44 protein-coding genes and 1 pseudogene are annotated in these 42,789 nt (G+C 72.0%); 26 read left to right on the forward strand and 19 right to left on the reverse strand.

Annotation, left to right across the window (positions count from 1 at the left end; genetic code table 11):
• Nucleotides 1-89 precede the first annotated feature (89 nt).
• Nucleotides 90-668, forward strand: coding sequence for a dihydrofolate reductase family protein (locus Air01nite_RS21370; protein WP_203704570.1), 579 nt, complete (start codon nucleotides 90-92; stop codon nucleotides 666-668).
• Here Air01nite_RS21370 and Air01nite_RS21375 read toward each other — a convergent pair.
• A complete protein-coding gene (locus Air01nite_RS21375) occupies nucleotides 650-1,360 on the reverse strand; it encodes a helix-turn-helix domain-containing protein (RefSeq protein WP_203704571.1) in 711 nt (236 codons plus the stop codon). The two genes, Air01nite_RS21370 and Air01nite_RS21375, sit on opposite strands and share 19 nt — an antisense overlap.
• A 54-nt stretch (nucleotides 1,361-1,414) precedes the next feature.
• Between Air01nite_RS21375 and Air01nite_RS21380 the strand changes: the two genes are divergently transcribed.
• Nucleotides 1,415-1,855, forward strand: a complete 441-nt coding sequence (locus Air01nite_RS21380; RefSeq protein ID WP_203704572.1) for a Rid family hydrolase — start codon at nucleotides 1,415-1,417, stop codon at nucleotides 1,853-1,855.
• Here the strand turns inward: Air01nite_RS21380 and Air01nite_RS21385 are convergent.
• The gene (locus Air01nite_RS21385; protein WP_203704574.1) at nucleotides 1,839-2,771 is read right to left on the reverse strand and encodes an NADP-dependent oxidoreductase; all 933 of its coding nucleotides are present in this window, start codon (nucleotides 2,769-2,771) and stop codon (nucleotides 1,839-1,841) included. The genes Air01nite_RS21380 and Air01nite_RS21385 overlap by 17 nt on opposite strands.
• Nucleotides 2,772-2,827: 56 nt before the next feature.
• Between Air01nite_RS21385 and Air01nite_RS21390 the strand changes: the two genes are divergently transcribed.
• Nucleotides 2,828-3,370 (forward strand): GNAT family N-acetyltransferase, encoded by a 543-nt coding sequence (locus Air01nite_RS21390; protein WP_203704575.1) that lies wholly within the window; start codon nucleotides 2,828-2,830, stop codon nucleotides 3,368-3,370.
• Nucleotides 3,371-4,369: a BtrH N-terminal domain-containing protein gene (locus Air01nite_RS21395; protein WP_203704576.1), complete on the forward strand. Its 999-nt coding sequence runs from the start codon at nucleotides 3,371-3,373 to the stop codon at nucleotides 4,367-4,369.
• On the opposite strand, the gene Air01nite_RS21400 is transcribed toward Air01nite_RS21395, so the two are convergent.
• The 8 genes from Air01nite_RS21400 to Air01nite_RS21435 all read right to left on the reverse strand — a co-directional run bounded on the left by Air01nite_RS21400 (nucleotide 4,343) and on the right by Air01nite_RS21435 (nucleotide 12,018).
• On the reverse strand, nucleotides 4,343-5,188 hold the full coding sequence (locus tag Air01nite_RS21400) for an SMP-30/gluconolactonase/LRE family protein (protein ID WP_203704577.1): 846 nt from the start codon (nucleotides 5,186-5,188) through the stop codon (nucleotides 4,343-4,345). The genes Air01nite_RS21395 and Air01nite_RS21400 overlap by 27 nt on opposite strands.
• Entirely contained in the window at nucleotides 5,181-6,125 is a 945-nt protein-coding gene (locus tag Air01nite_RS21405; protein WP_203704578.1) for an ABC transporter permease, read from the reverse strand. The genes Air01nite_RS21400 and Air01nite_RS21405 overlap by 8 nt, the downstream gene beginning before the upstream one ends.
• Nucleotides 6,122-7,045, reverse strand: coding sequence for an ABC transporter permease (locus Air01nite_RS21410; protein WP_203704579.1), 924 nt, complete (start codon nucleotides 7,043-7,045; stop codon nucleotides 6,122-6,124). Before Air01nite_RS21410 ends, Air01nite_RS21405 begins: the two co-directional genes overlap by 4 nt.
• A complete protein-coding gene (locus tag Air01nite_RS21415; RefSeq protein ID WP_203704580.1) occupies nucleotides 7,038-7,319 on the reverse strand; it encodes a hypothetical protein in 282 nt (93 codons plus the stop codon). Before Air01nite_RS21415 ends, Air01nite_RS21410 begins: the two co-directional genes overlap by 8 nt.
• A 75-nt stretch (nucleotides 7,320-7,394) precedes the next feature.
• On the reverse strand, nucleotides 7,395-8,591 hold the full coding sequence (locus Air01nite_RS21420) for a sugar ABC transporter ATP-binding protein (protein WP_203704581.1): 1,197 nt from the start codon (nucleotides 8,589-8,591) through the stop codon (nucleotides 7,395-7,397).
• A complete protein-coding gene (locus Air01nite_RS21425; protein ID WP_203704583.1) occupies nucleotides 8,588-9,706 on the reverse strand; it encodes a sugar ABC transporter substrate-binding protein in 1,119 nt (372 codons plus the stop codon). Before Air01nite_RS21425 ends, Air01nite_RS21420 begins: the two co-directional genes overlap by 4 nt.
• Before the next feature lie 150 nt (nucleotides 9,707-9,856).
• Complete coding sequence (locus Air01nite_RS21430) at nucleotides 9,857-11,038, reverse strand: ROK family transcriptional regulator (protein WP_203704585.1); 1,182 nt, start codon at nucleotides 11,036-11,038, stop codon at nucleotides 9,857-9,859.
• Between the two features lie 467 nt (nucleotides 11,039-11,505).
• Nucleotides 11,506-12,018 carry a carbonic anhydrase gene (locus Air01nite_RS21435; RefSeq protein WP_203704587.1) on the reverse strand — a complete coding sequence of 171 codons (513 nt, stop codon included), beginning with the start codon at nucleotides 12,016-12,018 and terminating at the stop codon, nucleotides 11,506-11,508.
• Nucleotides 12,019-12,068: 50 nt separating this feature from the next.
• Between Air01nite_RS21435 and Air01nite_RS21440 the strand changes: the two genes are divergently transcribed.
• Nucleotides 12,069-13,481 carry an MFS transporter gene (locus Air01nite_RS21440; RefSeq protein WP_239090858.1) on the forward strand — a complete coding sequence of 471 codons (1,413 nt, stop codon included), beginning with the start codon at nucleotides 12,069-12,071 and terminating at the stop codon, nucleotides 13,479-13,481.
• Here Air01nite_RS21440 and Air01nite_RS21445 read toward each other — a convergent pair.
• The gene (locus Air01nite_RS21445; RefSeq protein WP_203704589.1) at nucleotides 13,461-16,565 is read right to left on the reverse strand and encodes an ATP-binding protein; all 3,105 of its coding nucleotides are present in this window, start codon (nucleotides 16,563-16,565) and stop codon (nucleotides 13,461-13,463) included. The two genes, Air01nite_RS21440 and Air01nite_RS21445, sit on opposite strands and share 21 nt — an antisense overlap.
• Nucleotides 16,566-16,691: 126 nt before the next feature.
• Between Air01nite_RS21445 and Air01nite_RS21450 the strand changes: the two genes are divergently transcribed.
• Both Air01nite_RS21450 and Air01nite_RS21455 read left to right on the forward strand, forming a co-directional pair.
• A complete protein-coding gene (locus Air01nite_RS21450) occupies nucleotides 16,692-17,492 on the forward strand; it encodes an alpha/beta fold hydrolase (RefSeq protein WP_203704591.1) in 801 nt (266 codons plus the stop codon).
• 2 nt (nucleotides 17,493-17,494) lie between these two features.
• Nucleotides 17,495-18,001 carry a monooxygenase family protein gene (locus Air01nite_RS21455; RefSeq protein ID WP_203704593.1) on the forward strand — a complete coding sequence of 169 codons (507 nt, stop codon included), beginning with the start codon at nucleotides 17,495-17,497 and terminating at the stop codon, nucleotides 17,999-18,001.
• On the opposite strand, the gene Air01nite_RS21460 is transcribed toward Air01nite_RS21455, so the two are convergent.
• A complete protein-coding gene (locus Air01nite_RS21460) occupies nucleotides 17,998-18,621 on the reverse strand; it encodes an MFS transporter (RefSeq protein WP_203704595.1) in 624 nt (207 codons plus the stop codon). The two genes, Air01nite_RS21455 and Air01nite_RS21460, sit on opposite strands and share 4 nt — an antisense overlap.
• Before the next feature lie 57 nt (nucleotides 18,622-18,678).
• On the opposite strand from Air01nite_RS21460, the gene Air01nite_RS21465 reads away from it, so the two are divergent.
• Complete coding sequence (locus Air01nite_RS21465) at nucleotides 18,679-19,353, forward strand: DNA alkylation repair protein (RefSeq protein WP_203704597.1); 675 nt, start codon at nucleotides 18,679-18,681, stop codon at nucleotides 19,351-19,353.
• 10 nt (nucleotides 19,354-19,363) lie between these two features.
• On the opposite strand, the gene Air01nite_RS21470 is transcribed toward Air01nite_RS21465, so the two are convergent.
• On the reverse strand, nucleotides 19,364-21,103 hold the full coding sequence (locus Air01nite_RS21470) for a hypothetical protein (RefSeq protein ID WP_203704599.1): 1,740 nt from the start codon (nucleotides 21,101-21,103) through the stop codon (nucleotides 19,364-19,366).
• An 82-nt stretch (nucleotides 21,104-21,185) separates the two neighbouring features.
• Nucleotides 21,186-22,028, reverse strand: a complete 843-nt coding sequence (locus tag Air01nite_RS21475; RefSeq protein WP_203704601.1) for a DNA/RNA non-specific endonuclease — start codon at nucleotides 22,026-22,028, stop codon at nucleotides 21,186-21,188.
• 101 nt (nucleotides 22,029-22,129) lie between these two features.
• Here Air01nite_RS21475 and Air01nite_RS21480 point away from each other — a divergent pair, with 101 nt between their 5' ends.
• From Air01nite_RS21480 to Air01nite_RS21500, 5 genes are all read left to right on the forward strand, one after another.
• Nucleotides 22,130-22,825 (forward strand): VOC family protein, encoded by a 696-nt coding sequence (locus tag Air01nite_RS21480; RefSeq protein WP_203704603.1) that lies wholly within the window; start codon nucleotides 22,130-22,132, stop codon nucleotides 22,823-22,825.
• Nucleotides 22,826-22,913: 88 nt separating this feature from the next.
• Entirely contained in the window at nucleotides 22,914-24,050 is a 1,137-nt protein-coding gene (locus tag Air01nite_RS21485; protein ID WP_239090859.1) for an acyl-CoA dehydrogenase family protein, read from the forward strand.
• Nucleotides 24,047-24,883, forward strand: coding sequence for an enoyl-CoA hydratase family protein (locus Air01nite_RS21490; RefSeq protein WP_203704605.1), 837 nt, complete (start codon nucleotides 24,047-24,049; stop codon nucleotides 24,881-24,883). Before Air01nite_RS21485 ends, Air01nite_RS21490 begins: the two co-directional genes overlap by 4 nt.
• Nucleotides 24,880-25,635, forward strand: coding sequence for an SDR family NAD(P)-dependent oxidoreductase (locus Air01nite_RS21495; protein WP_203704606.1), 756 nt, complete (start codon nucleotides 24,880-24,882; stop codon nucleotides 25,633-25,635). The genes Air01nite_RS21490 and Air01nite_RS21495 overlap by 4 nt, the downstream gene beginning before the upstream one ends.
• Nucleotides 25,632-26,024 carry a RidA family protein gene (locus tag Air01nite_RS21500; protein WP_239090860.1) on the forward strand — a complete coding sequence of 131 codons (393 nt, stop codon included), beginning with the start codon at nucleotides 25,632-25,634 and terminating at the stop codon, nucleotides 26,022-26,024. The genes Air01nite_RS21495 and Air01nite_RS21500 overlap by 4 nt, the downstream gene beginning before the upstream one ends.
• Here Air01nite_RS21500 and Air01nite_RS21505 read toward each other — a convergent pair.
• Nucleotides 26,003-26,857 carry a PaaX family transcriptional regulator gene (locus Air01nite_RS21505; RefSeq protein ID WP_239090861.1) on the reverse strand — a complete coding sequence of 285 codons (855 nt, stop codon included), beginning with the start codon at nucleotides 26,855-26,857 and terminating at the stop codon, nucleotides 26,003-26,005. The genes Air01nite_RS21500 and Air01nite_RS21505 overlap by 22 nt on opposite strands.
• A gap of 60 nt (nucleotides 26,858-26,917) precedes the next feature.
• Between Air01nite_RS21505 and Air01nite_RS21510 the strand changes: the two genes are divergently transcribed.
• The 3 genes from Air01nite_RS21510 to Air01nite_RS21520 all read left to right on the forward strand — a co-directional run bounded on the left by Air01nite_RS21510 (nucleotide 26,918) and on the right by Air01nite_RS21520 (nucleotide 31,573).
• Nucleotides 26,918-28,525 carry an AMP-binding protein gene (locus tag Air01nite_RS21510; RefSeq protein WP_203704607.1) on the forward strand — a complete coding sequence of 536 codons (1,608 nt, stop codon included), beginning with the start codon at nucleotides 26,918-26,920 and terminating at the stop codon, nucleotides 28,523-28,525.
• Entirely contained in the window at nucleotides 28,522-30,885 is a 2,364-nt protein-coding gene (locus tag Air01nite_RS21515; protein ID WP_203704608.1) for a bifunctional salicylyl-CoA 5-hydroxylase/oxidoreductase, read from the forward strand. Before Air01nite_RS21510 ends, Air01nite_RS21515 begins: the two co-directional genes overlap by 4 nt.
• Before the next feature lie 121 nt (nucleotides 30,886-31,006).
• A complete protein-coding gene (locus tag Air01nite_RS21520; protein ID WP_203704609.1) occupies nucleotides 31,007-31,573 on the forward strand; it encodes a class I SAM-dependent methyltransferase in 567 nt (188 codons plus the stop codon).
• Here the strand turns inward: Air01nite_RS21520 and Air01nite_RS21525 are convergent.
• The 3 genes from Air01nite_RS21525 to Air01nite_RS21535 all read right to left on the reverse strand — a co-directional run bounded on the left by Air01nite_RS21525 (nucleotide 31,566) and on the right by Air01nite_RS21535 (nucleotide 33,996).
• Nucleotides 31,566-32,168: a dihydrofolate reductase family protein gene (locus Air01nite_RS21525; protein WP_203704610.1), complete on the reverse strand. Its 603-nt coding sequence runs from the start codon at nucleotides 32,166-32,168 to the stop codon at nucleotides 31,566-31,568. The genes Air01nite_RS21520 and Air01nite_RS21525 overlap by 8 nt on opposite strands.
• Nucleotides 32,169-32,174: 6 nt before the next feature.
• On the reverse strand, nucleotides 32,175-33,341 hold the full coding sequence (locus Air01nite_RS21530) for an acyltransferase family protein (protein WP_203704611.1): 1,167 nt from the start codon (nucleotides 33,339-33,341) through the stop codon (nucleotides 32,175-32,177).
• Between the two features lie 70 nt (nucleotides 33,342-33,411).
• Nucleotides 33,412-33,996, reverse strand: coding sequence for a copper resistance CopC family protein (locus tag Air01nite_RS21535; RefSeq protein ID WP_203704613.1), 585 nt, complete (start codon nucleotides 33,994-33,996; stop codon nucleotides 33,412-33,414).
• A gap of 145 nt (nucleotides 33,997-34,141) precedes the next feature.
• On the opposite strand from Air01nite_RS21535, the gene Air01nite_RS21540 reads away from it, so the two are divergent.
• Both Air01nite_RS21540 and Air01nite_RS21545 read left to right on the forward strand, forming a co-directional pair.
• Nucleotides 34,142-34,687: an SMI1/KNR4 family protein gene (locus tag Air01nite_RS21540; protein WP_203704614.1), complete on the forward strand. Its 546-nt coding sequence runs from the start codon at nucleotides 34,142-34,144 to the stop codon at nucleotides 34,685-34,687.
• Nucleotides 34,665-35,081, forward strand: a complete 417-nt coding sequence (locus Air01nite_RS21545; RefSeq protein ID WP_203704615.1) for an Imm1 family immunity protein — start codon at nucleotides 34,665-34,667, stop codon at nucleotides 35,079-35,081. Before Air01nite_RS21540 ends, Air01nite_RS21545 begins: the two co-directional genes overlap by 23 nt.
• On the opposite strand, the gene Air01nite_RS21550 is transcribed toward Air01nite_RS21545, so the two are convergent.
• The gene (locus Air01nite_RS21550; protein WP_203704616.1) at nucleotides 35,073-36,014 is read right to left on the reverse strand and encodes an EamA family transporter; all 942 of its coding nucleotides are present in this window, start codon (nucleotides 36,012-36,014) and stop codon (nucleotides 35,073-35,075) included. The two genes, Air01nite_RS21545 and Air01nite_RS21550, sit on opposite strands and share 9 nt — an antisense overlap.
• Before the next feature lie 70 nt (nucleotides 36,015-36,084).
• On the opposite strand from Air01nite_RS21550, the gene Air01nite_RS21555 reads away from it, so the two are divergent.
• From Air01nite_RS21555 to Air01nite_RS21590, 8 genes and pseudogenes are all read left to right on the forward strand, one after another.
• On the forward strand, nucleotides 36,085-36,624 hold the full coding sequence (locus Air01nite_RS21555; RefSeq protein ID WP_203704627.1) for a CGNR zinc finger domain-containing protein: 540 nt from the start codon (nucleotides 36,085-36,087) through the stop codon (nucleotides 36,622-36,624).
• Between the two features lie 12 nt (nucleotides 36,625-36,636).
• Nucleotides 36,637-37,311 carry a hypothetical protein gene (locus Air01nite_RS21560; protein ID WP_203704617.1) on the forward strand — a complete coding sequence of 225 codons (675 nt, stop codon included), beginning with the start codon at nucleotides 36,637-36,639 and terminating at the stop codon, nucleotides 37,309-37,311.
• 79 nt (nucleotides 37,312-37,390) lie between these two features.
• Complete coding sequence (locus Air01nite_RS21565; RefSeq protein WP_203704618.1) at nucleotides 37,391-38,872, forward strand: sugar ABC transporter ATP-binding protein; 1,482 nt, start codon at nucleotides 37,391-37,393, stop codon at nucleotides 38,870-38,872.
• Nucleotides 38,869-39,870, forward strand: a complete 1,002-nt coding sequence (locus tag Air01nite_RS21570) for an ABC transporter permease (RefSeq protein ID WP_239090862.1) — start codon at nucleotides 38,869-38,871, stop codon at nucleotides 39,868-39,870. The genes Air01nite_RS21565 and Air01nite_RS21570 overlap by 4 nt, the downstream gene beginning before the upstream one ends.
• A complete protein-coding gene (locus tag Air01nite_RS21575) occupies nucleotides 39,860-40,891 on the forward strand; it encodes an ABC transporter permease (RefSeq protein WP_239090863.1) in 1,032 nt (343 codons plus the stop codon). Before Air01nite_RS21570 ends, Air01nite_RS21575 begins: the two co-directional genes overlap by 11 nt.
• Nucleotides 40,888-41,955: a rhamnose ABC transporter substrate-binding protein gene (gene rhaS, locus Air01nite_RS21580; protein WP_203704619.1), complete on the forward strand. Its 1,068-nt coding sequence runs from the start codon at nucleotides 40,888-40,890 to the stop codon at nucleotides 41,953-41,955. The genes Air01nite_RS21575 and rhaS overlap by 4 nt, the downstream gene beginning before the upstream one ends.
• 19 nt (nucleotides 41,956-41,974) lie before the next feature.
• Nucleotides 41,975-42,301 carry an L-rhamnose mutarotase gene (locus Air01nite_RS21585; RefSeq protein WP_203704621.1) on the forward strand — a complete coding sequence of 109 codons (327 nt, stop codon included), beginning with the start codon at nucleotides 41,975-41,977 and terminating at the stop codon, nucleotides 42,299-42,301.
• Nucleotides 42,298-42,789, forward strand: a pseudogene (locus tag Air01nite_RS21590) (L-rhamnose isomerase); the annotation flags it as partial. The gene Air01nite_RS21585 and the pseudogene Air01nite_RS21590, both read left to right, overlap by 4 nt.

Raw genomic sequence — 42,789 nt, forward strand, 5'->3', positions numbered from 1 at the left:
ACAAGACGGCCGGCGGGCGGGGTTCGTAGCATGGGGCACGGCGTGCGGCACGGGGCGTGCGTCTGACGAGAACGAGGAGAGAAGCAACCATGCGCGAACTGGTCTACACCGGCTTCATGTCGCTTGACGGCGTTGTCGATTCGCCCGGCGGTGGGCCGGGGGAGGAGCACCGCAGCGCCGGTTGGGTGTTCAAGGACCTCGAGTTCGTACCCGAGGTCTGGTCGATCAAGGGTGAGGAGCTCGCGGAGACCTCCGCGCTGCTGTTCGGGCGGCGCAGCTACGAAGCGTTCGCATCGACCTGGCCCGACTCCGAGGACCACATCAGCTACAAGGAGCTGCCCAAGTACGTCCTGTCGAGCACGCTGGCCGACGACGCGATCGTCGATGGCTGGGGTCCGATCACGATCCTCCGCTCGGTCGACGACCTCGTCGCTCTCAAGAAGGGCGAGGGCGGTGCGATCTTCATCCACGGCAGCGCCGACCTCGCCCGGCGGCTGTCCGACGCGGGGCTGATCGACCGCTACCACCTGCTGGTCTTCCCGGTTCTGCTCGGCGGCGGCAGCAGCTTGTTCACCGACACTGACAAGGCCAAGCAGATGTTGCGCCTGCGCGACTCCGAGGCCTATTCCAACGGCATCCTCAAGCTGATCTACGACGTCGTCAGCTGATCCAGCGGCATGGAGATCGCGCCGCCGGTGCCTGAGCGGAGCTGGCGGACCGAGCGGCCGACGTACCGGCGCAGCCCGCGGATCAGGTGCGGCTCGTCGAAGTAGTCCAGTTTGGACAGCACGTCCGCGACCGGCGTGCCGGCGGCCAGCAGCGTCGCCGCGTCGCGGGCGCGCTCGATCTGCCGCACCGCGCCCTGGGTCATCCCGGTCGCCGTCCGGAACCGGCGTTCGAGGGTCCGGGCCGAGACGTCGGGGCGGTAGCCGCGGCGCACGTCGGTGACGAGCGGGTCGCGCACCACGGCACCCGCCCGCACCAGACGCGCGACCAGGGCCTCGACGTCGTCGGGGCGCGGCGTCTCCCAGCGGGAGCCGTCGAGCCAGAACGCCCGGTGCGTGGTGTCGGGCAGCACGGCTCCGCCGTCGACGAGGTCGGGGGTGGGCACGGCCCGCAACGAGGTGCCGACCGCGAAGTCGACGCCGACGAACGTCGCCCCCTCGGGTACGGGTGCCGTGCTGGTACGCGTCTCGGGACCGGTGATGCTCGCGTACGCCCGCCCCGCCTGCTGGTGGAACACCAGGCCCCACGACACCGCGGCGACCGACGTCATCTCGGTGACGTCGTCGCTCGTGCACGTCCACACGCTCGAGATCCACGGCGAGTCGGACGCCCGCGTCTCGAACAACAGTGCCATCGGACCAGGATAAACTGGGGATTCGCGCTCCACATACGGGGGATTGGAGCTGCTGTGACGATTCAAAAGTCGACGTTTGATCTGGGCGTGCCGTGGGAGGACGCCGCCGGTTACGCGCAGGCGGTGATGGTCGACGACACGCTCTACATTTCGGGACAGCTGGGTCATCGCAAGGACGGCACGCTCGTGTCGCCGGCGCCCGACGGCGCGCAGAGTGTCGACCAGTCCGTCATGCGGGACCAGATGGCCCAGACGTACGCGAACGCCCGCGAAGTTCTGGCGCACTTCGGCTGCACGTTCGACAACGTGGTCGAGGAGGTCGTGTTCGCGACCGACATCGGTGCGGCGCTGGCGGTGATGCGCGGGGTCCGCGACGACATCTACACCGACGTCGCCAAGCCGAAGGTCACCAACACCACCGTCGGCGTCACCTCGCTCGCATTGCCGGGTCAGGCTGTGGAGATCAAGTTCGTCGCACTCAGGACACGTGGATGACGATCTTGCCGCGGCGGCCGCGCTGTTCGAGGGCCTCGTAGGCCGATCGCGTCTCGGTCAGTGGGAGCACGCGGTCGACGACCGGGACCAGCTTGCCGTGGTCGACCAGGTCGGCGAGGGAGCGCAGGTCGTCGTGCGACGGCGAGACGATGAAGAAGGTCCCGCGGACGCCGTGCCGGGCCGCCTCCTGCTCGTCGGGCGGCGCCGACAGGCTCACCAGGACGCCGCCGCGCTTCAGCACCGTCCACGAGCGTGACTGGGTCTCGCCGCCGACGAGGTCGACGACAACGTCGACATCGCGTACGTGGTCCTCGAAGCGCTCGCTGGTGTAGTCGACGACCTGCGAAGCGCCGAGGTCCGCCACGAACTGCCGATGGTCGGGCCCGGCGGTCGCGATCACGTGCCCGCCGAGCGCGGCGGCGATCTGCACGACGTAGGTGCCCACGCCACCGGCCGCGCCGTGCACCAGCACGCGCTGGCCCGGCCGTAGCCCGGCGTGGTTGACGAGCGCCTGCCACGCGCTCAGCCCCGCCAGCGGGACCGCCGCGGCGTGGTCGTGGTCGATCGACGCCGGCTTGGGCGCGAGGATGTCCGCGGGCAGCGCCACGAACTCCGCGGCCGCGCCGTCGTGCACGAACGGAATCAGCCCGAACACCTCCTCGCCAACGGCGAGAGCGCCGCCCGCGACGACTCCGGAGAACTCGTGCGACGGGATGACCGGCGTGCGCTCGGGACCGGTCCCGTCGCTGCGGTACGTCCACGTCTCCGCCCAGGTGAGCTCCTGCGGGGTGATCGAGGCCGACTTCACGGCCACCAGCACCTCGCCGGGCCCCGGCTCGGGTCGCGGGGCGCTCTCGTAGACGAGCTGTTCGGGTCCGCCGCGGGCGTGCGCCCTCACGGCCTGCATCGTGGCCATCACCCTGAGCCTAATGGCGTGGCGGCGTCCGCCCGGGGTAGAGCATCATCGTGTCCGTGGTTGATCCAGGAGCGTCCCGGCTCGCGCTGCGTGTCCCCGAGGCGGACGACCGGGATCGGTTGTTCGCTCTCTACTCGGATCCGCTGGTCTGGGGCCCGGATCCGGTTTCGCGGCACGAAGAGCCGGCACAGACCCAGGAGATGATCGAGCGCTGGCGGGCGGCCTGGGACCGCGACGGCCTCGGCATGTGGACGGCGTGGGCCGGTGCCGAGTTCGTCGGGATCGGCGGCTGCGCGGTCCGCGCCGGCGTGGCGTGGAACCTCGGCTACCGGCTGCGCCCGCCGTGCTGGGGCCGCGGCTACGCCCAGGAGATCAGCGCGGCCGCGATCGCGGCGGCCCGGGCGCGCAACCCCGCGCTGCCAATCACCGCCTACCTGGTCGAAGGCAACGACCGGTCCCTGCGTACGGTCGAGCGGACCGGCCTGAAGCAGGTCTGGCGCGGCCCGGACGCGGGCAACCCGAACCCGACCGCGACAAGGCTGCTCTACAGCGACCAGCCACTGTCGCCGAGCGTGCTGACCGCCTTGACGGTGGCCTGAGTGATCATCGAACGGGTCGACTTCCCTGGCGGCCGGCACTGCGAGACCACCACGCTGGGCGCCCTGCTGCGGCACGCGGGCGTCGACCTGTCCGAGCCGATGCTGTTCGGCCTGGGTGCGGGCCTGGCCTTCATCTACTGGGACGCGAAGAACATGGCCTTCCCGTTCCTCGGCGGCCGCACCAAACCGCTGGAGATCGCCCGGACGGTGGCGGACGGACTGGGCCTCACACTGGAGGTACGGGAGACCGCGTCACCGCGCACGGCCTGGCGACACGTCGAATCCGCGCTGGCCGACGGCCGCCCGGTCGGCCTGCAGCTCGACTGCTACCACCTCGACTACTTCACCACGAAGGTCCACTTCGGTGGCCACGTCGTCGCCATGTACGGCTACGACGACAGCCACGCCCACCTGGTCGACACGGCCCAACAGGGCGGCACGGTGACGACCACGCTGGCGAGCCTCGAACGCGCCCGCGCCGAACGCGGCCCGATGACCGCCCGCCACCTCTCCTTCACGATCGCCGCCCCGGCCGAGACGACCGCCCTGGAAAGAGCGATCCGGACGGCGGTCCGCGCCAACGCGCACGCGTTCCTCAACCCGCCGATCGCCAACCTCGGCCACCGCGGCATCGCCAAGGCCGCCCGCCAGGTCCGCGGCTGGCTGGACCGGGCCACCGACCCGGCCCACGACCTCCCGCTGGCCGCGACCCTGATGGAACGCGGCGGCACCGGCGGCGCCCTCTTCCGCGCCATGTACCGCGACTTCCTCGCCGAGGCCACCACCATCGTCGACGACGACAACATAAGCCACGGTCACCGGCTGTACGCCGAGATCGCCCCGCTCTGGACCGAGGTCGCCGACCACGTCACCGCCGCCGGCCGGACGGGCGACCCCCACCACCTCACCCAGGCCTCGGCAATCCTGAGCGACCTGGCGGAACAGGAGCGCCGAGCCATGGAAACCCTGCGGTCAACCCGCGAAGCGGGGGGTAGGTAGGCCGCGGGCACCCGGGTCGAGCAGCAGCGTCTGGCCCGCCAGCGGTGCCGGGTCGCCGCCCACCCGGGCCGACGTCACCGCCAGCAGATCCAGGTCGGGCCCCACGAACGCGCAGCGGGTCGGTTTGGAAACAGGCACGGTGACGACCCGGTCGACGGTGCCGTCGGGTGCGTAACGCACGATGCGCCCCCCGCCGAACTTGCAGTTCCAGACGAACCCGTCCGCGTCGACCGTCACCCCGTCCGGGAACCACGGATGGTCCTCGTCGGACACGAACACCGAACCCGCGCCGACCCAACCCGACGGCGACACCGGGTACGCGCGGATCTGCCGCACCGTCGAGTCCACGTGGTACATCGTCGAACCGTCCGGGCTCCACGCCGGCCCGTTCGAGCAGACGATCCCGCCGAAGGCGCGCAGGACGGTCAACGACCCGTCCAGGCGGTAGAACACGCCGAGCGGCTCCTGCTCCGCCATGTGCATCGACCCGAACCAGAACGCCCCCGACTGGTCGACCGCCCCGTCGTTGAGGCGGGTGCCGGGCGCGGTGTCGATGGCGCGAACCACCTCGACCTTGCCCGTGTCGACGTCGCAGAAGGCGATCGCGTCGCGCAACGCCGCCACCAGCCCGCCGCCCGCCCGCAGCGCGACGCTGCCGACCAGGTCGGGCACCGCCAGCGTCAGCACCGGCCCGGCCGGCCACGACATCGCGTAGATCCGGCGTTCGAGGATGTCGACCCAGTAGAACCTCGACCCGTCCCACAGCGCGCTCTCGCCGAGCGTGCACGGGATGTCGCTGAGCACAGTCACGTCAGTCATGGGCCTTCTCCCGGCCGTAGGCGAACAGGATCGCGAGGATGACCAGGCCGTAGATGACCAGGCGGCCGTACTCGGGGACGCGCTGCGCCGCGAGGAACGTGGTCACCGCCACCAGGGTCAGCGAGCCGGCGATGACGCCCAGGTAGTGGCCGCGGCCGCCGAGGATGGAGACGCCGCCGACCACGACGGCCGCGATCGACTCGAAGAGGTACGGGTCGCCGAGGCCGAGCGACGGCTGCCCGCCGTACGCGACGAGCGCGATCCCGGCCAGCGCCGCGAACACCCCGCTGAGCGTGTAGAGCGCAACGGTCACGCCCCGCACCCCGACGCCCGACAGGAACGCCGCGGTCGGGTTGACGCCGACGGCGTACACCCGGCGCCCGAAGGTCGTCAGCGTCAACAGCACGGTCATGAACAGGCCGACGCCCACCCAGAGGAATAGTTGGGCCGGCAGCGCGCCGGAGAACAGGCTACGCAGGGGCGACGGCGCGTACGAGCCGCACGACGCACAGGTGAGACCCTTCGAGAGGCCCAGCGTCAGGCCCTGCATCACGCCGTTCATGCCGAGCGTCATCACGACGGCCGGCACGCCGAGCCAGGCGACGCCGAGGCCGTTGCCGAGCCCGACCAGCGCACCCACGCCGAGCGCCAGCAGGATCGCCACCGGGGCCCGCGAGGTCTGGCCCAGGCTCGCCGTGGTGAGCACGATCGCGGCGCCGTTGAGCACCCACGGTATCGACAGGTCGATGCCGCCCACGAGCACGACGAGCATCTGCCCGGCCGCGACGAACCCGGTGAAGCTCGCGACGACCAGCATCCCGCGCAGGCTCGACCAGGACGCGAAACCGGGGTGCAGGATCGCGCCGACGACCAGCACGGCGACGGTGCCGGCGAGCGCGTAGAGAACGCGGCGGGCGCCGGGGGAGTCCAGCGTCATGACAACCTCCGGCGGCGGACGAACACGGTGCCGAGCAGCACCGCCACGACCAGGAACAGGCCCTGGAACAGCGACTGGTAGAGCGGGTCGATGCCCGCGAAGAACAGGATGTCGATGACGAGCGTCAGGGCGACCGCACCGGCGACGGCGCCGAGGGCGCTGCCCCGACCGCCGCTGAACGCGACCCCACCGACGACGACCGACGCGATCGAGGTGAGGATGAACGGCGTGCCCGCGTTGGCGTCGCCGGCGGTGGTGGTCGACACGTAGAACACCGCCGCCAGCGCACCGCACAGGCCGGACAGCGCGTACACCTTGAGCTTCACGGCGGCCGCCGGCACGCCGACCGCGCGGGCGCTGCTCTCGTCGCTGCCGACGGCGTACACCCGCATCCCGAACCGGGTCCGGCGCAGCACCAGCCAGCCGGCCACCGCGAGCCCGAGCCAGATCAACCCGGTCGGTGCGGCGGGGTTCGTCAGCACCTGGCGCACCGGGTAGGGGATCGAGCCGCCGGGCGCGGGCAGCACCCGCAGCGCGAGCCCGCTGAAGATCGACAGCGTTGCCAAGGTGGTCAGGATCGGCGCTATCCGGCCGTAGGCGACCACGAGCCCGTTGAGCGCGCCGCAGGCGGTGCCGAGCGCCAGCACCGCGAAGATCCAGGGGATCGACGCCGTCGCCGCGGTCACCGCCACGCAGAGGCTGACGACGCCGCCGACCGACAGGTCGATCCCGCCGGTGAGCACGACCAGGCTCTGTCCGATGGCGACGAACACCAGCGGCAGTGTGGTGTTGAGGATCGACAGGTAGTCGAACGACGTGGGGAACCGGCCCAGCCGCGACGTGTAGACGACGAGGTAGGCGACCGCGGTCGCGGCCAGCACCAGGTAGCCGAGGCTCACCCGGCGCAACGCGTCACGCATCCTGACCCTCCTTGATGGACGCCGCGACGATCCGCTCCGCGTCGCCGACCGGCCCGGCCAACTCGGCGGCCACGCGACCCTCGCGCAGCACCAGCACCCGGTGGCAGAGGTGGGCGATCTCCTCGGTCTCGCTGGAGTAGTAGAGGATCGCCCGGCCCTGCGCCGCGAGCGCCCCGACCAGCTCGTAGATGTCGTGCTTCGTGGCCGCGTCGACGCCGCGGGTGACGTCGAACAGCAGCAGCACCTTCGCGTCGGTGAGCAGCCAGCGGGCCATCACGACCTTCTGCTGGTTGCCGCCCGACAGCGTGTCGACCGCCCGGCTGGTGGACCGGCCGGCCCCGATCCGGAGCTAGTCCACGATGGACGCGACGGCGACGCGTTCGGCGCCGCGGTTGACGAAACCGGCGGTCGCGCGGCGCGACAGGGTGGCGGCGGCGATGTTGTCGCGGATCGACAGCGGCAGGAACAGGCCCTCGGCCTTGCGGTCCTCGGGCACGTAGGCGATGCCGACGCCGGCCCGGATCGCGTCCTTCGGCGACCGGATCGTGACCGGCCGGCCGTCGACCGTGATCGTCCCGGCGGCGGCGCGCCGGGCGCCGAACAGGGTCAGGAACAGGTCCCGTTGTCCCTGGCCCGCGAGGCCGCCGACGCCGAGGATCTCGCCACGCCGCAGGTCGAGGTCCAGACCGCGCAGCCGCCCGCCGGACAGGCCCGCGACGCGCAGCGCGCTCTCGCCGGTGGGTTCGCCGGTGAGCTCCGGGTACGCACCGGCGAAGCTGCGCCCGCTCATCAGCGTGACGGCCTCCGCCTCGGTGAGCCGCTCCCGGGTGGCGACCCGGGTGCCGTTGCGGAACACGGTCACCCGATCGGCGAGCGCCTCGATCTCCCGCCAGCGATGGGAGGTGAAGATGACGCAGCAGCCCTCGTCACGCAGCCGCCGCATGTGCCCGGCGAGCCACTCGACCTGCCGGTCGGGCAGCGCGGCGGTCGGCTCGTCGAGGATGACCACCCGAGGTTCGGCGGCCAGCACCCGGACGAGCTCGACCACCTGGCGCTGCGCGACCGACAGGTCGGCCGCCGTGGCCCGCGGGTCGATGTCGTCGACGCCGTAACGCCGCAACAGGTCGAGCGCGACCGGCGCGAGGTGGCGCCGGCGGACCAGCCCGAGGCGGCCCCGGGGCGGGTCCTGGAGCAGCAGGTTCTCCGCCACGGTCAGGTCCGGGAGCAGCGACAGCTCCTGGAACGCGGTCGCCACCCCCATCCGGCGGCGGGCCGCGGGTTTCACGACCCGGCTGACCTCGGTCCCGAAGATCTCCACCGTGCCCTTGTCGGCCTTGATGAGCCCGCACAGGACCTTGATGAGCGTGCTCTTGCCGGCGCCGTTCTCACCGGCAAGAGCGTGGATCTCCCCGGGACGCGCCGCGAACGACGCGTCCCGGAGCGCCTGGACCCCGCCGAAGGCGCGGTCGACGCCGTCTGCCCGTACCGCGAAAGTCTCGGAGCCGGACCGCGGCGGAGCCGGCGCCATCGACGAGGTCCCGGTCACGACGGGAGCTTGACGTCGAGGGTCTTGCCCGGGCACGGAGTGCCGTCCGTCGCCGCCTCCTGGCAGAGCACGAGGATGGCGTTGGGTCCCGAGTCGGTGAAGTCGGCGAAGAAGCTGTCCGGGAGGTCGGGGAAGACCGTCTCGCCGGGCACCATGTTGTCGGACGTCGCGACCGGGAACGGGATCGTGATGCTCTCCTTGGGGTGCTCGCCCTTGACCACGGCGCGGGCCAGCTCGAGCGAGATGACCGACAGGAACGGCGGCTGCCCGATCGACATTCCCTTCACCTTCGGCGTGAGCAGGCCCGCCATGAACTTGCGGAACCCGTTCTCGGCCTCGCCGCCGACCACCGGCATCGGGCGGTTGGCCGCCGCGAACGCCTTGATCACGCCGTCGGTGCCGCCGGAGACCCAGACGCCGTCGACCTTGGGCAGGTTGGGCAGCTGGGCCGAGGTGTTGCGCTGTGCGGTGGCCGAGTCCCACATGCCGGTGTACGTGGCGACGACCTTGATGCCCGGGTTGGCCGCGAAGACGTCCTTGGCGCCCTTGTTGCGGTCGTTGTCGGCGCCGGTGCCGGCCACGCCGGTCACCATCACGACGTTGCCCTGCCCACCCAGCTCGTCGACGATGAACTGCGCGAGCTGCTGGCCGAACTTGATCTGGTCGGTGTTGACCGTCAGGCCGCACTTGTTGTCGACGGTGTTGTCGAACGACACGACCACGATGCCGCGGTCGCAGGCCTGCTGCACCACGCCGTTGAGGCCGCTGGTCGAGGCCGCGTTGATGACGATCGCGTCGACGCCCTGCGAGATGAGGTTGGAGATCTGGCGTGACTGCGTCGAGACGTCGTTGCCGGCGTTGAAGACGCTGCACTCGACCTCGTCGACGTACGGCGGCATCGCGCACGCGGCCTTGTAGACGTTCTCCATCTCGACGCGCCACTGGTTGCCGATGAAGGAGTTGGAGAGGGCGATCTTGATCTTGCCGGCCTTGGCGTCGCCGGTCGAGGCCGGCGAGCCGGCGTCGCTGCAGGCGGCGACGATCAGCAGCAACGTCGCGGCGACGACCGCGACCGCGGCCCGGGCGGCGCGCCCGGGGTGTCGGGGTAGATTCATGGTTGCTCCACCGTGTGAAGGCGCGACGGGTCCGACCCGCGGCGCTTGGCGTCTGGTCGGCGGGGGCAACCGCCGGCCAAATGTGGTGTGAGTGCCCGCACTGGCGTGTGGCTGGGCGGCCAGGGCCTCGCGGCCCTGGCCGTTCGGGTCTTACTTTCTGGGGAGACTGGGCAAAGGGAACCGGTCTGAGTCCCTCAGCACCGCCGCCGCGGCGCCCTGGACGACCACGGTGTGTTCGTCCAACGCGCCGACGACGACCGGAGGCAATACTTCACCGGCGTGGATCGCACGCCGGGCCATCGACTCGCGCAGGGGAGCGAGCAGGATCTCGCCCGCCGGCGCGAGGTTTCCACCGAGAACGATCAGCTCCGGGTCGAGCAGGTTGTACATGTTGGCGGCGGCCAGGCCGATGTGGCGGCCGGCGTCTGCGATCACGCGCCGGCACCCGACGTCGCCCACCTGGGCCATCTTGATCACGTCGGCGATGGACAGCCGGTCGTGATGGCTGCGCCACAGCTTCTGCGTGATCGAGTCGGCGTTGGCGAGCGTGTTGAGGCACCCCCGCCCGCCGCACTGGCAGACCTCGCCGTTCTCGTCGATCGTGGTGTGGCCGAGCTCGCCCGCCGTGCCGTTCGCGCCGACGTAGAGGGCGCCGCCGAGGATGAACCCGACGCCGATGCCCGAGGCCGTGTAGACGTACGCGATGTCCCGCATGCCGCGGGCGACACCCCAGATGGTCTCCGCCAGCGCGGCGAAGTTGGCGTCGTTGCCCACCAGCAGCGGGAGTCGCAGCACGCTCGACGCGGTCGCGTAGGGGTTGACGTTGACCCACGGCTTGAGCGTCGTCGCGCGACCGTTGACCCCGGTGTTGCGCTGGATCGGGCCCGGCATCGCGACGCCGACGCCGAGCACGCGGTGCTTGTCGAGGCCGAGCCGGTCGAGCATGTGCCCGACCAGGGTGGCCGCGGTCTTGAGGGTCGCCTCCGGCGGCGTGTGGTCGTCCATCGGCACCGCGTCGTGCAGCAGGAGCTGCTGGGCGGTGTCGCAGACGGCCGCGCGCACGGTGCCGTTGGCGATCTCGATGCCCACCGCCACGCCGAGGTCGCCCTTGAGCCCGACGAGCGTGGGCGGCCGCCCGGTGCCCCGCTCGGCGGCCGTCACCTCCGTGATCGTGCCGTCGTCGAGCAGCTCTTCGATGACGCTCTTGACGGTGGACCGCGACAACCCGATCTCGGCGAGCGCGCGCCGGCTCTGCGCCCCGCGCTCCCGCAACGCGCGGACCACCCGGGCACGGTTGGCCGAGCGCTGCGCGGACGGGACGGGAGACGACATCGCACCTCTTCCCCTCGGGGTGGGACCGAGTATCGGGTCGGGTGGCGATAGCAGTCAATACTCCGGCCTGATCGGCGCGAAATCAGGCCTCCATTTTGCACAGTCTATTCAGAACGCCGTCCGATTCGCCGGGATGATTGCCTATTCGCGAGGCCCATGATCCACCGGATCGCCGTACACGTCGCGCTTTTGCTTGGTCCAGACCGAAATCAACGACGGAGAGCGTGATCTGGTACGCGTTAATGCCTGTCTGACCGGCCGGAAAGTTATTGATTGACATGTCTTCATCCGGTGGGGCTACCGCTACGAGGGCCTGCCGGTGCTCGGCGGTGTCGGCCGCGACCTCGAACCCGTGCACGAGCTGATCCCGCTCGCCGGCCGCCTGGCCCGCCACCGTCGCGGCACCGCCGAGCAGCCCACCGGCGACGACCTGGGCGCTGGTACGACGCCGAGGTCGCCGCCCGCCGCTAGGGGACCACGACCTGCACGAGCCCGGTGTCCACGTCGTAGACCAGACCCGACACCCGCACGGCCGGCGGCATCGCCCGCCTCATCAGCTCGACGTCGATCGCGACCGAGGCGTACGGGTCCAGGACCGCCTTCTGTTCAAGCGAGGCCGCGGGGATCTCGAAGAACTCGGCCAGCAGGTCGGGATAGGGCGCCAGGTCCGTGATGCCGCAGTCGGTGTGGTGCAGCACCACCATCTGCCCGCCGGGTGGGGGCCGGCCGTGGCTGCGGGCCTCGACGACCTTGGCCAGCATCGCCCACGAGCGCAGCGCCGCGGGCGTGACGCGACCGCCGACGTTACGCATCACCACGGCGTCGCCGGCCGCGAGCCCCAGGACGTGGCTCGGGTCGACGCGCGGGTCCACGCAGCCGATGAGCCGCAGGTTGCCGGTCGACAGCAGCGGAAGCCCGACCTGCGCCCCGCTGGCCGCGAACCCGGCGTTGCGCCGCACCAGTTCGTCGGTGTCGATCACGAGCCTCAGCGTGCCACGCTCCGGATGATCGTGCCGGTAATGTCGCATAAATGGCGGACGCGCGATGGCGGGCGATGACGGTCGCGCTGATCGCGGCGTTCATGACCCTGCTCGACGTCAGCATCGTCAACGTGGCGCTGCCGTCGATCCAGAAGGACCTGGACCTCAGCTCCGGCGGCCTGCAGTGGGTCCTGTCCGGATACGCGCTCGCGTTCGGCCTCGTGCTGGTCCCTGCCGGCCGGTTCGGCGACGCGCACGGCCGGCGCCGGCTGTTCGTCCTCGGCCTCGCCGGGTTCACGCTGGCCAGCGCGGCCGCGGGCATCGCGCAGAGCGAGCTGTGGCTGGTCGCCGCCCGCCTCGTGCAAGGCGTCTCGGCGGGCGTGGTCAACCCGCAGGTCTCCGGCCTCGTTCAGCAGATGTTCAAGCCGGCCGAGCGGGGCCGGCCCTTCGGCGCGCTCGGTGCGACGATCGGCGTCTCCACCGCCCTCGGGCCGCTGCTCGGCGGCGCGATCATCGCGATCGCCGGCGCCGAGCACGGCTGGCGCTGGATCTTCTACATCAACGTGCCGGTCGGCGTGGTCGCGATCGTGCTCGGCACCCGCTGGATCCCCGGCCACCCGGGCGAGCGGCAGCCGCGGCGGGGTGTCGACCCGCTCGGTGTCGCGCTGCTCGGTGCCGGTGTCACCCTGGTGCTGCTGCCGCTGGTCCAGGAACGGGAGTGGCACGGCCCGATCACCTGGATCCTGATCGTCGCCGGGCTCGCGGTGCTGGCGCTGTTCGTCGTCTGGGAGCGGCACCAGACCCGGCGCGGCGGATCGCCGCTGGTGGACCTCGGCCTGTTCCGGCGGCGCTCGTACGCGCTGGGCTCGCTGCTGGCCCTGGCCTACTTCGCCGGCTTCACCACGACGTTCTTCATCTTCACGCTCTTCCTCCAGAACGGGCTGCGCTACTCGCCGCTGGAGGCCGGTCTGTCGGTGACCCCGTTCGCGGTCGGCTCGGCGTCGGGCGCGCTGCTCGGCGGGCGGATCGTCAACCGGTACGGGCGCGCGCTGGTCGTCACCGGCCTGTGCATGGTGATGGGCGGGCTGGCCCTGGTCATCGTCGCGCTGCACTACGTGGAGGGCCGCGGCGCGGGCTTCGCGACGGCACTGCCGCTGCTCTGCGCCGGCGTCGGCAGCGGCCTGGTGATCAGCCCCAACCAGAACCTCACGCTGAGCGAGGTGCCGGTCTCCGAGGCGGGCAGTGCCGGCGGCGTGTTGCAGACCGGGCAGCGGATCGGCTCCGCGATCGGCATCGCCGCCATCGGCGCGGTGTTCTTCAGCCGGCTGGCGGACACCGGCGGCGACTACGCCGAGGCGTTCCGCACGAGCCTGTTCGTGACGCTCGGCTTCATGGGGCTGGCGCTGGCCGCCGCGGTCACGGACGTGGTGCTCGGTCGCCGCTCACGAGTCGAGGCCGCGTAGCAGTTCGTCGGCCCGCCGGGCGAACAGGTGCGCGCCGCGCGCGACGGACAGCGCCCGGGCCCGCTCCGCGGCGGCCCGGACGGCCTCGACCGGTTCACCGCAGGCCCGCATCAGCCGGGCCCGGAGCAGGAGCACCAGACCCTCCGCGTAACGCTGGCCGCGCAGGTCGAGCAGCGCGTCGGCGCGGTCGAGGGCCGCGGCGGCCGCGGCCGGCATCCCGGCTGCCAGCCACATCTCGGCGAGCAGGCCGTACCACGTCGCCACGCCCGAGCGTGGCGGGTCGAGCAGCGTCGAGGCGATGATCGCTTCGGCCTCGGCCGCGGCGGCGGCCGGGTCGTCGCCGGTGACCGCCCGCGCCCAGCACCTGGCCAGCCGCTGGTAGCTGCCGAGGAAGACGAACGTGAACCCGGGGTCCGTGGCGATTCCCTGGCGTGCCGCGCGCATCGCCCAGGCCGGGTCGCCGGCCAGCGCCGCCGCCGTGACGGAGAACGCGCTCCAGACCGCGATCACGTACGGGTCGTCGTCCGCGCCGGCTTCCATCTTGTCGAGCTGCGCCCGCGACCCGTCGACGTCGCCGTGCAACGCCGTCATCAGTGCCAGCATCACCGGCCAGAGCAGCCGCAGGTCGCGCCGCAGCGGGTGCTCACCGCGATCGTCGAGCACGGTCGAGTCGCTCCGGCTCAGATAGCGGAACGCCTCGCCGATGTCGCCGACGTCCCACTGGTGGATGCCCCAGGCATTCCGGCCGTACGCCCGCACGAGCGGGTCGGCGGACGCCTCGCCCTGGTCGAGCAGGCGGCGGGCGAGCCGGGCGGCGCGGTCGAGCTGGATGCCCTGCGAGTACGCGGCCCAGCGCGAGAACAGGAAGCCCGCGGCCTCCCGTTCGCGGCCGAGGCCCCGGGCCAGGTGCTCGGCCCGCTCCAGCAGGTCGAGCGCCGAGCCGACGTAGCCCGAGCGCATCCCGCTGACCGCGGTGAGCTCCGACAGGGCGGACAGCTCCAGCTCCGCGAGCCCCGCCGTCCGGGCCACCTGCGCCGCCGCGCGCAGCTGCCGCTCGGCGGCCGCGAATGCGGACTTGGCGGACGCCCGGCGGCCGGCGCGGACCAATGCGCCGGCGGTCCGCGCCGGGTCCGCCAGCGGTCCCGCCGCCCAGAGGTGATGCGCGAGCCGCTCGGCGACCGACTCGTCTCCGGTGGCCTCCAGCGCCTCCGCGACCCGCAGGTGCAGCCGGTTGACCAGGGAGGGCGCCGTCGTGCCGACGACCGACTCGCGGACCAGGTCGTGCCCGAAACGGAAGGAGTACGGGTCACCGGGCGCCGGCTCGAGCAGGCCCAGGCCGTGCAGGGGTTCGAGCCGGTCGAGGCAGGTCTGGCCGTCGACCGCGGCCGCCCGGGCGAGCAGGGCGAGGTCGACGTCCCGGCCGACCAGCGCGGCGATCTGCAGCAGGCACCGCGCGTCGTCGTCGAGGCCCGCCATCCGGTCCCGGACGACGTCCCGCACCGTGGACGGCACCCCGGCCCGGACGGCCGCCTCCTCGGTCAGGGCGCCGCCGTCGGCGAGCAGCCGGGACAGCTCGCGCACGAAGAACGGGTTGCCGGCGGTGCGGGCGTGGATGCTCCGCGCGGCGCCGGGGCCGGGCTCCTGGCCGGTCTCGCGCCGGACGAGCTCGGCGACCGCGGCCGGGCCGAGCGGGCCGAGCCGGATCCGGCGGTGCCGGGGCAGCCGGCTCGCCGCGGCGAGCATCCGCGCCAGCTCGGAGCCCGGCACCGGTGCCCGGTCGCGGAGCGCGCCGACCACCAGGGTGCCGCCCGGCAGCCGCCCGGCCAGGTGGCCGAACATCTGGAGCGAGGCGACGTCGGCCCATTGGAGGTCGTCGAGGACGAGCACCACGGGCTGCCGCGCCGACGCCTGCCCGACCAGCGCGACGACCTGCTCGAACAGGCGGAACTGGGCACCCGTGTCCGGCAGCACCGGCGCGGTGAGGCGGCCGTCGCGGGGCGCGAGCAGGCGGCCGAGGTCGCCGGCGTGCCACTCGTCGCGGGCCGCGGCCGGCACGCCCGCGAGGAGCGTGCCGACCACCTGCACCCACGGCCACATCGACGGGGTGCCGTCGCCCTCCAGGCAGCGTCCCCAGACGACGGAGGCGCCGCGCTGGTCCGCGGCCGCGCCGAGCTCCTCCAGCAGGCGGGTCTTGCCCACCCCGGGCTCACCCTCGACCACGACGAGGCCCGTGTCACCGGCGAGCGCGGACTCCGTGGCCCGGCGCAGCACCGCGAGCTCCTCGACGCGGCCGACCAGACCGTCGGCGGGCAGCGGCGCCGTCACGTGTTGGTGCAACACCCGCTGCTGCGCGGCGAGCAGCGCCGGACCCGGATCGACGCCGAGCTCCTCGGCCAGGCGCGCGCGGACCGTCCGGAGCACGGCCAGCGCCTCCGCCTGCTGGCCGGCGGCGGCGAGAGTGGCGACGAGCGCCGCCTGCACCGCCTCTTGCAGCGGCGCCATCCTGGCGGCGAGCCGCAGCGGCGGCAACACCTGACCGGGTCGCGCCGACGACACGGCGAGGTCGGCCGCCGCCACGCAGGCGTCGAAGAACTCACCGTCCAATGTGGTGAACACCGACGTCGCCGTCGGGTGGGTCAACCCGTGTCCCGCGGCGCCGTGCCAGAGACCCAGCGCCCGCCCGTAGCCGTCGAGCGCGTCGTCGGGTGGCGCGGCCCTGGCCGCCGCGACGAGCTCCCGGAACGTGACCACGTCGAGGACGTCCGTGCCGGCCCCGAACTGGTAGCCGCTGCCCCGGCGCCGCAGGTACGAGCCGTCGTCGCGGGAGGGCAGCGCGGGCTCGAGCAACCGCCGGAGCGTGCCGACGTATTTCTGGAGGATGTTGAGGGCCGAGGCGGGAACGTCGTCGCCCCAGATCTGGTCGATCAACTCGGCGGTGCTGATCGGTCGGCCGGGCTGGGCCAGGAACAGGGCGAGCAGGTAGCGCTGTTGCCTGGGCCCGGCGTCGAGCTCGACCCCGTCCCGCCAGACCCGCAACGGACCCAGGATCGAGAGCCGCAGGCCCTGGCCTGGGGAAGCCGTCATGCCTGCTCCCAACCCCTGCGAACGTTTGCAGGCGCGAGTGTACGCCCGGGGAAGTCGTCGTTCAGTGCCCGTCAAGTTGGCCTTCGTACGGTGGGCCCGACCAACGCCGAAGGGACGAGAACGAACATGACTACCACCCGACGCACACTGCTGGCCGGATCCGTCGCGGCCGCCGCCGGGACCCTGGTGGGAGCGCCCGCGGCGCAGGCCCACGGAGGGCGCGGGCCCAAGCCGACCGTCGTGCTCGTGCACGGCGCGTTCGCCGACGCCTCCGGCTGGAACGACGTCGCCGCGCGGCTGATCGCCGCCGGCTATCCGGTCATCGCGCCGGCCAACCCACTGCGCGGGGTGGCCTCCGACTCCGCCTACCTGGCCAGTGTCCTCGCCACGCTGCCCGGCCCGCTGGTGCTGGTCGCGCACTCGTACGGCGGGATCGTCATCACCAACGCCGCGGTCGGCAACCCGGCGGTGAAGGCGCTGGTGTATGTGGCCGCCTTCGCGCCGGACGAGGGTGAGTCGCTGCTCGCGGTGCAGAGTCGCTTCCCCGGTACCGAGCTCACCGAGGCGGCACTGGACTTCCGTCCGTACTCCGCGGACCGGGTCGACGGCTACATCAAGAAGGAGAGCTTCCACGACGTGTTCGCGGGCGACCTGCGGCGGTCGACGACGGACTTCATGTGGGCGTCGCAGCGCCCGGCCGACGTCCAGACGCTGGGCGAACCGTCGGGCGTGCCGGCGTGGCGGACGATACCGTCCTGGTACCTGGTCGCCCGCGACGACAAGGTGATCCCGCCGGCGACGCAGCGGTTCATGGCCCAGCGGGCCGGCGCGACCGTCCGCGAGGTCCGCGCCTCGCACGTCGCGATGATCTCCCAGCCCGCCGCCGTGGCGGACCTCGTCGAACGCGCCGTTCGCGCAGGGAGCTGACGATGCCCACCCGAGTCAACCGGCAGACCGTCGACCTGTCCGCCTATCCCGACCTGCTCGTCCTGTACCTCGGCATGCGCGTGAACCACATGTACGGGATCCGGACGTTCTTCAGCTTCGGCCGCAAGATCAGCCAATCGGTCGCGGGCAAGCCCGACGGACTGCTGCTGCACGAGCCCGTCTACTACTCGATCTTTCCGATGAACATGGGGATGCGGCAGTACTGGCGGGATCTGCCGTCGCTGCTCGCGTTCGCGCGCTCCGAGCCGCACCGGCAGTGGTGGCTCGATTTCCTGAAGGACTCCGGGGGCACGGGCTTCTGGCACGAGACGTATTCGGTGAAGGGCGGGATGGAGGCCGTCTACGACGACATACCCAAACCGTTCGGCTTCGGGCAGTTCGCGGGGCTGCAGCGGGCCCGCGGACCGATGTTCGGCTCGGCGGCCCGGCTGGGCCGCGCGGAGTCCGCCGGCGACCCGGCCGTGAGCGAGAAAGAGCTCTACGACTAGTAGGCCGGCGCCAGCCGTGGCATGTCGCGGCGGCCGCGCAGGGGTGAGAAGAACAGCCACAGCCCCGACGCGCAGCCGCCGACGACCGCCAGCCACAACGTGGCGCGGACGCCGCTGGCCGAACCCAGCGCGCCCGCGGTCACCGCACCGGCGCCGCTCACGAAGAAGTTGGCACTGCCGCTCCAGAGCACGCCGGCGAGCAGGATCGGGTGGTCGACCAGGGACGGCAGATAGGCCGGGTACGCGACGGAGAAGAGCACGCTCAGCACGCTGTTGGCCAGCGCCACCAGGTAGAGCTGCGCCAGCGTCAGCGTGCCGAGCCCGGCGGCGACGGGGATGGACCCGATCAGCGCGAGCCGCCCGAGGTCGGCCCACACCATGACGCGGCGCTTGCTCAGCCGCTCGACCAGGGCCCCGGCCGGCAGCGCCACGAGCAGGTAGGCGACGGTCACGGCCGCCGACAACAGCCCGACCTCGAACGTCGACGCGTCGAGCTCCAGCAGCGCCACCAACGGCAAGGCCAGCACGGTGATCTGCGACCCGACCTCACTGACCGTCTGACCGCTCCAGAGCAGCAGAAAATCCCGATCCCGCCACGGCGGCCCCCGTCGACCCGTCACCGACCAGAGCATGCCAGACCCCCGTAGGCTCCATCCCGAGACGGAGGGGAGGCCGAGGTGGCCGAGACGACGGTGGTCGAGGTGATGGCCGAGCTGGCCGCGCTCGAGGACCCGAAGATCCGTGAGGTGAACGAACGGCACGGCGACGACCACGGCGTGAACCTCGGCAAGCTCCGCGCCGTCGCCAAGCGGTTGAAAACCCAGCAGGACCTCGCCCGCGACCTCTGGCGCACCGGCGACACCGCGGCGCGGCTGCTGGCGATCCTGATCTGCCGCCCGAAGGCCTTCTCGGGGGACGAGCTCGACACCATGCTGCGCGAGGCGCGCGTGCCCAAGGTGCACGAGTGGCTCGTCAGCTACGTCGTGAAGAAGAGCCCGCACGTCGAAGAGCTGCGGATGGCCTGGTTCGCGGATCCGGACCCGGTCGTCGCGAGCGCCGGCTGGGCCCTGACCACGGACCGCGTGGCGCGCAAGCCCGACGGCCTGGACCTGACCGGCCTGCTCGACGCCATCGAGACGGAGATGAAAGCGGCTCCGGACCGCCTGCAGTGGGCGATGAACCACTGCCTGGCCCAGATCGGCATCGAGCACGCCGCACACCGCCCCCGCGCGCTGGACATCGGCGAACGGCTGGAGGTGCTCAAGGACTACCCGACCTCGCCGGGTTGCACGTCCCCGTTCGCACCGATCTGGATCAACGAGATGGTCCGCCGCCAGCCAGGCCCGGCGTGACGGCCGGGGTTCAGGTCGGCCAGGCGTAGCCGAGTCGCTCGGCGTCCTCGTGGCGTCCGCCGACGACGGTCGCATGGATTTTCGGGTCCGCGTTCCGCAACCGCTCGACGATGTGGTCGGCCTGGGCGATGGGCGGCGTCTCGTCGACCGGGATCGCCAGTTCGAACTGCAGCCACGGCTCGTCGTCGGTGAAGGTCTCTTCGGGATAGGAGAAGCCGAGCCGCACCCGGAGTGGTTCGTCGCCTTGGGCCGTGACCCAGCCCAGATGACACTGCCATCGGGTGAGGACACCGGGTGCGGCGGTCAGCCGCTCGCGGAGCAGCCGGGCCACCGTCCTGGCCGGCCACTCCCAGCTGTGGTCGCTCTCCGCCTCGGCGATCGTGGCGTCGTATTCCGCCGCGTCGACGTGGACCTCGGGTGGAGCCTCCGCGCGGGTGTGTCCGCGCCAGTCCCGCCACACCACAGTGTCGCCCTCGCGCACGACCGTGACGTACAGGGCCCCGCAGCACCCCTCGGTGCAGTACGCCTCGGCCAGCCGGACCTCGTGCGGCTCGGCCGTCGCGCGCAGTCGGCCCGTCGCGAGCAGGGTCTCGGGCGCGAACGGCGGTCCCTTGTCGAACGCCGCCGCGACGACCGGCCGCCCGTCGACGAGCAGCCGTGTTTCGACACTGCCCCTCCGGAGCGGATCGCCCGCCACCACGTGGACCTGGAGGCGTGCCGCGCGGTCCTCGACGGCCGCGATGGCGGCCCGCGCCCACGACGCTCGGTGCCGCGTGAGCGGATCCGGTGAGCACAGCGCCTTTCTGAGGACGTCCTGCCACCCGTCCTGGCGCACCGTCTCCCGCAGTTGGGAGAGCGTCTTCTCGCGCTCGCCCGCGTCCCAGTCCAGACCGGCCGCGTACCCGGTCCGCAGGTCGTCGATGAGGGACACGATCATCGCCAGCCGCTCCATCGACGCCGGCAGTCCGGCGGCGTGGCGGGCCATCCCCACATAGCCGTGCCGGGCGCCGGCATAGCTGGTCAGTTGGGTGCGGTAGTCGTTCGGCGTGACCATCGCCAGCAGGAGCCGTCCGGCCTGGTCGGCGACCTGTTCCTCGACGTCGGTCTCCGCCAGCGCCTCCGCCAGCGACACGGTCTCGGCGACCTCTCGTGCCAGCGTCGCGCTCATCTCCTCGCCGCCGACCGCGTTCCGGCGCAACCAGACGACGGCATCCGGACCGCCACGCTGGCACAACGCCGCGATCGCGCTGTCCCTCGTCGATCGTTGCGACCGTTCGGCCAACCAGATCAGGTCCGGCACGGCACCGTCGTGCGCGGCGATCGCCCGCACCGCGAGGGTCCCGAAGTAGTCGAGCAGCCCGATCGTCCTGATGACGGGAATGTCCTCGGGCCGGCCGGTCGCGACCAGCAGGGCGAGACCCACGAGCACCGGGCGACGGTCAGTGCCGTTCCGGACCAGCCACCTGCCGGTCTCTCGTGCGCGCTCGGCGTCGGCCGGCCGGTGTCTGTCCAGCTTGGACTCGACCGTCCACGACGGAAGGTCGAGACGGGTCAGGTCATCGTGCAGGGAGCGGACGGACGCTGCCGGGTCGGCGAAGTGCGCGTCGAGGACGGCCCGCAGCTTCTTCGGCCGTTTGCCGGTCGGGAGGTCGGGCTGGGCACCGTCATCGGGATAGGGGTGGCCGCCGCGCGACAGCGGGGCATCGGGACGCTCGTCATGCAGGCGCGCCGCGTGATCGAACAAAGGCACGAGCGTCCTGCGCTCGTCGGCCGCGCTCACCGGCGGGCGGCGGACTCGATTCTCTCAACCATGTTGATCACTCTAGCGCGGGTCACAGCCGCACGTCGTCCAGGGTGTGCAGTTCGACGGGCTGCGCGTCCTCGGCGTCGCGGCTCGGTGGTTCGGTCGGGTCGTGGTCGCGCAGGGTGCCGAAGGCCACGCCCGTCAGGGCTTCGACGTGCCGGACCTGGGTCTGGTACGTGCGGTACGGGCCCAGCGGTGGCTCCTCGGCGGCCCGTTCGAGGTTGCCGAGGAGGTCGGTCTGCTCCAGGAGGTAGGCCGTCGCGTGGAGCGCCTCCGTGGTGGCGACCGCGACGATCTTCCAGAAACCGCGGGGGAGGGGCACGCCGCGGTAGACGGGGTCGTCGGGCCGCAAGACGGGTCCGGTGTAGACGTTCGCGCGCAGGCGGTGGTCGGCGACCTTGTCGAGGATGTAGTCCTCCAGGCCCTGCCACGTGGTGTTGTTCTGGTTGAAGTCGCGGTGCTGCGGCGCGCAGTTGGTGAAGTGGTACGTGTCGGCGACCGCGGCGGCCGCCTCCGCGGTGGTGTCGCCCCAGAGCATGTCCGCGCGGCGCGTGAGGTGGCCCCGGTCGAGGTCGTTCCCCGAGTAGAGGTCGTTGCCGGTCTGCGCCGCCGCGGGCAGGCGCGGGTCGATGATCCATCGGTCGCCGGCCGAGACCTGGCTGAACCGGTGGCGACCGTCGAGGTTGGCCGCGCTGTAGATCGCGAGCCGGCGCCGTGCGTGCAGGACGACGGTGAAATGGTGATAGCGCAGCACCCCGTCGGGCGCGGCGGGCCCGACCGCGACGCCCGCGGGGTCGACCGTCGGCAGCGGCAGGTCGTGGCCGAGGAAGCTCGGGTCGAAACCCCGCCGGTCGGTGTAGTCCTGGTCCACGAGCAGCAGCGTAAGCCGCTCGGCCGGCGGATCCCGCCGAGGTGCGCGAACCCGACGGAAATGCGGTTGGACCGCGCTCGGCCGGTTACTACTGTGCGGTGATGCTCTCGCGATCCCTGACGGTGACGTACGACGCGCACGATCCCGACCGCCTCGCCCGGTTCTGGGGCGGCCTGCTCGGGCGGGAGGTCGTCGGCGGCGCGTTCCTGCCCGGCGACGAAACCCAGGTGGGCCTCCGGTTCGTCGCGAGCCAGGCCGCGAAGAAAGCCGGCCCGAGCTACCTGCACCTGCACCTGACCAGCGCTACCGCAGACGACCAGGAAGGCCGGGTCGCGCGGGCGCTGGAGCTCGGCGGCAGCCACCTCGACGTCGGGCAGCGGCCCGAGGAGGGCCACATCGTCCTGGCCGACCCCGAGGGCAACGCGTTCTGCGTGATCGAGCCTGGCAACAACTTCCTCGCGGGGTGCGGCCTGCTCGGGGAGATCGCCTGCGACGGTGGGCGCGAGGTCGGCGTCTTCTGGAGCGAGGCGATGGGCTGGCCGCTCGTGTGGGACCAGGACGACGAGACCGCCATCCAGTCACCGCACGGCGGCACGAAGGTCGCGTGGGGCGGCTCGCCCGACGCGCCGAAGGACGGGCGCAACCAGCAGTTGTTCGACATCGCACCGGCCGGCGGCGACCAGCGGGCCGAGGTCGACCGGTTCGTCGCCCTGGGTGCCACCCGGGTCGAGGTCGGCCCGGACGGCGCGGTGATGCTGGCCGACCCCGGCGGCAACGAGTTCCGCGTAACGACCTGAGCCGGCAGATTGCGGTCTGTTTACGAGCGTCACGGATACGCTATCGTTAGTCCCGCCCGTACGCGCCGACCGGCGATGGAGGGACGCGGTGGCCGAGTTCCGTCTGAGCGCCGAGCACCAGCGCTTCGCGACCTGGGCCCGGGCGACGGCGGCCGAGCACATCGCCCCGCTCGCGAGACACGACGGCCGCGTCAACCGCCCACTGCTGCGGGAGATGGGCGCGCGCGGGCTGCTCCGCGCCGTCTTCGGCGGCACCGCCGAGCCCGACCAGGCCGCGGCATTACAGCTCTGCCTCCTGCGCGAGGCGATCGCCCAGGTCAGCGGCGAGGCCGAGACCGCCCTCGCGCTCCAGGGCCTCGGCAGCTATCCCATCCTGCAGTCCGGCACCCGTGACCTGGCGGCCAGGTGGATCCCGCCGATAGCAGCGGGCGAAGCGGTGGCGGCGTTCGCCCTCTCCGAGCCCGGCGCCGGCTCCGACGCGGCGGCCCTGGAGCTCAGAGCCGAGCCCGACGGCCAGGGCTGGCGTCTCACCGGCGAGAAGACCTGGATCTCCAACGCGCCCGACGCCGACATCTACTCCGTGTTCGCCCGCACGACCCCCGGCACGCGGAGCAAGGGCGTCACGGCGTTCGCGGTCCCCGGCGACAGCGCCGGCCTCACCGGCGAGCCGATCGACATGCTCTCGCCACACCCCATCGGACACCTGACCTTCGACGGCGTACGCGTCGGCCCGGAGTCGGTGCTGGGCGAGGTCGACGACGGCTTCGCGGTCGCGATGCGCACCCTGGACCTGTTCCGCCCCAGCGTCGGCGCGTACGCGGTCGGCATGGCGCAAGCGGCCCTCGACACGACCGTGGAGCACGTGAAGACCCGCCAGGTCCACGGCGCACCCCTGGCCCGCCAGCAGGCCGTGGCCCACCGGATCGCCGACATGGTCGCGCAGCTCGAAGCCGGCCGCCTGCTCGTCTACGCCGCCGCGGCCGCCTACGACGCCGGTGACGAGCCGCAGGAGCAGACCAGACGGTCCGCGATCGCCAAGCTGTTCGCCACCGAGGCGGCGCAGCAGATCGTCGACGGCTGCGTACAACTGCACGGTGCCGTGGCCCTGCGCAGTGGTCACCTGCTGGAGCAGCTCTACCGCGACGTCCGGTCGCTGCGCATCTACGAAGGCGCCTCCGAGATCCAGCGCACCATCATCGCCCGCGAGGTGATCGGCATCAGATGACCAACCCTTACCGGTTCCACGCCTCGCCCCGGCTGACCACGTCGTGGGCGCATTTCCGGTTCGCCAAGGCCGACGGGGTCGCCACCGTCACGCTGGACCGGCCGGAGAAGCTCAACCCGCTGACCTTCGAGAGCTACGCCGACCTGCGCGACCTGCTGGCCGAGCTGCCGCACCACCAGGACGTCCGCGCGCTGGTCATCCGCGGCGAGGGCAAGGGCTTCTGCGGCGGCGGCGACGTCAACGAGATCATCGGCGAGCTCGTCAAGATGGAACCCCGCGACCTGATGCGGTTCACGAAGATGACCGGCGACGTGATCCGGGCGATGCGCGAATGCCCGATCCCGATCATCAGCGCGGTGCACGGCATCGCCGCGGGCGCCGGTGCGGTGGTCGCGTTGGCGTCGGACTTCCGGGTGGTGAGCACGTCCGGCCGGTTCGCGTTCCTGTTCACCAAGGTCGGGCTCTCCGGCGGCGACATGGGCGCCGCCTACCTCCTGCCGCGGGTGGTCGGCCTCGGCCGGGCCACCGAGCTGCTCATGCTCGGCACCACGATCGATTCGGCGACCGCCGACCGGTACGGCCTGGCCTCCCGGCTCGTGGCCGACGACGAGCTCGACGCCGCGGTGGCCGACCTCGCCCGCACGCTCGCCGACGGCCCGACGCTCGCCCTCGCGCAGACCAAGTCCCTGCTCACCCGCGAGCTGGACATGCCGATGTCGGCGGCGATGGAGCTCGACGCGATGACCCAGGCGCTCCTGATGACCACCCAGGACCACGCGGAGTTCCACGCCGCGTTCAACGAGAAGCGGCCGCCGCGCTGGCAGGGCCGATGACCGAGGGCCGGGTCGCGCTGGTCACCGGCGCCGGGCGGGGGATCGGCCGTGCGATCGCCCACCGCCTGAGCCGCGAGGGTCTACGGGTGGCGCTGGTCGCCCGTGGCGACAAGGAGCTGGCGGAAACGGCGGAGGGCTGCGTCGGCCCGGCGCTGACGGTCACGGCCGACGTCACCGACCAAGAGCAGATCGAGGCCGCGTACGCCCTGGTCGAGCGCACCTGGGGCCCGGTGGAGGTGCTCGTCGCCGGCGCCGGCGCGGGCCACTCGGCCCGGCTCGACCGCACCACCGACGAGGACTGGCAACGGATGCTCGACCTCAACCTGACGGCGCCGTTCCGCTGCATCCGCCGCTGCGTGCCCGCGATGCGCGCCGCGGGCTGGGGCCGGGTGGTCGTCGTCGCGTCGACCGCCGCCCGGGTCGGCGAGCCCTACATCGCCGCCTACACCGCCAGCAAGCACGGCGTGCTGGGCCTCGTCCGGTCCGCCGCCGCGGAGCTGGCCACCATCGGGGTGACCGTCAACGCGGTCTGCCCGGGCTACGTCGACACCCCGATGACCGACCTCACCGTCGACACGATCGCGGCGACCACCGGCCGCAGCCCCGCCGACGCCCGGCGCCTGCTGGAGCGCAAACAGCCGATCGGCCGGCTGATCCGCCCCGAGGAGGTCGCCGACGCGGTCTGGTTCTGTGTGAGCAGCGACGCCGTCACGGGACAGGCGATCAATGTGGACGGAGGCGCGGTGCAGTGACCATCGAGCGGGTGAACCCACCGGAGCTGCCCCGCCCGCGCGGCTTCTCGCACGCCGTGATCGGCCGCGGCACGACCATCTTCCTGGCCGGCCAGACCGCGATGGATCAGGCGGGCCGGATCATCGACGGCGACGTGGTCGCCCAGTTCGCGCGCGCCCTGGAGAACCTGCTGACCGCGCTGCGTGCCGCCGGCGGCCGCCCGGACCAACTCGCCAGCCTCACCGTCTACACGACGGACCTCGGGGCCTACAAAGAGCGGGCGGCCGAGATCGGCCAGGTCTGGCGCCGCCTGGTCGGCACCGACTACCCGGCCATGGCCGGCATCGGCGTCTCCCGCCTCTGGGACGCCGAAGCGCTCGTCGAGGTTCAGGGCTTCGCGGTGGTGTGATCCAGCGCGGGCCGGACGGAGTCGACGAAGCGGTGCGCGGCGTCGGCGAGGCGGTTGTGCAGCGCGAAGAACGTGTCCGCGGAGCGGACGCCGTTCCAGTCCGCGGGCAGCGCCTCCAGGGGCAGGCCCGGCTCGAGGTACGGCAGCCGCCGCCAGTCCGTCAGCGCGTTGACGTAGTCGGCGAACGCCTCCGCGTCGCTGACCGTGCGGCGGCGCCGGGCCACCGGCTCGTACCGGAGCAGGAAGTCCTCGTGCAGCGCGCGCAACCGCGGCAGGTCCCACCACTGCGCCACCCGTTCCGCGGCGTCCGCGAACGCGAGGTAGTCGCCGCGGAACAGTTCGACGTAGACGTCGAGCCCGTGCCGCTCCAGCGTTTCCTTGGCCTCGTCGTACAGGTGCGCCGGCGCGATCCAGACGCCCGCCGACACCGTGCCGAAGCCCAGCCAGGCCAGCCGCGACCGCAGCACGTGGCGCTGGTCCCGCTTGCTCTCCGGCACGCTGAACACCGCCAGCAGCCAGCCGTCGCCCGCCGCCGCGCGCTGCCGCTCGAAGATGCGCCGGTCGCCCTCGCGGAGGATCTCGCGGGCGTCGTCAGAAAGCTCGTAACCCGCCACCCCCTCGACCCGGCTCGCGGAGAGCAGGCCGCGGCGCTTCAGGCGGAAGATGGCGGAGCGCACGGCTGGCTCGTCGACGCCGCACTGCGCGAGCAACCGGATGATCGACGCGACGCTCATCCAGCCGCCGGCTTCACGCGCATACAGGCCGTACACCGTGACGATCAATGCTCGGGGTTTCTGGTTGCGACCGCCCGAATCGTCCGTCTCCACCGTCACGGAGAAACCATATCTGATGCGTTCTCTTGACTGCCGTCATCGAATGCGAATACTGGTGGAATGACGTGGGACAATTCGACCGCGCTCAAACCCTCGGCACATGTGGACACCTTCTGCCGCGACCACCTCCCGCCCGCCGACCAGTGGCCTGAGATGGTCTTCGAGCTCGACGACGTGCGCTACCCCGACCGGGTCAACTGCGCCGTCGAGCTCCTCACACACGACTCCGACCGCCTCTGCCTGCTGACGCCCGACGGCGAACAATGGACCTACGCCGACCTGCAAACCGCGAGCAACCGGATCGCCGACCTCCTGACCCGCGTCCACGGGCTCGTCCCGGGCAACCGCGTGCTGCTGCGCGGCCCCAACAACCCCTGGCTCGCCGCGTGCTGGTTCGCGGTGCTCAAGGCCGGCGGCGTGGTGGTCACGACGATGCCACTGCTGCGCCCGGCCGAGCTGACCGCCGTCGCCGAGATCGCCCGGGTCGACCTCGCGCTGTGTGACCCCAGGTTCGTCGACGACCTGCGGCTGGCCCGCCTCGGTGCCGCATCGATCGTCACCTATGAAGAGCTGGTCGGGGGAGCGGACCACTTCGACGCCGTCGAGACCTCGGCCGACGACGTCGCCCTGCTCGCCTTCACCTCCGGGACCACCGGCCAGCCGAAGGCGACCATGCACTTCCACCGCGACGTCCTGGCCATCGCCGACACGTTCTCGCGCCACCTCGTGGGGCCACGACCCGACGACATCTTCACGGGCACGCCGCCGCTGGCGTTCACGTTCGGGCTCGGCGGGCTGCTGGTGTTCCCACTGCGGGCAGGCGCCGCCACCCTGCTGATCGAGCGGGCGACGCCGGACGAGCTGGCCGACCTGATCGAGCGCCACGCGGTGACCGTCTGCTTCACCGCGCCGACGGCCTATCGGGCGATGCTGCGGGCCGGGCGGCTGGAGCGGCTGCGCAGCCTGCGTCGCGCGGTCTCGGCCGGCGAGCACCTGCCGGCGTCCACCTGGCGCGACTTCTTCGCCGCGACCGGCGTGCGGCTGATCGACGGCATCGGCTCCACCGAGATGCTGCACGTGTTCATCTCGGCGGCCGACGACGACATCCGGCCGGGCGCGACGGGCAAGGAGGTGCCCGGTTACCGGGCGGCGGTCCTCGACGACGACGGCAACCCGGTGCCGCCCGGCACTCCGGGGCGGCTGGCGGTCAAGGGCCCCACCGGCTGCCGCTATCTCGACGACCCGCGCCAGGCGGCGTACGTCCACAATGGTTGGAACTTCACCGGCGACACCTATCTGCGGGACGAGGACGGCTACTTCCACTACCTGGCGCGGCGCGACGACATGATCGTGTCGTCGGGTTACAACATCGCCGGCCCCGAGGTCGAGGAAGCGCTGGTGGGTCATCCGGCGGTCAGCGAGTGCTGCGTCGTGGGCGCACCCGACCCGGAGCGGGGGCAGATCGTCAAGGCCTACGTGGTGCTGCGCGACGGCGCCGCCGGCTCGCCCGCGCTGGTCGCGGAGCTGCAGGACTTCGCGAAGCGCCAGATCGCTCCCTACAAATATCCGCGCGCCGTCGAGTTCATCGCGAGCCTGCCGCGGACGAGCACGGGCAAGATCCAGCGGTACGTGCTGCGCCAGCGATCATCCACCGTGGAGCCCGCATGAGGGTCGCGGTGGTCGGCGGCGGGCCCGGCGGCCTCTACTTCGCCGCCCTCGTCCGGCAGCTCGGCGTGGCCGACGAGGTCACCGTCTGGGAGCGCAACGCCGCCGACGACACGTTCGGCTTCGGCGTCGTGTTCTCCGACGAGACGCTCGGCGGCATCGAGCACGCGGACCCGCGGATCCACGGCGAGATGGAGCGCGAGTTCGCCCGCTGGGACGACATCGACGTCCACTTCCGCGGCGAGGTGCTGACCAGCGGCGGCCACGGCTTCGCCGCCATGGGCCGCAAGCGGCTCCTCCAGATTCTCCAGGAGCGGTGCCGCGAGCTGGGCGTCGACCTCCGGTTCGCCACGGCGGCGCCGGATGTCGAGGAGCTGCGGGCGTCCTACGACCTCGTGGTCGCGAGCGACGGAGTGAACTCGACCGTTCGGAACCGCTATGCCGACGTGTTCCGCCCGACCGCGGAGACCCGGCGGTGCCGCTACATGTGGCTCGGCACCGACCTGGTCTTCGACGCGTTCAAGTTCTACGTGAAGGAGACGCCGCACGGCGTCATGCAGGTCCACGGCTACCCGTTCGACGCCGGGACGAGCACGTTCATCGTCGAGATGACCGAGCAGGTCTGGCGGCGGGCCGGCTTCGACGCGTTCGCGGGCCGCGCGTTCCGGCCGGGTGAGTCCGACGAGAAGTCGGTGGAGCTGGTCCGCGAGCTGTTCCACGACGTCCTCGGCGACGCCGCGCTGCACCTCAACAACTCCCGCTGGCTCAGCTTCGTGACGATCCGCAACGAGCGCTGGCGGCACGAGAACGTGGTGCTGCTCGGCGACGCGGCACACACCGCACACTTCTCCATCGGGTCGGGCACCAAGCTGGCGATGGAGGACGCCCTCGCGCTGGCCGCGTGCCTGGGCGAGCACCCGCTGGGTCGGGCGTTGACGGCCTACGAGGAGGAGCGCCGGCCCGTGGTCGTGTCGACGCAGCGGGCCGCGCAGGCGAGCCTGGAGTGGTTCGAGCACCTCGGCCAGTATGTCGACCAGCACCCGCGCCAGTTCGCGTTCAACATCATGACGCGCAGCCGCCGGGTCACGCACGAGAACCTGCGGCTGCGCGACCCGGAGTTCGTCGAGGCGGTCGACACCTGGTTCGCGGCACACGAACAGGCCCGCGGCAACGGCGACGGCGAGGCGCGCCCGCCGATGTTCCAGCCGTTCCGGCTCCGCGGTCTGGAGCTGGCCAACCGGGTGGTCGTGTCACCGATGGACATGTACTGCGCCCAGGACGGCCTGCCCGACGACTTCCACCTGGTGCACCTGGGCGGCAAGGCCCTCGGCGGCGCGGGCCTGGTGATGACCGAGATGGTCTGCGTCTCGCCGACGGGCCGGATCACGCCCGGCTGCACGGGCCTCTGGACCGACGAGCAGGCGGCGGCCTGGCGCCGGATCACGTCGTTCGTGCACGACCGGTCGCCCGCGAAGATCGGGGTGCAGCTCGGGCACTCGGGCCGCAAGGGCTCCACCAGGCTGATGTGGGAGGGGATGGACGAACCGCTCCCGGAGGGCAACTGGGAGGTGGTCGGGCCGTCGCCGCTGCCGTACCGGCCGGGTGTCAACCAGGTCCCGCGCGAGCTGTCGCCGGCCGACCTGGCGGAGATCCGCGAGCAGTTCGTGGCGGCGACGCGGCGCGCGGCGTGGGCCGGCTTCGACCTGCTGGAACTGCACTGCGCGCACGGCTACCTGCTGTCGTCGTTCATCTCACCGCTGACCAACGAGCGGACCGACGGCTACGGCGGCAGCCTGGCCAACCGCCTGCGCTTCCCGCTGGAGGTCTTCACGGCGATGCGCGCGGCGTGGCCACCGGACCGGCCGATGAGCGTGCGCATCTCGGCGACGGACTGGTGCGCCGGCGGCGTCGACGCCGACGACGCGGTCGCGATCGCCCGGGCCTTCGCCGCCGCGGGCGCGGACATCATCGACGTCTCGACGGGCCAGGTGGACCCGGCGGAACGGCCGGCCTTCGGCCGCTCCTACCAGACCCCGTTCGCGGACCGCATCCGCAACGAGACAGGCATCGCCACGATGGCGGTCGGCGTCATCTCGTCGTACGACGACGTGAACTCGATCCTGCTCGCGGGCCGCGCGGACCTGTGCCTGGTCGGCCGCGCCCACCTCTACGACCCACACTGGACGTTGCACGCGGCGGCCGAGCAGGGCTACGCGGGCCCTGGCGCCAACTGGCCGCAATCGTGGCAGGCCGGCTCCCGCCGCCCACAGACTGGCCGCACCGACGGCCCGCGCCCGCGCCTGGACCTCATCCGCACAGGCGAGCCCCAAACCCAACACCGCCGCTGGCGCCCCGGCGTGTAGGGCCACCTCCGAGTGCGCGGTGAGGAAGTCGGCTGCGCCCACGATGTCGGCACCCGCCCGGTCGATCGGCAAGCCGGCCACCAGCCGGCCGGCGGTCCTGGACAGGCAATAGCCTGACCGGATGTCTCTGCCGGCACGGGTGCGGGCGGCCACGCGGCTTGCCGCGCGCCATGGGTTTCCGCATTCGAGCGTTCCCGCGCACGGCCGTCTCCTGCGGGTCCTCGCTGGCGGGGTCCCGCCCGGCGGCGTGATCGGGGAGACCGGCACCGGCTACGGCGTCGGGCTCGCCTGGCTGGCGGCCGGGGCCGCGCCAGGCGTGCGGCTGGTCAGCGTCGAACGCGACCCCGACCGCGCCCGCGCCGCGGCCGCGCTGTTCGACGGCGCCGCCATGGTCCACATCGGAGACTGGACCGAGCTGCGCGACCACGGCCCCTTCGACCTGCTCGTGCTCGACGGCGGTGGGCACGGCAAGACCGAGGCTGCCGGCTTCGCCGAGCCGGCCGACTGGCTTCGGATCGGCGGCAGCGTCGTCGTCGACGACTTCACGCCGAGCACCGACTGGCCGCCGCGGCACGGCGGCGAGGTCGACCACGCACGCCTGCGCTGGCTCGACCACCCGCGCCTGCGCGCCACCCAGCTCCGCGTAGCGCCCGGCCTGGCCGTCGTCGTCGGCACCAGGGTCAGTTGAGGACCTCGTAAGTCAGGTGGGTCGCGTGCGGTGAGACCACCACGTCGCGCTGGCGCAGGCGGGGTGGTGGCTGGTCGCCCGGGCGGAACAGCGGCGTGCCGCCGCCGGTCAGGAACGGTGCGAGGTGGATGCGCAGTTCGTCGGCCAGGCCCAGGAGGACGCTCTGGCGCACGACGTCGGCACCGCCCATCACCACGACCGTGCGGTCGCCTGCCGCCTTGCGGGCCTTGCCCACCGCCTCGCAGATGTCGGTCGCGAAGCTGACCCGCTCACCCAGTCGCCACGACGCCGGCGGCGAGTGCGTCACCACGACCACCGGCGGGCCGCCGGTCGCGTGGTCGGTGCCCGCGCCGTAGCCGACCTCGCCCGTCCAGCCGTGCGGGCCGTCGACGAAGTCGAACAGGTGGCGGCCCATCACGACCGCGCCCGTCTCGTCGACGCCGCGGCACAGGATCTCGGAGTCGACGGGGTGCCCGGCGAAGACCCAGCCGTGGATCGCATCACCGCCGACGCCCAGGCCGTGCTCGACATCGGCGCCCGGTGCGGTCACATAGCCGTCGAGTGAAATGGAGATGTCAGCGACAACCTTCCCCATATCGGACTAGCCTACGCCCACCCGATCCGGCTGCGGAGCGCGCGGTGCGGGGATGGCGGCGGGCCGGCGGCGACGCCGCAAAAGGCGCATCGCGGGCGCTTCGACATAGCGGTGCAAAGGCATGGCGACCGCGTACGAGACGACCAGGAACCCGAGGCCCAACGGCACCGCCTGCCACGCGGGATAGTCGTGCGACCGGCCGAGGTACGTCATCACGGTCGTGATGATCGTCAGATGCACCAGGAAGAAGGCGTACGACGCGTCGCCGAGCCGGACCAGCGCCGGGTGCCGCCACACCGACCGCGCGCCGGTCAGGTCCGCGGTCGCCGCGGCCGGGATCAGCAACGCGGTCGTGGCCAGCACGGCAGCGGTGTCCCGCACCTGGTGCGGCAACAGGTTGACGGCCAGGTAGTTGGCGACGAACAGGCCGGTCGCGACCGGCAACCCGGGCCCGCGCCACGCACCTGAGCGCACCAGCAGCGCGAGCGCGATGCCGAGCGCGAACTCGACACCGCGGGTGACCGGCAGGATGTAGACGAACCACCGCTGGTAATCAGGGTCGACCCACAGGTGCGCGATCAGCGGCATGAGCAGCCCGAGCGCGACCAACCCGATCGCCGCGACCGCGAGCGCCCGGCCCGCCAGGTGGCGCAGCAGGGGATAGAGCAGCGGGAACGCGGCATAGAACGCGATCTCGCAGGAAAGCGACCAGGCGACCGGGTTGATGCCGAGGTAGGTGACGTCGTCCGGGAACCAGGCCTGCACGAGGAACACGCTCGTGGTCAGGTTGTGGCCGTTGACCTGGTTCATCCGGTTGCCGACCGGGTCGATGAGGTCGCCGACCCACTTCGAGGCGACCGCGAGTGCCAGCGCGACCAGGTAGGCGGGATAGATCCGCAGGAAGCGGCCGGCGAAGAACCGCCCGAGCCCCCGCCCGGGAGCAGGACCGTCGCCGCGCGCCGCCCAGGTCAGCACGAAGCCCGAGAGCACGAAGAAGAACGAGACGCCGAGGTCACCGGGGTCGAGCAGCAGGTGCCCGAGATCGTGCGCGAAGCCGCCGACCGGGATGAACGAGTAGGCGTGGACGCCGAACACGAGCAGCGCCGCGGCGAAGCGCAGCCCGGTCAGCGAGGGCAGACGGGGGGCGGTGGCAGCCCTGGGGGAGTCGGGCATAGAAAGGCGACCCTATCGGGGCCTTCGACCCCCCGCATCCCGAGAGCCCGGTTTGTGGAGTAGCCCTCACTCACCCGTTAGGGCGGCGCCGCCACCACACGAGGCCGACCAGGCCGGCGACGACGACACCTACCACTGCGATCACTGCGGCGATTACACCCGTCGACACGCCGCTCTCGGAGGAGATCGGCACGACGGCCGCCGCGGCCGACGGCTCGACGGCGGCAGACGGCACCACAGAAGGCGCTGCCGAGGGAGAAGCCGGCGGCGTCGTCGCCACGGGTGGCTGCGCCTTGTTGCTGAACGCGTACTCACCCTTGATGGTGTGTCCGTCCGCGGACACGGTCTCCCAGCGGACCGTGACCGCCCCCAGCGGCAGCGGCGACACCGGCGCGGTGATGGTCTTGTCGAGCGCCTCCGCGTCGCCGGTCCGGTAGTCGTCGCCGTCCGCGCCGATCACCTCGACCTTGGTGCCGGCCTGCTTGATCAGCCCGCTGAAGGTCAGCGTGACCGCCGAGATCGGCTTGGTCACGGATGCCTTGGCCGCGGGCACCGCCTTGGCCAGCTTGGTGTGCGCCGACGCCGGCGTGGCGGGCGCGACGACCACGATCAGCCCCACGAACAGGGCGGCCAGGGCGGCGGCATGACGGCGCATCGATCCTCCGGGTTGGGCTCCCGACACGGTAGCCGTTCGCCCCGGCCTGGGCGGAGTCAACCGACTGTCGGAAGAATGCGGGAACTTTCCGCCTCACCCCGACGACTGGTGTGACGTCGGGCGGATGGTTAGCGCTGGTGACCGTGTGGAGGAGTCACTGAGTGATCGACTCGACGACCTGGAGTGGTGGCTGCGCATGCTGCGCCGTCCGGTCGTCGACCTGTTCGTGCCCGGGCTGCCACCGGACCGGATCACCCGGTACGGCCCGCTGCCGCCCGTCGTCGTCGAATGGTTCACCTGGCACGACGGCGTGACCCGCGGCCCGGCCCAGGACCATCGGGACGTCGAGGTCATCCCGGGGTACGTGCCGCTGGCGCTCGCCGAGGCCATCGGGATGCGCCACGCGCACGACGACGATCCGGTGCTCGCACTCGGTGACGGCTGGCTCCCGCTGCTGGCCTCGGCGGAGGGCGATCTGTTCGCCGCGCTGTGGGCCGGCCCGCACGAGCCCCGGGTCGTCGAGATCCGCTCCGGCGAGGCGACCCGGATCGAGTTTCCCGACCTGCCGACGATGGTGAAGCTGTTCGTGGAGTGCTTCCGCAGTGGCGGCTTCACGGTCGACTCCGAGGGCCGGCTCTCCGCCGACCAGGCCCGCTACGAGGATCTCTATGCCGAGCTCATCGGTAGCTGACCCGGTGCGGCTGGAGCGGGACAGTTGGGAGGACGGCCGCGCCGGCCACCTGGCCGACGCCGCGCCGACCGTCGCCGACCTCGAGGCCGCGGTGCGGGCGCTGGACCAGCGGCGGCACACCGAGGTCGTGGTGACCGGCCACGACGGCCAGTGGCTGGCGATCGCGGGCGGCGCCGGCAGTTACACGGTGCACCTGGGCGCCGACGAGCACGACGACGCGATCGTCGTGCGGGCCGCGGACGCCCTGCCGGGCGAGGTGCCGCTCGTCGTCGCCGGCCGGGTCCGCCGGGTGCCGCGGCGCGAGGTCGTCGACCTGGACACCGCCCTGCGGGCGCTGCGCGCGTTCGCGGCGGACGGCCACCCCGACGCCGGTCTCCACTGGGAGTCAGGCTGAGACGGTGACGGCCTCGGTGGCCGGCTTGCGCTCGTCGAGGCGCACCAGCGCGACGCCCGCGATGATCAGCGCGCCGCCGAGGATCTGGACGGCCGTGGGCAGTTCGTCGAGCACGAGCCAGGCGATCAGGACCGCGAAGAGCACCTCGGTGAGGCCGACGAACGAGGAGAGGCGGGCGCCGAGGGCGCGGGCCGCGGCGATGCCGGCCACGTAGGCCACCACGGCCGCCACCAGCGACAGCCCGGCGACCGGCAGCAGCCAGCTCACCTGCTGCCCACCCAGGCTGACCTGGCCGAACGACGCGTGCGTCGGCAGCAGCCCGGTCGCACCGAGCACCGCCAGCAGCACCGCGCCGACGGCCATGCCGCCGGTGGCCAGGGCCAGCGCCGGCACCTCGTCGTCGCCGGAGTCGCGGGCGCCGAGCACGAAGTAGGACGCCAGCCCGAGGCCGGCGAACAGGCCCCAGGCCACGCCGGCCAGGGACAGTCGCGCGCCGCCGCTCAGGTCGAGCACGAGGACCAGGCCGACGATCGCCGTGACCGCGCCGGCGGCGGTCAGCGCCCGTGGCCGCTGGCCGTGCACCGCCCACATCCAGAAGACGACCAGCACCACACCCAGGTATTCCAGGAGCAGCGCGACGCCGACCGGCAGGTAGCGGATCGCGTTGAAGTAGCCGACCTGCGCCGCGCCGACGCCGAGCACGCCGAACAGCGCGATGCCGGTCAGGTTGCGCCGGACCGAGCCCCAGCGGCCGCGCAGCAGGAGAGCGGCCGGCACGGCGAGCACGACCGCGGCGACGCCGATCCGGGTCGCCACCGCGGCCGGCGCCGACCAGCCGGCGTCGAGCAACGCCCGCGCGAACGGGCCCGACGTGCTGAACGTCGACGCGGACAGCAGCGCGAACAGCAGGCCGAGCGAGCGGGCGGGTGGCATGGGCGTCCCCTGTCATGACCAAAGCGGTTTACACTGATGACGCTAGGTGGTGCGAGTGACAGGGGTCAAGATGGTTTTCGCCCATGACACAGAGTCGGCCCTCGTGCAGGCCGCGGCCCTGGTCAACACGCCGCTGGACGACATCGCCGCGCTCGACGCCTTCCTCCGCGACCACCCCGACAGCGGCGTCCGGGCGGGCACCCGGCGGGAGCTCGACGAGGTGCGCGCCCTGCGGCCCCGGTTCCGCCGGTTCTGGGAGCTCGACGAGGACGAGTTGGTCGAGACCGTCAACGCGCTGTTGCGCGAGAGCAACCCGTTGCCGCAACTCGTCCGGCACGACGACTGGCCGTACCACCTGCACGCGATCTCCCGGGACGCGCCGCTCGCCGAGCGGATGACGGTCGAGGCCGCGATGGCGCTGGTCGACGTCGTGCGCGCCGAGGCGCTCGACCGCTTGCGCGTCTGCGCGTACCCCGGTTGCGGCAACGTCCTGGTCGACCTGTCCAAGAACCGCTCGAAGCGGTTCTGCGACGGGGGTTGCGGCAACCGCGCCGCGGTGAGTGCCTACCGGGCACGCCGGGCGGCCTTGATCCAGTCACCGGAGCCGTAATACCGTTCATCGATGTCGCGTAAGACAGGCAAGCCGTCGTACGTCCGCCAGGCCGAGCAGGCACAGGCCCGCCGCGTCCCGTTGGTGGGGTTCATCGCCGCCGTCGTGGCCGCCGCGTTGCTCGCCGGCCTCGCCGGTTTTCTGATCGGCCGCCCCGACTCCACCACGCGGGCGATCGACGAGATCAAGGCGCAGGAGGCGAAGCGTGACGTCGAGCAGATCAGGTCGCTGACGACCGTCGCCCGTTCGTCGCAAGAGGCGCTGACTCCGGTCCTCAACGCGTTCGACGCCGCGGTCGAGAGTGGTCAGCCGGCGGACGCCGCAACGGTCGGGAGCTGGCAGAAGACGGTCAAGGGCCTCGTCGACGCCCATTCCGAGAGCCCGTCCGGCACGACCGCGACCAACGTCGCCCGGGGCGGCTTCCGCGGGGCGATCTCGGACTTCACGACGGCGGTCGACCTGTACGCGGCCGCGGTCGCCGGCCCCGCGGAGCAGCGGGCGGGGCTCATCGCGATCGCCGTGCGGTCCCGCACCGGCGCCGCCACTGCCTGGTCGGTCGCCGCGGCACAGCTCGACCAGATCAATGTGGACGCCGGCCTCGGCCACCAGCACGTCTACCTGGAGACCGAGCAGGGCAGCGGCGCCTTCACCGCCGACGGCGAGGAAGAGGGCCACACCGGCGGATAGCCTCTTGCGCTGACGCATTCACATCCCTAGTGTCTTCAATCACAGTCCTTTGTGAAACGTTTCATGACCTGGAGGGGCGATGCTGGCGCTGCGCGGGGTGAGCAAGTCGTTCGGCGCCGTGGCGGCGTTGCGCGACGTCGACCTCGACCTCGTGACCGGCGAGGCGCACGCGCTCGTCGGCGAGAACGGTGCGGGCAAGTCGACGCTGGTGAAGATCCTCGCGGGCGTGCACCCGCCCGACACCGGGACGATCCTGCTCGACGGCGGGCCGGTCACGTTCGGCGGCCCCGCCGACGCGCGCGCGGCCGGCATCGCGGTGATCTACCAGGAGCCCACGCTCTTCCCCGACCTGTCGGTCGCGGAGAACATCTTCATGGGCCGGCAGCCACTGCGCTCGCTGCGCCGGATCGACACCGCCGCGATGCGTGCCCGGACCCGGGAGCTGTTCGACCGGCTCGGCGTGCGGCTCGACCCGGACCGGCCGGCGCGCGGGCTCTCGATCGCCGACCAGCAGCTCGTCGAGATCGCGAAGGCGCTGTCCACCAACGCCCGGCTGCTGGTCATGGACGAGCCGACCGCCGCGCTGTCGGGTGTGGAGGTCGAGCGGCTGTTCGCGGTCGCCCGTTCCCTGCGCGACGGCGGCGCCGCGGTGCTGTTCATCTCGCACCGCTTCGACGAGGTGTTCGCGCTGTGCGAGCGCATCACCGTGATGCGTGACGGCCGCCGGGTCGACACCGCGCCCGCCGCCGAGCTGACCGTGGACCAGGTGGTCCGCAAGATGGTCGGCCGCGACGTCGCGACGCTGTTCCCGAAGGTCGACACCACGCCGGGCGAGGTGCGGCTCGAGGTGGCGGGATTGACCAGGCACGGCTTCTTCGACGACGTCAGCTTCGCGGTGCGCGGCGGCGAGATCGTCGCGCTGGCCGGGCTGGTCGGCGCCGGCCGCAGCGAGGTCGTGCGGGCCGTGTTCGGTGTGGACAAGCCGGACGCCGGCGAGGTCCGGGTCGACGGCAAGCCGCTGCCGCCCGGCGACACCCCGGCCGCGATCGCCGCCGGCCTCGCCCTGGTCCCCGAGGATCGCCGCCAGCAGGGCCTGGTGATGGAGCTGTCGGTCGAGCGCAACACGACGCTGCCACGCCGATGGTCGCTGGCGAGAGCCGGCCTGTTGTTCGGCGGCGCCGAGCGCCGCGCCGCCGCGACCTGGACGCAACGCCTGCAGGTCAAGGCGGGCCGCCCGACCGACCCGGTCGCGACGCTGTCGGGTGGCAACCAGCAGAAGGTGGTCCTCGCGAAATGGCTGTCCACCCAGCCCCGGGTGCTGATCGTGGACGAGCCGACCCGGGGGATCGACGTGGGTACGAAGGCCGAGGTGCACCGCCTGCTCTCGGAGCTGGCGGCCGACGGGGTGGCGGTGTTGATGGTTTCGAGCGAGCTGCCCGAGGTGCTCGGGATGGCCGACCGGGTGCTGGTCATGCACGAGGGCCGGCTGGTCGCCGACATCCCGCGGGCCACCGCCGACGAGGAGTCGGTGATGGTCGCCGCGACGGGAGCACGGCCGTGACCGCCCCGACCGCGGCCGTGCACCGCGTCTTCGTGGTCCGCGAGCTGGGCATCGCACTGGCCCTGGTGCTGCTCGTCGGCGTGACGTTCGCGGTCAACACCCGGTTCCTGTCCGCGCAGAACATCAAGGACCTGCTGCTCAGCTCCACGATCCTGGCGATCCTCGCGGTCGGCCAGGCGATCGTGATCATCACCCGCAACGTGGACCTCTCGGTCGGCTCGATCCTCGGCCTGGCCGCCTTCGCCACCGGCGCGCTGTTCCAGAGCACGCCCGGCATGCCCATCCCCGTCGCGCTGCTGATCGGCATCGCGCTCGGCGCCGCCTGCGGCGCGGTCAACGGCGGCCTGATCGCCGCCGCCCGGGTGCCGGCCCTGGTGGTCACCCTCGGCACCCTCTACGTCTTCCGCGGCCTCGACTACACCTGGGCCACCGGCCGGCAGATCAACGCGGCCGACATGCCCGCCGGCTTCCTCAAGCTCGGCACGCAGTCGGTGCTCGGCATCCCGGTGCTCGCGCTGTTCGCGGTCGTGGTGCTGGTCGGCGCCGGCGTGTTCCTGCGCTCCTACCGCAGCGGCCGCGAGCTCTACGCGATCGGCTCCGACCCGGATGCCGCCCGCCTCTACGGCGTACCCGTCGGGCGTCGGGTCTTCTGGGCCTTCGTCACCAGCGGCGCGCTGGCCGGCCTCGCGGGCGTCCTGCACGCGGCCCGGTTCGGCACGATCGACGCGAACGCCGGCCTCGGCCAGGAGCTCAACGTGGTCGCCGCGGTGGTGGTCGGCGGCGTCGCGATCTTCGGCGGCAGCGGCTCGGTCTATGGCGCGGCGCTGGGCGCGGTGCTGCTGACCACGATCGGCAGCGCCCTGCCGGTGCTCGGCATCAACCCGTTCTGGCAGCGCGCCGCGGTCGGCGTGCTGATCCTGGCCGCGATCGGCCTGGACCGTTCGCTGGCGGTGCGGATGGCCCGCCGGCTCCGAGGAGGTGCCGGCCGTGGCCGTTGAGACGCAGCCGATCACCCCGCCCCGCCCACGGGCCCGGGCCCGCGGCGTGCTCGGCTCGTGGGACCTGCTCGTGCTGGTCGCCCTCGCGCTCGTGATCGTCGTCGGCAGCATGACCATCGACGGGGTCGGCAACCCGCGCTTCTACCGGTTCGTGATCCTCGAGGCGATCCCGATCGCACTGATCGCGCTGCCTATGACGCTGATCGTCATCACCGGCGAGATCGACCTGAGCGTCGCCAGCACGGTCGGCCTGACCTGCAGCGTGCTCGGGCAGCTATGGCACGCCGGCGTGACCTCGCTGCCCCTGCTGATCGCGATCAGCCTCCTGCTCGGCGCGGTGCTGGGCGCGGTCAACGGCATCTTCGTCACGGTGTTCGGGCTGCCGTCGCTCGCGGTCACGATCGGCACGCTGGCGCTCTACCGGGGCCTCGCGTACGTCGTCCTCGGCGACCGCGCGATCGCGGACTACCCGGTGGACTGGACGCGCGACATGATCGCCCCGATCCCCGGCACGGTGATCCCGTGGTTCGTGCTCGTGGTGGCGGTGCTGGCGCTGTTGTTCGGGGTGCTGCTGCACGCGACACCGGTCGGGCGGGCGCTCTACGCGATCGGCAACAACGCCGAGGCGTCCGCGTACTCCGGGATCGCGGTCATGCGCACCAAGTTCTGGCTGTTCGTGGCGACAGGTGTGGTCGCCGCTTTGGCGGGCGTCTTCTGGACGTTCCGGTTCGCGTCTGCCCGGGCCGACAACGCCAACGGCATCGAGCTGTCGGTGGTGGCGGCGGTGCTGCTGGGCGGCGTGTCCATCTTCGGCGGTCGCGGCGGCCTGCTCGGTGTGGTCGCCGCGGTCGCGCTCCTCGGCACTCTGCGCAACGCGTTGCAACTGGCCGACGTCCCGGCCAACGCGTTGACGATCGTCACCGGAACGCTGCTCATCGCTTCCGTCGTCGGGCCCAACGTGGTGCGGATGGCACGCGGGCGGCTGCGTCGACGACCCCCTGAGGAAAGGACCCAACCATGAGGATCACAGGTGTACGCGTCGTCGCCGCGACCGTCCTCGCCGCGCTGACGCTGGCCATGGGCGCCTGCGCCGACGACGGCGGTGACGCCGGCACCGGTTCGGGCAGCGGCGACACCGCCAACGCCGACGGCACCATCAAGGAGGGACTGAAGATCGCCTTCCTGCCCAAGCAGGTGAACAACCCCTACTTCGAGACCTCGGACAACAAGGGCGGCAAGGTCGCCGTCGAGGAGTTCAAGGGCACGTACTCGCAGACCGGCCCGTCGGAGGCGAGCCCGTCGGCGCAGGTGTCCTACATCAACACCCTCTCGCAGCAGCAGACCGACGTGATCGTGGTGTCGGCCAACGACAAGGACGCGATCTGCGGCGCCCTGACCGAGGCCAAGACGGCCGGCGCGAAGATCGTCACGTACGACTCGGACACCAACCCGCAGTGCCGGGACGTGTTCGTCAACCAGGCGACCGCGGACGGCATCGCGAAGTCCCAGATCAAGCTCATCTCGGACGCGGTGGGTCCGGACGGCGGTGAGATCGCGATCCTGTCGGCGACGGCGAACGCGACCAACCAGAACGCCTGGATCGAGATGATGAAGACCGAGCTGGCCAAGCCGGAGTACGCGAAGCTGAAGCTGGTCGACACCGTCTACGGCGACGACCAGGACGAGAAGTCGTTCCAGGAGGCGCAGGGCCTGCTCGCCAAGCACCCGAACCTCAAGGGCATCATCTCGCCGACCACCGTCGGTGTGGCCGCGGCCGCCCGTTACCTGTCCGGGTCCTCGTACAAGGGGAAGGTGCAGTTGACCGGTCTCGGCACCCCCAACCAGATGCGCGCGTTCGTGAAGGACGGCACCGTCAAGGCGTTCGCGCTGTGGAACCCGGCGGACCTGGGCTACCTGGCGGCTTACGCCGGCGGTGCGCTGGCGTCGGGGATCATCACCGGCAAGGAAGGCGACAAGTTCAAGGCCGGCAAGCTCGGCGAGTACACCGTCGGTGCGAACGGCGAGGTCGTGCTGGGTGATCCGTTCACCTTCGAAGCGTCCAACATCGACCAGTTCGACTTCTGAGTCTCCTGTGGAGGGTGGCGTGCGCCGGATCTGTTTCACGCTCCAGGTGCGCCCTGAGCGCCTGGACGACTACCGGCGCCGCCACGCCGCGGTGTGGCCGGAGATGCTGGCCGCGCTGCGGTCCGCCGGCTGGCACGACTATTCGCTGTTCCTGCGGGACGACGGGCTGCTCGTCGGCTATTTCCTGACCGAGGACCTCTCCGCGTCGCTGGACGCGATGGAGGCGACGTCCGTGAACGCGCGGTGGCAGGCGGAGATGGCGCCGTTCTTCGCCGACCTGCCGGGCGGGCGGCCCGATCGGGGGTTCCTGGTGCTCGACGAGATCTTCCACCTGGAGGAGTCGTGACCGACGTGCGCGCGGCGTTGCGTGACCAGCGGATCGAGACGGCGTCGTGGGCGTTCGGCAACTCGGGCACGCGGTTCAAGGTGTTCGCGCAGGAGGGTGTGCCGCGGGATCCCTACGAGAAGATCGCTGACGCGGCGACGGTGCACCGGTTCACGGGTGTGGCGCCGACGGTGGCGTTGCACATTCCGTGGGACCGGGTTGACGACTACGCGGACCTGGCCGCCTATGCCAAGGAACGTGGGGTCGCGCTCGGGGCGATCAACTCCAACGTGTTCCAGGACGACGACTACAAGCTGGGCTCGGTGTGCCATCCGGATCCGGTCGTGCGTGCGAAGGCGTTGGCGCATCTGCTGGAGTGCGTCGACATCATGGACGCGACGGGGTCGCGTGATCTGAAGTTGTGGTTCTCGGACGGGACGAACTATCCGGGGCAGGACAGCATCCGTGCGCGGCAGGACCGGCTTTTTGCCGCGTTGTCGTCCGTGTAT

Source organism: Asanoa iriomotensis (assembly GCF_016862515.1).
In the GTDB taxonomy this organism is placed as follows: Bacteria; Actinomycetota; Actinomycetes; order Mycobacteriales; family Micromonosporaceae; genus Asanoa; species Asanoa iriomotensis.

Coding starts and splice junctions, on each gene's coding strand:
- Air01nite_RS21565 (WP_203704618.1), top strand. CDS start 37,391: ATGCTGGCGCTGCGCGGGGTGAGCAAGTCGTTCGGCGCCGTGGCGGCG.
- Air01nite_RS21560 (WP_203704617.1), top strand. CDS start 36,637: ATGTCGCGTAAGACAGGCAAGCCGTCGTACGTCCGCCAGGCCGAGCAG.
- Air01nite_RS21370 (WP_203704570.1), top strand. CDS start 90: ATGCGCGAACTGGTCTACACCGGCTTCATGTCGCTTGACGGCGTTGTC.
- Air01nite_RS21410 (WP_203704579.1), bottom strand. CDS start 7,045: ATGCGTGACGCGTTGCGCCGGGTGAGCCTCGGCTACCTGGTGCTGGCC.
- Air01nite_RS21510 (WP_203704607.1), top strand. CDS start 26,918: ATGACGTGGGACAATTCGACCGCGCTCAAACCCTCGGCACATGTGGAC.
- Air01nite_RS21445 (WP_203704589.1), bottom strand. CDS start 16,565: ATGACGGCTTCCCCAGGCCAGGGCCTGCGGCTCTCGATCCTGGGTCCG.
- Air01nite_RS21530 (WP_203704611.1), bottom strand. CDS start 33,341: ATGCCCGACTCCCCCAGGGCTGCCACCGCCCCCCGTCTGCCCTCGCTG.
- Air01nite_RS21450 (WP_203704591.1), top strand. CDS start 16,692: ATGACTACCACCCGACGCACACTGCTGGCCGGATCCGTCGCGGCCGCC.
- Air01nite_RS21440 (WP_239090858.1), top strand. CDS start 12,069: ATGGCGGACGCGCGATGGCGGGCGATGACGGTCGCGCTGATCGCGGCG.
- Air01nite_RS21480 (WP_203704603.1), top strand. CDS start 22,130: ATGCTCTCGCGATCCCTGACGGTGACGTACGACGCGCACGATCCCGAC.
- Air01nite_RS21405 (WP_203704578.1), bottom strand. CDS start 6,125: ATGACGCTGGACTCCCCCGGCGCCCGCCGCGTTCTCTACGCGCTCGCC.
- Air01nite_RS21455 (WP_203704593.1), top strand. CDS start 17,495: ATGCCCACCCGAGTCAACCGGCAGACCGTCGACCTGTCCGCCTATCCC.
- Air01nite_RS21555 (WP_203704627.1), top strand. CDS start 36,085: ATGGTTTTCGCCCATGACACAGAGTCGGCCCTCGTGCAGGCCGCGGCC.
- Air01nite_RS21550 (WP_203704616.1), bottom strand. CDS start 36,014: ATGCCACCCGCCCGCTCGCTCGGCCTGCTGTTCGCGCTGCTGTCCGCG.
- Air01nite_RS21400 (WP_203704577.1), bottom strand. CDS start 5,188: ATGACTGACGTGACTGTGCTCAGCGACATCCCGTGCACGCTCGGCGAG.
- Air01nite_RS21545 (WP_203704615.1), top strand. CDS start 34,665: ATGCCGAGCTCATCGGTAGCTGACCCGGTGCGGCTGGAGCGGGACAGT.
- Air01nite_RS21425 (WP_203704583.1), bottom strand. CDS start 9,706: ATGAATCTACCCCGACACCCCGGGCGCGCCGCCCGGGCCGCGGTCGCG.
- Air01nite_RS21375 (WP_203704571.1), bottom strand. CDS start 1,360: ATGGCACTGTTGTTCGAGACGCGGGCGTCCGACTCGCCGTGGATCTCG.
- Air01nite_RS21385 (WP_203704574.1), bottom strand. CDS start 2,771: ATGGCCACGATGCAGGCCGTGAGGGCGCACGCCCGCGGCGGACCCGAA.
- rhaS (WP_203704619.1), top strand. CDS start 40,888: ATGAGGATCACAGGTGTACGCGTCGTCGCCGCGACCGTCCTCGCCGCG.
- Air01nite_RS21525 (WP_203704610.1), bottom strand. CDS start 32,168: ATGGGGAAGGTTGTCGCTGACATCTCCATTTCACTCGACGGCTATGTG.
- Air01nite_RS21535 (WP_203704613.1), bottom strand. CDS start 33,996: ATGCGCCGTCATGCCGCCGCCCTGGCCGCCCTGTTCGTGGGGCTGATC.
- Air01nite_RS21490 (WP_203704605.1), top strand. CDS start 24,047: ATGACCAACCCTTACCGGTTCCACGCCTCGCCCCGGCTGACCACGTCG.
- Air01nite_RS21515 (WP_203704608.1), top strand. CDS start 28,522: ATGAGGGTCGCGGTGGTCGGCGGCGGGCCCGGCGGCCTCTACTTCGCC.
- Air01nite_RS21430 (WP_203704585.1), bottom strand. CDS start 11,038: ATGTCGTCTCCCGTCCCGTCCGCGCAGCGCTCGGCCAACCGTGCCCGG.
- Air01nite_RS21520 (WP_203704609.1), top strand. CDS start 31,007: ATGTCTCTGCCGGCACGGGTGCGGGCGGCCACGCGGCTTGCCGCGCGC.
- Air01nite_RS21495 (WP_203704606.1), top strand. CDS start 24,880: ATGACCGAGGGCCGGGTCGCGCTGGTCACCGGCGCCGGGCGGGGGATC.
- Air01nite_RS21415 (WP_203704580.1), bottom strand. CDS start 7,319: ATGGCCCGCTGGCTGCTCACCGACGCGAAGGTGCTGCTGCTGTTCGAC.